The organism is Cryobacterium sp. M96, assembly GCF_002929845.1.
Lineage (GTDB): Bacteria > Actinomycetota > Actinomycetes > Actinomycetales > Microbacteriaceae > Cryobacterium > Cryobacterium sandaracinum.
Genome location: NZ_PJJS01000045.1, coordinates 56,432 through 110,015, shown reverse-complemented (window position 1 = coordinate 110,015; position 53,584 = coordinate 56,432). Strand labels below are relative to the sequence as shown.

Below are 53,584 nucleotides of genomic sequence, written 5' to 3'. Positions count from 1 at the left end.
CGCAAGTTCGGGGCGGTCAAGAAGGACGTCAGACATATTTACCTCTTCTGCCACCCCGGCAACCCGGATATTAGTCCGGTCGTTCCCAGAATGGCCTCCAGCGGAGACCCAGTCAGGGATCGGTTGTGTGGGCGGCTACGTTGCGTACCTAAGATGTTTAAGGACGACGCGCGCCGCGGTTGTGGCTACCGCAACGGTCCCGCCCATGAAACACCTAATTCTACAGGCTGGCGACGGGTTCAGCAGTGCGATCCGGCGTTTTCACATGTGGTCATCGAAGAGGGAGCAGAACCGGTGAATCGAATTACGGCGTGGTTGCCGACCAGGATTGACAGGCGTGTGCGTGTGATCGCGTGGATCTACCTCGCCGCCCAGATTCTGCTGGTCGGGACGGGAGGCCTGGTGCGCCTGACCAGCTCGGGCCTCGGTTGCCCCACCTGGCCCAAGTGCACCGCGGACTCAGTGGTCAACACGCCCGAGATGGGCATCCACGGCTACATCGAATTCGGCAATCGCCTGCTCGGAGTTGCCCTCGGCCTGGTCGCGATCGCGGCCTTCCTCGCCGTGGTGCGCCTCCGCAAGGAACGCCCCGACCTGTTCTGGGTCGTCCTGCTCGCGGGGTTGGGCATCCCCGCGCAGGCCGTTATCGGCGGCATCAGCGTTCTTGCCCAGCTGAACCCCTATGTGGTCGGCATCCACTTCGTGATCTCCGTGATCCTGGTCCTGCTGTGCACCGTCTTCGTGCACCGGGTCTACACCGGCCGGGTGCGGCGCACCCTCGCGGTTCCGGTCTGGTATCGGACGCTGGCGTATGCCACGAGCGCGGTCGTGTTCGTCACGATCCTCGTCGGCATTCTCACCACCGGCTCGGGCCCGCACGCCGGGGACGCGGATGCTCCCCGCACGGGCCTTGACCCCGAAATCCTGCAGCACGTGCACAGCTGGCCGGCCTACGTCACCGTTGCCCTCACCGTGGTTCTCCTCGTCGTGGCCTTCTCGCGCGCTCTGCCGACGCAGGGCTGGGCCCTTCTCCTTCTGCTCGTCGAGGCCATGCAGGTCGGCGTCGGCCTGATCCAGTCCAACACGGGGCTCCCTGCCGGGTTGGTCGGCATCCACATGGTGCTCTCCTGCGTGCTCGTGGCCATCCTGACCGCGCTCGTCCTGAACCTCAGCACACCGGTGGACGTGCGGGTGTCCCCCAGAGCGACCACCCCCGACTTGGTCGGTCGCCGGTAGCGACGTAAGTCCTCGTCGTTTAGTTGTGATCATCACGGCCCGAACGCCGTGCCCGGTGTCGAACGGGAGCTGCGGGCTAGAACGGGAGCAGCGGATCAACTCCGACGGCCAGGAACAACATTGTGAGATAGGCGATCGAACCGTGGAAGAGGCGCATCGGCGACACCTCCACGTGACGGATCGCCAGGCCGTAGAGCCGGTGCGTCTCGGAGATGAACCAGGCGCCGGTCACCAGGGCCACAAAAAGGTACAGCAGGCCCATGTCCGCGATCGGTACGAGCAGGAGCGAGCAGGCGACGGTCGCCCAGGCGTACAGGATGACCTGTAGGCCCACCTGGCTGCGGCCGCGCACGACGGCGAGCATCGGCACCCCGGCGGCCTGATAGTCGTCACGGTATTTCATGGAAAGCGGCCAGTAGTGCGGCGGCGTCCACAGGAAGATGATCAGGAACAGGACGAAGGGCGGCCATGACAGGTCGCCGGTCACGGCGGCCCAGCCGATGAGCACGGGCATGCAGCCCGCGATGCCGCCCCAGACGATGTTCTGGGCCGTGCGGCGTTTCAGAACCATCGTGTAGAAGACGACGTAGAGCAGGATGGCGCCCAGCGACAGGGCCGCGGCGAGCCAGTTCGTGAAGGCCAGCAGCCAGAGAATCGATGCCAGACCGACCAGCCAGGCGAACACCAGGGCCTGCCGGTCGGTGAGTTCCCCCGTGACGAGCGGGCGATTCTGGGTACGCTTCATCAGCCGGTCGATGTCCCGGTCGATGTAGCAGTTGAACGCCCCGGCAGAGCCGGCGCTAAGCGAACCGCCGATCAGAGTTGCCACGACCAGCCACAGGCTCGGGATGCCCTGTTCGGCCAGGATCATCGTGGGAGCGGTAACCACCAGGAGCAGTTCCACGACCCGCGGCTTGGTCAGCGAGAGGTAGGCCCTTGCCGTGCGCCGGAGCGTGCGTGGGGCGCTCAGGATGTGGGTTTCGGCGGCTCCGGGCAAAGCTCCTCCAACGCTGGTGACAGTGACTGTGATTCTAGGCGAACTGTCGGAACCGAAACCGTCGACGGGCCGCCCGGGGTGCGTCACGAGACGACACATCACGGGTCCGAACCGGCGTTGCCTATACTGGGGGTGCTCGCCAATCTCGGTGCATGCATGCTGATCCACCGGAACCGGGCATCTGCTGCGACACCGTGATGACGCTGATGTCCTCGGGCGCGCACAATAGCGGGTGCGGGTTCTCAGCAACCTTCTCCCCTGTCTTCAGAAGGGTCAATACCAAGTGGCAGCACTGCAGTGGGATTCAATTGACAGCAAGGCGGTCGACACCGCGCGCCTCCTCGCGGCCGATGCCGTGGAGAAGGTCGGGAACGGGCATCCCGGTACCGCCATGAGCCTCGCTCCCGCGGCCTACCTCCTGTTCCAGAAGGTGATGCGGCGTGACCCGTCCGACAACGAGTGGATCGGTCGGGACCGTTTCATTCTCTCGGTCGGCCACAGCTCGCTCACCCAGTACGTGCAGTTGTACCTCGGTGGCTACGGACTCGAGCTCGAAGATCTGAAGGCTCTGCGCACCTGGGGTTCCAAGACGCCCGGGCACCCGGAGTACGGCCACACCGACGGGGTCGAGATCACGACCGGTCCTCTGGGCCAGGGTCTGGCCTCCGCCGTCGGCTTCGCCTACGCCTCCCGCTTCGAGCGCGGACTGTTCGACCCGGAGGCGTCGGTCGGCACGAGCCCGTTCGATCACTTCGTGTACGTGATCGCCGGCGACGGCGACCTGCAGGAAGGCATCACGAGCGAGGCCTCCTCCCTCGCCGGCCACCAGCAGCTCGGCAACCTGATCGCGATCTACGACAGCAACCAGATCTCCATCGAGGACGACACCAACATCGCCTTCACCGAGGATGTCGCGGCCCGCTATTCGGCCTACGACTGGCACGTGCAGACAGTCGACTGGAAGCAGACCGGCGCCTACGTCGAGGACATCGCCGCACTCCACGACGCGATCGAGGCGGCCCAGGCAGTCACCGACAAGCCGTCGCTGATCATCCTGAAGACCATCATCGGCTGGCCCAGCCCGAAGAAGCAGAACACGGGCAAGATCCACGGCTCGGCGCTCGGCGCCGAGGAGCTGGCCGCCGTCAAAACGGTCCTCGGTTTCGACCCCGCGCAGGCCTTCGAGGTCGCCGACGAGGTCATCGCGCACACCCGACAGGCCGTGGACCGCGGGGCCGTCGCCCACTCCGCCTGGAACGTCGAGTTCGAGGCCTGGGCGACCGCCAACCCTGAGCGCAAGAACCTACTCGATCGGGTGCTCTCCGGCGACCTGCCCGACGGCGTTGAGGCGGCCCTGCCCGTCTTCCCCGCCGGCACGGAGGTATCGACCCGTGCCGCGTCCGGCAAGGTCCTCACCGCGCTCGGCACGGTCATCCCCGAGCTGTGGGGTGGCTCCGCCGACCTCGCAGAATCGAACAACACCACCATCGGCGGTGCTGCCTCCTTCATTCCGAGCGAGCACTCCACCAATGAATGGACCGGCAACCCCTACGGCCGCGTGCTGCACTTCGGCATTCGCGAACACGCCATGGCCGCCATCCTGAACGGCATCGTGCTGCATGGGAACACCCGCCCCTTCGGCGGCACCTTCCTGATCTTCAGCGACTACATGCGACCGGCCATCCGCCTGGCCGCGCTGATGCAGGCCCCCTCGATCTTCGTCTGGACCCACGACTCCGTCGCCCTCGGCGAGGACGGCCCCACCCACCAGCCGATCGAGCAGCTCGCGACCCTGCGCGCCATCCCCGGACTCGATGTGGTGCGCCCCGGCGACGCCAACGAGGTGTCCTGGGCGTGGAAGACGATCCTCGAGCGCCGCCAGGGACCGGCCGGCATCGTGCTGACCCGCCAGAACATTCCCGTGTTCGAGCGCGGCGAGGGCGACGCCACCGGCGACGTGCTCGCATCCGCCCGAAACGTGGCCCGGGGCGCCTACGTGCTCGCTGAGGCTGCGGGCGGCACACCTGATGTGATCCTGATCGGCACCGGCTCCGAGGTGCAGCTGGCCCTGGCGGCCCGCGAGCAGCTCCAGGCCGAAGGCATCAGCGCGCGCGTCGTGTCGGCCCCCAGCCTCGAATGGTTCCGGGAGCAGAGCGCCGAGTACCGCGAGGCTGTCCTGCCCGCATCGATCACCGCCCGAGTATCCGTCGAGGCGGGCATAGCGTTGACCTGGGACAAGTACGTCGGCGACCGTGGCCGCAGCGTCTCGATCGAGCACTTCGGTGCGTCGGCCGATTACAAGACCCTGTTCCGTGAATTCGGCATCACGACGGATGCCGTCGTCGCCGCCGCCAAGGAATCTCTCGCCGCGAACTGAACCCGCTGCGCCGCGACACCACACACCTGAATACCCTGCATTCCAAGGAGATACGAAATATGACTGAGAACACTCCCCTAGCCGAGCTGTCATTGGCCGGCGTCAGCATTTGGCTGGACGACCTGTCCCGGGAACGCATCGCTTCCGGCGGCCTGGCGAACCTGATCGACACGAAGAACATCGTCGGCGTGACCACCAACCCGACGATCTTCGCCGGCGCCCTCAGCAAGGGCGAGGCGTACGCGGAGCAGGTGGCCGCTCTTGCCGCCGCCGGCACCAGTGTGCACGACGCCGTGTTCGAGATCACCACCGACGATGTGACCGCGGCCAGCGATATCTTCCGCCCGGTTTACGATCGCACCCGCGGCGTCGACGGGCGCGTGTCGATCGAGGTCGAGCCCGGGCTGGCCCACGACGCGGCCGGCACGGTCACGCAGGCCCAGGAACTGTGGGCGAAGGTCAATCGACCCAACGCCATGATTAAGATCCCCGCAACGGTGGAAGGTCTCGAGGCGATCACCGCGACGATCGCCCTCGGCATCAGCGTCAACGTCACCCTGATCTTCAGCCTCGAACGTCACCGCCAGGTCATCAACGCGTACCTGTCCGGCCTGGAGAAGGCCAAGGCGGCCGGCCTCGACCTCAGCGTGATCCACTCCGTTGCGTCGTTCTTCGTCTCGCGGGTCGACACCGAGATCAACACCCGCCTTGAGGTCATCGGGACGACAGCCGCGCTTGCGCTCAAGAGCAAGGCCGGCGTCGCGAACGCCCAGCTCGCCTATCAGGTCTACGAGGAAGCCTTCTCCACCGAACGCGCCCTCGGCCTGATCAGCGCCGGAGCCAACAAGCAACGCCCCCTCTGGGCCTCCACCGGCGTCAAGGACCCCAGCCTCCCCGACACCCTGTATGTGACCAACCTGGTCGCGCCCGAGGTCGTCAACACCATGCCGGAGAAGACCCTCGAGGCCACACTCGACCACGGCGTCATCCCCGCGAACTCCATCACCGGCGCGTACGACGAAGCCAACCTGGTTCTCGACGCACTCGCGAACGAGGGTGTCTCGTACAACGACGTCACCCAGGTACTCGAGGCCGAAGGCGTGGCCAAGTTCATCGTCTCGTGGAATGAACTCCTCGAGACCGTGACCGCTGCCCTCGAGACCGCCACGACGACCAAGAACGGGGCCGCACTGTGAGCTTCCACATCTCCGTGAGCGGCGCGGCGGCCGAGGCCGTTCGCACCACCGTCCCGACCCTGGTGGCCGACCTCGTCGCATCCGGGATCACCGCCCTTGACCCGGCCCTCTGGGGCCCCGAAGCCGAAGCCGAAGCCGCGAAGCGACTCGGCTGGACCGAGTCCGTTACGGATTCCCGTCCGCTGGTCGCGGAGATCCTTGCCCTGCGCGACTCCCTGCGGGCCGGCGGAGTCACCCGTATCGCCCTCACCGGCATGGGTGGCTCGTCGTTGGCCCCCGAGGTCATCACCCGCACCGCCGGCGTGAACCTCACCGTGCTCGACTCCACCGACCCCGGTCAGGTCCTCGCGGCCCTCGGCGAGAACCTGGCCGCCACCGCGCTCGTGGTGTCGTCGAAGTCCGGCTCCACGGTCGAGACCGACAGTCAGCGCCGTGTCTTCGAGCGCGCCTTCCGCGAGGCCGGCATTGACCCGGTCGAGCGCATCATCATCGTGACCGACCCTGGCTCCCCCCTCGACGCGGATGCCCGTTCCGTGGGCTACCGCGTCTTCAACGCGGACCCCACGGTCGGTGGACGTTTCTCGGTGTTGACTGCGTTCGGACTCGTTCCGTCCGGCCTTGCCGGCGTGGACATCGCCGAGCTGCTCGACGAGGCCGAGGCCGTTTCGCTTTCCCTTGCCGTGGACACCGCCGAGAACCCGGGGCTCATCCTGGGTGCGGCCATCGCCGCGACCACCCCGCGCCGCGACAAGCTCGCAATCGTCGAGGATGGCACCCACATCGTCGGTTTCGCCGACTGGGCCGAACAGCTGATCGCCGAATCCACCGGCAAACAGGGCATCGGCATCCTTCCCGTCGTGCTCGACCTGGATGCCCCCGAGCTGACCCTGGACCTGCCTGACCTGCAGGTTGTTCGCCTGGTCTCCGACGCCGGCCGCGACGTGTTCTCCGATAACGGCGGACACGACGAGATCCGGATCAGCGGCACCCTCGGCGCGCAGTTCCTCGTCTGGGAGTATGCCACCGCCGTCGCCGGCCGCTTGCTGGGCATCAACCCGTTCGACCAGCCGGATGTCGAGGCCGCCAAAAACGCGACCCGCGGTCTCCTCGACGCCCGTCCCGAACCGGTCCCCGCCGCGTTCATCACGGACGGAATCGAGATCCGCGGCACCGCGCACGTGATCGGCGCCGCCAGCGACCTGCCCTCCGCTATCGATGCCCTGATCGAGGAGCTGGGCACGGACGGCTACATCTCCGTGCAGGCCTACGTCAACCGGCTGGAACTGCCCCAGCTCGCCGAAATCCGTGATCTGCTGGCCGCACTGGCCAAGCGCCCGGTCACGTTCGGCTGGGGACCGCGGTTCCTGCACTCCACCGGCCAGCTGCACAAGGGCGGACCGGCCACCGGAGTGTTCCTGCAGATCCTCACCACCCCGGACGTCGACCTCGACATCCCGGAGCGCCCCTTCACGTTCGGGGAACTAATCCTGGCCCAAGCCAGCGGTGACGCCAGCGTGCTGGCGGACCACGGTCGCCCCGTACTGACGCTGACGCTGACCGACCCGGCCATGAACATCGCCACCCTGTTCGACGCACTGCGCTAACCCGTTCGGCGCCGGCCCGCGGGCCGGCGCCGAACAACATGCTCGAACGCCACACCTCGAAGGAGCTGCATGTCCCCGGTGGAAATCACCCCGGAGTTCAATCCACTGCGTTCACCAAACGACTACCGTCTGAATCGCATCGCCGGGCCCAGCAGCTTGGTGATCTTCGGCGTCACCGGTGACCTGTCGCGGAAGAAACTCATGCCGGCCGTCTATGACCTCGCCAACCGCGGCCTGCTTCCGCCGGGTTTCGCGCTCGTCGGATTCGCACGCCGCGACTGGACCAACGAGGACTTCATGAAAGTCGTGCACGACTCGGTCAAGGAGTACGCGCGCACCGAGTTCAACGAGGACGTCTGGACTCAGCTGGCCGAGGGCATCCGTTTCGTGCCGGGGTCGTTCGACGACGCCGCGTCGTTCCAACTGCTCAAGGACACCATCGCGCAACTCGATCGGGAGCGCGGGACGATGGGCAACCATGCGTTCTACCTGTCGATCCCGCCGAAGGCATTCCCGCAGGTCACGGAGCAGCTGCGCCGCTCGGGCCTGGCCGATCAGACGGACGGGCAGTGGCGGCGGGTCGTGATCGAGAAGCCGTTCGGCAGTGACCTGCAGACCGCGCGCGAACTCAACGCCGTGGTCGAGTCGGTCTTCCCGCCCGACTCGGTCTTCCGCATCGACCATTACCTGGGCAAGGAGACGGTGCAAAACATTCTGGCCCTCCGCTTCGCGAACCAGTTGTACGAACCGATCTGGAACGCCAACTACGTCGACCACGTGCAGATCACCATGGCCGAGGACATCGGCGTGGGCGGTCGGGCCGGCTACTACGACGGCATCGGCGCAGCCCGGGACGTCATCCAGAACCACCTGCTGCAGCTTCTAGCGCTAACCGCCATGGAGGAACCAATCTCCTTCGACGCTGCCGACCTGCGCACGGAGAAAGAGAAGGTTCTCGCCTCCGTCCGGCTTCCCGACGACCTCGCCCGTGGCACGGCCCGCGGCCAGTATGCCGGCGGTTGGCAGGGCGGCGAGAAGGTCGTGGGGTTTCTGGACGAGGACGGGATGGACCCCGAATCCCCCACCGAAACGTATGCCGCGCTGCGGCTGACCATTGAGAACCGCCGGTGGTCAGGGGTGCCCTTCTACCTGCGTGCGGGCAAGCGTCTGGGCCGCCGGGTCACCGAGATCGCCGTGGTGTTCAAACGAGCCCCCCAGCACCTCTTCGGCAAGGGAAACTCCGCACCGTTGGGCGAGAACGCCCTGGTCATCCGGGTGCAGCCCGACGAAGGCGTCACCATCCGTTTCGGTTCCAAGGTGCCCGGTGCCGGCATGCAGGTGCGCGACGTGACGATGGACTTCGGCTACGGCCACGCCTTCACCGAGGCCAGCCCCGAGGCCTATGAGCGGCTCATCCTCGACGTGCTCCTGGGCGACCCGCCGCTCTTTCCCCGGCACGAGGAGGTCGAGCTGTCGTGGAAGATCCTCGACCCGATCGAGGAGTTCTGGGCGAAGCAGGGCCAGCCCGAGCAATACCGGCCGGGAACCTGGGGTCCGGTCTCGGCCGACGAACTGCTGTCCCGCGACGGCCGACATTGGAGACGCCCATGATCGTCGATCTGCCCAACACGACCACCTCCAAGATCTCCAAGGCCCTGGTGCGCATCCGCGAAGAAGGCGGCGCGGTGGCCCTCGGCCGCGTGCTTACGCTCATCATCGCGTCCACCATGGGCCGCGAGGAGGAGGCCATCGAGGCCGCGAACGACGCGTCCAGGGAACACCCTATGCGCGTGATCGTGCTGTCGACGATGGACCAGGATGACACGGCCTCCCCACTCGCCCCCCGCGTCGACGCGGAAATCCGTGTCGGCGGGGACGCGGGCGCCAGCGAGGTCATCGTGCTGCGCGCCTACGGTGAGGCCGCCAGCGACCCGGAAAGCCTGGTCACCGGTCTGCTCCTGCCCGACGCCCCCGTCGTGGCCTGGTGGCCCGGTGTGGCGCCCACTGTGCCAGCGGATTCGCCCCTCGGGCGCATCGCCCACCGGCGCATCACGGATGCTTCCGCGCAGCCCGACCCGCAGGCCGCGCTTCATCACCTCTGCGGTTCATACCGTCCCGGCGACACGGACTTCGCCTGGACCCGCCTCACCCTCTGGCGCGCCCAGCTGGCGGCGGTCCTCGACCAGCCGCCCTACCTGCCTGTGACCGCCGTGCAGGTGACCGGTGCCGCGGACTCGCCGTCCACGACACTTCTCGCCGCCTGGCTCGCTCTGCAGCTGCAGGTCTCGGTGGACTACGAGTTCACTACGGGGCCGCTGTCCCACGGCATCCGGAGTGTGCACCTGACGCGCTCCGCCGGGCTCATCTCGCTCGAACGAGAAGTGCCCGACATCGCCAGACTCACCCAGCCCGGCCAGCCCGTTCAGGACCTCACCCTCAAGCGGCGGAGCCTGCGGGACTGCCTCAGCGACGAGCTGCGCCGCCTCGACCCCGATGAGCTGTATGGTGAGGTCATCACGCGCGGCCTACCGCACCTTGACGATGTGGTCGCAGAACACAACGAAGGACGACCGTGACCAACGAACGACGCGTACTTGTGCACACCGATCGCGCGGCCCTGGCCGCCTCGGTGGCGGCCCGATTCATCACAACGACCGTGGACCTCCTGCACGAACAGGGAGAAGTCAACGTGGTCCTGGCCGGCGGCAGCGTCGCGATCGAGGTCTTGGAAGCTGTCAACGCCTCCGCGGCCCGCGACACCATCGACTGGGCCCTGGTCACGTTCTGGTGGGGTGACGAGCGCTGGGTGCCCAAGGAGCACCCCGACCGCAACGAGCGCCAGGCTCGCACCGCCCTACTCGACCACATCCAGATCCCGGAGGCGAACATCCACCCCTTCGCCGCCTCGGACGAAGGAGTCGACCTCGACACCGCAGTCGAGAGCTACGCCGCGTTGCTCGAGTCCGCCTCGATCGAGGGAACCGACCTGCCGCGCTTCGACATCACCTTCCTCGGCGTCGGGCCGGACGGCCACGTCGCCTCCCTATTCCCGCACCAGGCCGGCATCCGCGAACATAGCAAGAGCGTGCTCGCCGTGCGCAACTCTCCCAAGCCCCCGGCGGAGCGGCTCAGCCTCAGCCGACCGGCCCTGAACTCCTCACGGTGCGTGTGGATGGTGCTGGCCGGGCCGGACAAGGCATCGGCGCTCGGTCTCGCCCTAGCCGGCGCCAGCCGCGACGAAGTGCCCGTGGCGGGCATCAAGGGCCGCCGGTACACGAACTTCTTCGTCGACCGGGAGGCCGCTGCGGAGGTCCCCGAGAACCTCACCGCGTCGACGTTCTAGAACAGTCACCCGCTCGGGCAGACCCGCACACCGAGAAAGGCCCCGACCGGAGTCGGGGCCTTTCTCAGTGAACGACAGGCGTGCGCGTCCAAACGTCAGTTCGTCGCGGACAGCTTGCCCCGGCGCACGCGCAACTGCTCCAACGCTTCTTCGAGGAGCGATTCTGCCTCTTCCTCGGTGCGGCGTTCCTTCACGTAGGCAAGGTGCGTCTTGTACGGTTCAAGCTTGACCACCGACGGCGGGTTCTCTTTGTCCCGCCCGGCCGGGAGCCCCGACGACGGGCAGTCGATGGTCACCGGAATCTCCTCATCGGGGAGGTTTGCCGCGAAGTAACGCACGGTCTCGTTGCCGAGGGCGTCCCAGTAGGACACCTTGATGCGGTCCGCGTGAAAACCGCGGTCCTGCTCGCCCATGGGGCCGGCACCGACCCGGGATCCTCTGATTGCGCTGCCACCAGATGCCATTATGTTCCTCCGCTTGAAAAGGGCGTTGTAGCCGATTGACCGGTTGAGCTAGAGCTCGTCGAAACTGTGAAACGGGAGGCTAAAGCCCCGTGTCGAACTTGGTGAGGAGTCCCAGGATTACGATGCAGGTAATCCAGAGCAACCCCAGGATGACGGTGATGCGGTTGAGGTTGCGTTCCGCCACACCGGACGCACCGAGGTTGGAAGTGACACCTCCGCCAAACATGTCGGACAGACCGCCACCACGCCCCTTGTGAAGCAAAATGAGCATGGTCAACAGGAGACTCGTAATTCCGAGCAACACCTGCAGCACAACCTGGAGAATCTCCACGCAAAAACCTTTCACAGTGCGATGGGCCCAAAAAACCCATCAAGATCAGTGATAATCATAGCCTGACTCACGAACCAGCCCACCGACCCCCTGTTGGGGGCCGATGGGCTGCTTCGAGGCCTGCTGCCGAGTTGAGACAGCAGATGTGGTGCAGTTGTCTTGTTACAGACCGACGTGCTGCTGGAACCGGACGATGCTCGAGAATTCGTCGATATCCAGGCTGGCGCCGCCCACCAGGGCGCCGTCCACGTTCGGCTCGCGCATGAAGCCCGCGATATTCGAACCCTTCACGGAACCGCCGTACAGGATACGGGTCTTGTCGGCCACATCCTGGCCCAGCGTCTCCGTGAGCACGAGACGCAGTTGCGCCGCCACCTGCTCGGCCTGCTCCGGCGTTGCCGCCTTGCCGGAACCGATCGCCCAGACGGGCTCGTAGGCGACGACGAAGTCGGCCGCGTTGGTCACGCCGGCCAAGGCCGCGCGCAGCTGGGCGACCGGTACGGCGCTCGGGCCGTGCAGTTCCAGGTCCGCGGCAGACTCGCCGACGCAGATGATCGGAACCAGGTTGTGCTTGAGCGCTGCCGTGACCTTCGCCGAGACGATCTCGTCAGTCTCGGCGTGCAGTGTGCGGCGCTCGGAGTGACCGATCAACACATACTTACACTCGAGCTGCGCGAGGAACGCGCCGGAGATTTCACCGGTGTACGCGCCCGAATCCTGGGCCGACAGGTCCTGGCCGCCGAAGACGATCGGGAGCTTGTCAGCGGAGACGAGCGTCTGCACGGAGCGGAGGTCGGTAAACGGTGGGAACACCGCGACCTCGACCGCTGCGACATCGTGCTTCGCATCCTTGAGATTCCAGGCGAGCTTCTGGACGAACGCGATGGCCTGGAGGTGGTCCAGGTTCATCTTCCAGTTTCCGGCAATCAGCGGAGTGCGTCGTGGGTGTTCGTTTACTGCCATCCGAGGACCTCCAGTCCTGGCAGGCGCTTACCCTCGAGGAACTCGAGGCTCGCGCCGCCGCCGGTAGAAATGTGACCGAACTGGTCATCGGTGAAACCGAGGATGCGCACGGCCGCGGCCGAATCTCCACCACCGACGACACTCAGGCCGTCGACCTCGGTCAGCGCGCCGGCCACCGCACGGGTGCCCTCCGCGAACGGCGCCAACTCGAACACGCCCATCGGGCCGTTCCAGAAGACCGTCTTCGACGACCGGATGATGTCGGCGAACGCCGCACCGGTCTCCGGTCCGATGTCCAGACCGAGACCGGAGGCACCGAACGTGGTGCTCTCGATCGCGTCGGCCGGGGTGACCGCCACTTCGGCGTCTGCCCCAAACTTGGAGGCAACGACGATATCCGTCGGCAGCACGATCCGCACGCCCAGGCGCTCCGCTTCCTGAAGGTAACCGCGAACGGTTTCGATCTGGTCGGCCTCCAGCAGGCTTGCGCCCACCTTGTGGCCCTGAGCGGCGAGGAACGTGTATGCCATGCCGCCGCCGATGAGCAGCGAGTTGACGCGGGGCAGCAGGTGCCCGATGACGCCGAGCTTGTCGGACACCTTCGAGCCGCCCAGAACGACCGCGTACGGCGCTTCGGGCTTCTCGGTGAGGCGGTCCAGGACTTCGAGCTCAGCGGCGATCAGGAGGCCGGCCGCGCTGGGAAGGATCCCGGCGAGGTCGTACACACTGGCCTGCTTGCGGTGCACGACGCCAAAGCCATCCGAGACGAGCACATCGCCCAGAGCGGAAAGCTCCGTGGTGAAGGCGCCGCGCTCGGCGTCGTCCTTGGCAGTCTCCCCCGCGTTGAAGCGGAGGTTCTCGAGAACAACCACGTCACCGTCGGTGAGGGCGGCAACGGCAGCCTGAGCCGACGCCCCGACCGTGTCCGTGGCGAATGCCACGTCCGCGCCCAGGAGCTCGCCGAGACGGTCGGCAACGGGAGCTAGGCTGTACTTGGCTTCCGGTGCGCCCTTCGGTCGACCGAGGTGCGACACGATCACAACTCGCGCGCCCTGCTCGATGAGGGCCTTGATGGTGGGCAAGGATGCCCGGACACGCCCATCGTCGGTGATCTGACCGTCTTGCAACGGCACATTCAGGTCACAACGGACGATGACGCGCTTTCCGCCGAGCTGCCCCAGTGAATCAATAGTACGCAGCGTCACTGCGGACTCCGTTAGAGGCTCTTGGCGACGAGCGCAGTGAGGTCAACCATGCGGTTGGAGTAGCCCCATTCGTTGTCGTACCATGCGGACAGTTTGACCTGGTCGCCGATGACGCGAAGCAGGCCGGCATCGAAGATCGAGGAGTGCGGGTCGGTGACGATGTCACTGGAGACGATCTCGTCTTCCGTGTACATGAGGATGCCCTTGAGGGGACCCTCGGCGGCAGCCTTGTACGCGGCCTTGATGGCCTCGACGGTGACGGGACGCTCGGCAACGACGGTGAGGTCGGTGATGGAGCCGGTGGGAACCGGAACGCGCAGCGCGAAGCCGTCAAGCTTGCCCTTGAGCTCCGGCAGAACCAGGCCGAGGGCCTTGGCGGCACCGGTCGTGGTCGGAATGATGTTCAGAGCGGCCGCGCGGGCACGACGCAGGTCAGAGTGCGGGCCGTCCTGCAGGTTCTGGTCGGCCGTGTACGCGTGGATCGTGGTCATCAGGCCGTGCTTGATGCCGAAGTTGTCGTTGAACACCTTCGCGAGGGGCGCGAGGCAGTTCGTGGTGCACGACGCGTTGGAGATGATGTCGAACTTGGCCGGGTCGTAGTCTGCCTCATTGACGCCCATGACGATGGTTGCCGCCTCGCCGGAGGCAGGAGCGGAAACGATGACCTTCTTGGCACCGGCGGTGATGTGCTTGCGCGCATCCTCAGCCTTGGTGAAGCGTCCGGTGGATTCGATCACAATGTCGACGCCCAGGGCTGCCCAGGGCAGGTTGGCGGGGTCGCGCTCGGCAAGAACCTTAATCGGCTTGCCGTTGACGAGGATGGTGTCTCCATCGACCTCGACGGTGGCGGGAAGGCGACCGGTGATGGAGTCATATTTAAGAAGGTGAGCCAGCGTCTTCGCCTCGGTGAGGTCGTTCACGGCGACGATCTCGATGTCGCTGCCCTGGGCCAGGACGGCGCGAAGATAATTACGGCCAATGCGGCCAAATCCGTTAATACCAATCTTTACAGACACGAATGTCTCCTATTCTTGTGCGCCGAGGCGCGTTGTGGTGGGTGAATCGGACGGGCTGCGGGCCCCCGTGGGGGCCCCTCCTCTCAGGAAAGGAGCAGCAGTCCGGTGGTCTTTTCGCGTGCGATGGTGAAGCGTTCCTGTACGTTGGCCCAGTTGACGATGTTCCAGAACGCCTTCACATAGTCCGCACGAACGTTGCGGTAGTCGAGGTAGTACGCGTGCTCCCAGACGTCGAGCATCAGCACCGGAATCGTGCCGGCCGCAAAGTTGGCCTGCTGGTCGAAGAACTGCTGAATGATCAGGCGCTGGCCGATCGAGTCCCAGGCGAGAACCGCCCAGCCGGAGCCCTGAACGCCAAGGGCCACGGCCGCGAAGTGGGCCTGGAACTTGTCGAAGGAACCGAAGTTGTCCTCGATTGCGCTAGCCAGGTCACCAGTGGGCTTGTCTCCGCCATCGGGCGACAGGTTAGTCCAGAAGATCGAGTGGTTGACGTGGCCGCCCAGGTTGAACGCGAGGTCCTTCTCGAGCTTGTTCACAAAGGTGAGGTTGCCGCTGTCGCGAGCCTCGGCCAGCTGGGCCAGGGCTGTGTTGGCCCCGGTGACGTAGGCCTGGTGGTGCTTTCCGTGATGGAGTTCCATGATGGTGCCGCTGATACTCGGCGCAAGAGCCGAGTAGTCGTAGGCCAGAGCCGGAAGTGTGTATTCAGCCAAGGTGCATCTCCTCTGTAGTTGTCGGCGCGAAACGCTCCGCCACCCGTTCGTGAGCAACCATTCCAGTCTACTCAGGATGCGCTGTGGCTGTGACGAACGTGGATGAACGCTGAACGCCGGGCAGGTCAGACGTCATCGAGGTCGGCCGGGAGGTTCGCGTCCGTGCCCGGGATGCCCAGGTCGGCGGCCTTCTTGTCGGCCATGGCCAGCAGGCGACGGATGCGGCCGGCGACGGCATCCTTCGTCATGGGCGGGTCCGCGTGGTGACCGAGCTCGTCGAGGCTGGAGTCGCGGAAGGAGAGGCGCAGCTCGCCCGCATACCGGAGGTGCTCCGGGATCTCCTCGTCAAGGATTTCCATGGCGCGCTGCACGCGCGCGCACGCGGCCACCGCGGCCTGAGCGGAGCGGCGCAGGTTCGCGTCGTCGAAGTTGACCAGTCGGTTCGCAGTCGCGCGCACTTCCCGACGCTGGCGGAGGGCCTCCCAGTTGAGCACGGTCTCCTGCGCCCCCATCTGCACGAGCATGGCGCCGATGGCGTCGCCGTCGCGGATGACGACCCGGTGCACGCCCCGTACCTCACGCGCCTTGGCGACGACTCCGAGGCGGCCGGCGGCTCCCACGAGGGCCATGGCAGATTCGTTCCCGGGGCAGGTGACCTCCAGCGCCGCCGAACGACCCGGGTCGGTCAACGAGCCGTGGGCGAGGAAGGCTCCACGCCAGACAGCGGCGATCTCTTCCTTCGAGCCCGTGGTGAGCCGGTTCGGCAGACCGCGAATCGGGCGCCGTCTCGCGTCGAGCAGCCCGGTCTGGCGCGCGAGGGTTTCGCCGCCGTCAAGCACTCGCACCAGGTAGTGGCTGGCGCGCCTCAGGCCGGCGGCGGGGATCACGGTCACGTCGCTGCGCACGCCGTAGAGCTCGGCGAGATCTTTGCGCACCCTCCTGGCGAGGAGAGGGGTGTCGAGCTCTGACTCGATGGCGATCCGGCCGGAAATCATGTGCAGTCCGCCGGAGAAGCGGAGAATGGTGGCCAGTTCCGCTGCACGCACCGTGGTCTTTGAAATTTCGACGCGAGCAAGCTCGTCTTTGACGTCGGCGGTGAGTGCCAATCGCTTGTCCATTCTGTCGTCCTGGCCTGATGTGGGGCCGAGTTGTAGTCGTTCTGGCCGGAGTGGGCGTCTGCTGGATGCAGTCGCCCGTGACCGGGTTATTCCCGTCCGAGGTCGCGGTTCTTGACGCTGACCGCGACACCGGGGAAGTCCTTGACCAGGGCCGCGATTTCCGCGGCCATGGCGACCGAGCGGTGCTTGCCGCCCGTGCACCCGACCGCGATGGTCGCGTGGCGTTTGTTCTCCCGCTGGTACCCCGCGAGGACCGGTTCCAGGGCCGCCGCGTAGTGCGAGATGAACTCCCGCGCCCCGGTCTGGGCGAGAACAAAATCCCGCACCTCGGAGTCTTGGCCGTTGTGGCTGCGAAGTTCGGGAACCCAGAACGGGTTGGGAAGGAAACGCACATCGGCGACCATGTCGACGTCGGTGGGAAGGCCGTACTTGAAGCCGAAACTCATCAGCGTGACGTGCACCCCGGCGGCGTCCTCGGCGGCGAAGCGGTCCGAGATCGACGTGGCCAGCTGGTGGATGTTGAGATCGGAGGTGTCGATGACGAGGTCGCAGGACTCGCGCACGGCGCTGAGCTTGACGCGCTCGGCCGCGATGCCGTCAAGGATCGTGCCGTCGCCCTGCAGCGGATGCGGTCGTCGCACGGATTCGAACCGTCGCACGAGCACGTCGTCGCGGGCTTCGAGGAAAATGACCCGTACCTGGGACGTCTTGCGCAGCGAGTGCAGGATCTCCTGGAAATCGGTGAAGAAGTCTCGGCCGCGGATATCGACCACGGCAGCGATCTTCGGCAGGCTGGTGCCGGCCCGGCCGACGAGTTCGGCCAGCGGGCGCAGCATCTGCGGCGGAAGGTTGTCGACGACATACCAGCCCAGGTCTTCCAGCGCGTTGGCCACGGTGGAGCGGCCTGCGCCGGACATCCCCGTCACGATAAGCATTTCCTGCCTGTCGTTCTCCGTTGTCATTCTGGACTGCGCCTTCGATCGGGTGGAACCTAAGTGTCCAGCCTACCGATCAGCCGGACCGTTCAGGCGCGCAAGTGGCGATGAATCGCCTCGGCCAGCACCGGACCGATGCCGCGAACGTCGGCAATCGCCTCCGCCGGCGCCTCCTTGAGCCGGGTGACGGAGCCGAAATGCTGCAGGAGCACCTTGACTCTGGCCGGGCCGAGACCGGGGACCTCGTTCAGCACCGACGTGATGTCCCGCTTCCTTCTCGAGCGCTGGTGCATGATCGCGAACCGGTGCGCCTCGTCGCGGATGCGCTGGATCAGGAACAGGGCGTCACTGTTGCGCGGCAGGATCACCGGGTAGTCGGAGTCCGGCAACCAGATTTCCTCGAGCCGCTTCGCGATTCCGCACAGCTGGATACCGGTGACGCCGGATTCGCGCAGCGCCCGCGCCGCCGCGGCCACCTGAGGCTGGCCGCCGTCGACGATGAGCAGGTTCGGCTGGTACCGGAACTTCTTGCGCGTCACCGTGGCATCGGCCTCGCTCTCCGGCGCCGCTTCCTCGTCGGGGATCAGGTACGCCAGGCGGCGGGTAAGCGTGCGGTAGATGGAGTCCGTGTCATCCGTGGACTCGGGAATACTGAACCGGCGGTACTCGTCGGTTCGCGGCAACCCGTCTTCGAACACCACCATGGAGGCGACGATGTTGGTGCCGCTCAGGTGCGAGACGTCGTAGCATTCCATCCTGAGCGGCGCGGAGGGCATCTCCAACGCCTCCTGGATGTCTTCGAGGGCCTTGGACCGGGCGACGAAGTCGGAGCTCCGCCGGGTCTTGTAGAGCATCAAGGCATGCTTGGCGTTCTGGGTCGCCGTGGCGAGCAGGGCGGCCTTCTCGCCCCGCTGGGCAGCGACAAGCCGGACCTTGCGTTTGCCGACGCCGGCCAGCCAGGTTTCCAGCGCCGCGGCGTCGTCGGGCAACTCCGGCACAACGATCTCCCGCGGAGGCACGGCTCCGGAGCCGTAGGCCGTCAGCATGATCGAGTCGATCAGGTCGCTCGTCGTGAGGTCCAGTTCTTTGTCGACCATCCAGCCGCGCACACCGCGGATGCGGCCGCCCCGCACGATGAACAACTGCACCGCCGCGGCGAGTTCATCCTGGTCGATGGCGAACAGGTCGATGTCGACGCTATCGCGGAGCACGACGGCGCTCTTCTCCAGAACGGCGTTCAGCGCCCGCACCTGGTCGCGCCGTTTGGCGGCGACCTCGTAGTTCTGGCCCACCGCGGCATCCTTCATCTCCGCGGTCAGCTGGTTGATCAGCTTGCGATCCTGGCTGCCCATGAAGCTGACGAACTCATTTACGATCACCCGGTGCTCCTCGATGGAGACCAGGCCGGAGCAGGGGCCGAAGCACCGCCCGATCTGCCCGCCGAAGCAGGGCTTGCCGGACTGAATGGCCCGTTTGTAGTTGGCGTTGTTGCAGGTACGGATGGGGAAGGCTTTGAGCATCAGCTCGATTGTCTCGTGCACGGCCCAGACCTTCGGGTACGGTCCGAAATACCGGGCGCCGCGGATGCCGGTGGTGCGGGTGACGAGAGCCCGCGGCGCCTCGTCGGCGAGGGTCACCGCGAGGTACGGGTAGGACTTGTCGTCCTTGAACCGCACGTTGAAGGGCGGGTCGAACTCGTTGATCCAGGTCCACTCCAGCTGGAGGGCCTCGACCTCGGTGCCGACGACCGTCCACTCAACCGAGCTGGCCGTGGTGACCATGCGCCGGGTGCGCTCATGCAGGCTGCTCAGCGGGGCGAAGTAGTTCGCGAGCCGCGCCCGCAGGTTCTTGGCCTTGCCGACATAGAGTACCCGCCCGGTTTCGTCACGAAATCGGTACACCCCGGGACTCGTGGGGATCTCGCCCGTCTTGGGGCGGTAGCTCAGCGCATCGGACATGATGGTTCCTGAGGCGGTCAGTGTGCCGCCAGGATCTCCTTCAGGAACACGCCCGTGTGGCTCTTCTTCACGGTGGCGACGTGCTCCGGGGTTCCGGTGGCAAGCACGCGGCCCCCGCCGGAGCCGCCCTCGGGACCAAGGTCGATCACCCAGTCCGCGGACTTTATCACGTCGAGGTTGTGCTCGATCACGATTACGGTGTTGCCCTTGTCGACCAGGCTGTTCAGCACAAGCAGCAGTTTGCGCACGTCTTCGAAGTGCAGGCCGGTCGTGGGCTCGTCGAGCACGTACACGCTGCGGCCATTGGACCGGCGCTGCAGCTCGGTGGCCAGCTTGACGCGCTGGGCCTCGCCGCCGGACAGCGTCGTGGCGCTCTGGCCGAGGCGCACGTAGCCGAGGCCGACCTCGACGAGGGTGTTCAGGAACCGGTGGATGGACGAGATCGCCTCGAAGAAATCGGCGGCCTCGCTGATCGGCATGTCCAGCACCTCGGCGATGCTTTTGCCCTTGTAGTGCACGGTGAGGGTGTCGCGGTTGTAGCGCGCTCCCCCGCAGACCTCGCAGGCAACGTAGACGTCGGGCAAGAAGTTCATCTCGATTTTGATCGTGCCGTCGCCGGAGCAGGCTTCGCAGCGGCCGCCCTTGACGTTGAAGCTGAACCGGCCGGGCAGGTAGCCGCGCGCCTTAGCCTCGATCGTCTCGGAGAAGAGGGTGCGGATCTTGTCGAAGACGCCGGTGTAGGTGGCAGGGTTGGAGCGCGGCGTGCGCCCGATCGGGGCCTGGTCGACGTGGATGACCTTGTCGAGCTGCTCGAGCCCGGTGACGCGAGTGTGCCGGCCGGGGAGTTTGCGGGCGCCGTTGAGCCGGTTGGCCAGTACCCGGTACAGGATGTCGTTGACGAGAGACGACTTGCCCGATCCGCTGACGCCGGTCACGGCCGTGAACGTGCCGAGCGGGAAGCTGACCGACACCTTCTTGAGATTGTTGGCCTCCGCGCCGATAACCGAGATTTCGCGCGCCGGGTCGATCTCGCGCCTGGTGGCCGGGGTCGGGATGGATCTGCGGCCGGCAAGGTAGTCCCCGGTCAGCGACTCCGTGTTGGTGAGCAGGTCGGCGTAGGAACCGGAATGCACGACATGGCCGCCGTTGACGCCGGCGCCCGGACCGATGTCGACGACCCAGTCGGCCGTCTTGATGGTGTCTTCGTCGTGCTCAACCACGATCAGGGTGTTCCCGAGGTCGCGCAGGGTAACCAGGGTCTCGATCAGCCGTCGGTTGTCGCGCTGGTGCAGGCCGATGCTCGGTTCGTCGAGCACGTACAGCACCCCGGTCAGGCCGGACCCGATCTGGGTGGCCAGACGGATGCGCTGCGCCTCGCCGCCGGACAGGGTCGCCGCGGCCCGGGCCAGATTGAGGTAGTTCAGGCCAACGCGGATCAGGAAGTCCAGGCGCGCCTTGATCTCTCGCAGCACCTGCGCGGCGATGACGGCCTCCCGGTCGGTCAGCTCGAGCTTGTTCATGAAATCGCGGGCGTCGGTGAGACTGAGGTTGCAGACATCAGCGATGCTGGCCCCGTGCACGAGCACGGCGAGGACCTCGGGCTTGAGCCGGGTTCCGGAGCAGACGGGGCAGTCGACTTCGCGCAGGTATTCTCCCCAGCGGGCGCGCTGGGTGTCGGACTCCGCCTGCAGGTACTGACGTTCAATGTAGGGCACGACGCCCTCGAAGCCGGAGGTGTAGCTCATCTCCCGGCCGTAGCGGTTCTTCCACTTCACCTTGACCTCGAAGTTGTCGCCGCGCAGAACGGCGTCCTGCACCTCGGCGGGCAGTTCGCCCCACGGGGTGTCGAGGGAGAAGTCCAGGTCTCGGGCGAGCCCGTCGAGGAGCTTCTCGTAGTACTGGAACAGTCCCTTGCCCTGCGTGGTCCAGGGCAGCACGACGCCGTCCGCGATGCTGAGCTCGGGGTCGCCGAGAAGCAGGTCTGCGTCGACCGACATGCGCGTGCCGAGCCCGGAGCACTCAGGGCAGGAGCCGAAGGGCGCGTTGAAGGAGAATGTGCGCGGCTCGATCTCGGTGAGCTGCACGGGGTGGTTGTTGGGACAGGAGAGCTTCTCCGAGTAGCTTTGCCAGGCCTCGTCGCCCTCCCGGTCGACGTAGTTGATCTGCACGATGCCATCGGTCAGCTTGAGCGCCGTCTCAAGGGAGTCTGTGAGCCGGCTCAACAGGTCGGGGCCGGCGACCAGACGGTCGATGACCACGAAGATGTCGTGTTTGAGCTGCTTCTTCAGAACGGGCGGCTCGTTGAGCTGGATCGGGGTGCCGTCGACGATGGCGCGGGAATAACCGCCCGCTGCCAGTTCCTTGAACAGGTCGACGAACTCGCCCTTTTTTTGGGATACGACCGGGCTGAGCACCTGGTAACGGACGCCCTCATCGAGTCCCATCAGCTGGTCGGCGATCTGCTGCACGGTCTGTGCCTGGATGACCTCGCCGCAGACGGCGCAGTGCGGCACACCGATGCGCGCCCAGAGCAGCCGCATGTAGTCGTAGACCTCGGTGATGGTGCCCACGGTCGACCGAGGGTTGCGGTTGGTCGATCTCTGGTCGATGGAGACGGCAGGGCTCAGGCCCTCGATGAAGTCGACGTCGGGTCGGTCGACCTGGCCCAGGAACTGCCTGGCGTACGCGGACAGCGATTCGACGTAGCGCCGCTGGCCCTCCGCGAAGATGGTGTCGAACGCGAGCGAAGACTTGCCCGAGCCGGACAGCCCCGTGAAGACGACGAGCGAATCGCGCGGAATCTCGAGGTCCACGTTGTGCAGGTTGTGCACACGGGCGCCACGAACGTTGAGTTTTGATCCGGTCTCTACCTTGGAAATTGACACCATTCGATTCTATGCAGCGTCACGCGTCCAACCCTGCGAATCAGCACGCCCTGAGCGAACAAATGTTCGAAGTCTAGCCAGCCAGTCCAATCATCCGATCAGATGTGGCCGGCCTTCTCCATCTGGCGCAGCTCGCGCTTCAGCTCGGATACCTCGTCGCGGAGCCGGGCCGCGAGCTCGAACTTGAGCTCCCCCGCCGCCTCGAGCATCTGGCCGTTCAGGTCGGCGATAATCGACTCAAGGTCGTTCGCGCCGTTCGCGGCCAGTCCCTGCCGGCGCGGTGTCGCCGCGACGCCCTTGCGGCGCGTGTCGCGGCCGGCCAAAAGCTCGGCGGTGTCCGCCTCTTCCCGAGCGAGAACCTCAGTGATGTCAGCGATCCGTTTGCGCAGCGGGGTGGGATCGATGCCGTGAAGGGTGTTGTAGGCCACCTGCTTCTCGCGGCGGCGGTCGGTCTCGTCGATCGCGCGCTCCATCGAGGCTGTGAGCCGGTCGGCGTACATATGCACCTCGCCGGAGACGTTGCGGGCCGCGCGGCCGATGGTCTGGATCAGCGAGGTCGCCGAACGGAGGAAGCCCTCCTTGTCGGCGTCGAGGATGGCGACAAGCGACACCTCGGGCAGGTCGAGCCCCTCGCGGAGCAGGTTGATGCCCACGAGGACGTCGTAGACGCCGGCCCGCAGCTCAGTGAGGAGTTCGACGCGACGGAGCGTGTCGACATCCGAGTGCAGGTACCGCACCCGCACGCCGGCCTCGGTGAGGAAGTCAGTGAGTTCCTCGGACATCTTCTTTGTGAGCGTGGTGACCAAGACGCGTTCGTTGCGGTCGACGCGCTTGTGGATTTCCTCGAGAAGGTCGTCGATCTGGCCCTTACTGGGCTTGACGATGATCTGCGGGTCGATCAGCCCGGTGGGACGGATGATCTGTTCAACGATGCCGTCGGCGATGCCCAACTCGTACTTGCCGGGGGTGGCGGAGAGGTAGACGGTCTGGCCGACGCGCCCCTTGAACTCCCCGAATTTGAGCGGTCGGTTGTCGAGGGCGCTCGGGAGCCGGAACCCGTGATCGACGAGTGTGCGCTTGCGCGAGGAGTCGCCCTCGTACATGGCGCCGATCTGCGGCACCGTGACGTGGGACTCGTCGATGACCATCAGGAAGTCGTCAGGAAAATAGTCGAGCAGGCAATGCGGCGCCTCCCCCGGTTGCCGCTGGTCGATGTGCCGGGAATAGTTCTCGATGCCGGAGCAGAAACCGATCTGCTCCATCATCTCCAGGTCAAACTGCGTGCGCATGCGCAGGCGCTGGGCCTCGAGCAGTTTGCCCTCGCGCTCCAGCTGTTCAAGCCGTTCGGCGAGCTCCTCCTGAATGCTGCCGATGGCGCGCTCCATCACGTCCGTGCTGGCCACGTAGTGCGAGCCGGGGAAGACGGCAACGGAGTCGAGCTTCCTCACGATGTCGCCGGTGAGCGGATGCAGGCTGTAGAGCGCCTCGATCTCGTCGCCGAACATCTCGATGCGGATGGCGAGTTCTTCGTACATCGGGATGATCTCGATGGTGTCGCCGCGCACCCGAAAGTGGCCGCGAGAGAAGTCGATGTCGTTGCGCTGGTACTGCATGGCAACGAACTTGCGGATCAGCCAGTCCCGGTTGACCTGTTGACCGACCTGGAGAGCGACCATGGCCTCGAGGTAGCCTTCGGGCGTGCCGAGGCCGTAAATGCAGGAAACCGTGGAGACCACGATGACGTCGCGCCGGCTGAGCAGGGAGTTCGTGGTGGAGTGCCGTAGGCGCTCGACCTCCGCGTTGATCGAGGAGTCCTTCTCGATAAAGGTGTCGGTCTGGGGCACATAGGCCTCGGGCTGGTAGTAGTCGTAATACGACACGAAATACTCGACGGCATTGTTGGGCATCAGCTCACGGAATTCGTTCACGAGCTGCGCGGCGAGGGTCTTGTTATGGGCGAGCACCAGGGTCGGCCGCTGCACCTGTTCGATCAGCCAGGCCGTGGTCGCCGATTTGCCCGTTCCGGTGGCGCCGAGCAGCACGATGTCGGTCTCTCCGGCGTTGATGCGGCCGGCCAGCTCGGCGATCGCTGTGGGCTGGTCGCCGCTCGGCGTGTACTCGCTCACCACCTCGAACGGATTAACAGAGCGCGTGGGTTCCATGCTCGTCAGTCTACGGAGCGCCTCTGACAATGCGCTGCTGACCCTGACCCCGCACCTGGTCCCACAGCACGTCGACCTGCTCCAGGGTCTGCTCAAGAGTGCCGCCCGTGTCGATGACGACGTCGGCGATCCTGTGACGGTCGGCGTCACTGGCCTGGGCGCGGATCCGGCGCTCCGCTTCGCCGACATCCATCGCCCGCAGCTCCACCATGCGGCGCACCCGGGTCGGCTCGTCGGCCTGGGTGACGACGACGAGGTCGAAAGGATGGTCGACGCCTGCCTCCACCAGCAGGGGCACGTCGTACACGACGATCGCGTTGCGGTCGGCATCTTCCGCCTCGCGGATCAGTGCGTTCGAGCGCGCGCGCACCTCGGGGTGCACGATCGCGTTGAGGCGGTCCAACGCCTCCGGGTCGCGGAACACGACCGCGCCGAGCGCCACCCGGTTCAGGCTGCCGTCGGGCAGCAGCACCGCGTCACCGAAAGCATCCGCGATCTTGACGAGCCCCGGGGTGGCGGGCCCGACCACGACCCGCGCGAGTTGGTCGGCGTCGATGTGCACGGCCCCGTGCTGCACTAGCCGCCGCGCGACGGTGCTTTTTCCGGATGCGATCCCGCCGGTCAGTCCAATCAAGTACACACTTGCCATGCTAACGGCCCTCGATGGACGAACCGGCATCCGCCGGCGAAGCGAAAAAAGGCCGCACCCCGGAGGGTGCGGCCTTCAGTCAGCTCGGTGCTAGTTGGAGCTGGAGAGCTTCTCGCGCAGTGCTGCGAGGGCCTCGTCGTCCGCGAGCGTGCCGGCGCCGGCCGTCTCGTTCGAGAAGGTGTTGCCTGCGGCGGACGGGACATCGCTGACGGCGGTGATCTCGTCGTTCGCGGAGGCAACCTGCTTCTTGTGGGCTTCCCAGCGAGCCTGGGCTGCAGCGTAGTCCTGCTCCCACTTCTCGCGCTGGGTCTCGAAGCCTTCGCGCCACTCGTTGGTCTCCGGGTCGAAGCCCTCGGGGTACTTGTAGTTGCCCTGGTCGTCGTACTCGGTGAGCATTCCGTAGAGCGCCGGGTCGAACTCGGTGCCCTCGGGGTCGACACCGTCGTTGGCCTGCTTGAGGCTCAGCGAGATGCGGCGACGCTCGAGGTCGATGTCGATGACCTTGACGAAGACCTCGTCGCCGACCGACACGACCTGCTCGGCGAGCTCGACGTGCTTGCCGGAGAGCTCGGAGATGTGAACGAGTCCCTCGATGCCCTCGGCAACGCGAACGAACGCGCCGAACGGAACGAGCTTGGTGACCTTACCCGGTGCAACCTGGCCGATGGCGTGGGTGCGAGCAAAGACCTGCCACGGGTCTTCCTGCGTGGCCTTGAGGGAGAGCGACACGCGCTCGCGCTCGAGGTCGACCTCAAGGATCTCGACGGTGACTTCCTGGCCAACCTCGACGACCTCGCTGGCGTGCTCGATGTGCTTCCAGCTGAGCTCGGAGACGTGAACCAGACCGTCAACGCCACCCAGGTCGACGAACGCACCGAAGTTGACGATCGACGAGACAACACCCTTGCGGACCTGTCCCTTCTGAAGGTTGTTGAGGAACGTGGTGCGGCTCTCGGACTGAGTCTGCTCGAGCAGCGCACGACGGGACAGCACGACGTTGTTGCGGTTCTTGTCGAGTTCGAGGATCTTGGCCTCGATCTCCTGGCCCAGGTACGGGGTCAGGTCGCGAACACGGCGCAACTCGATGAGCGAGGCCGGGAGGAACCCGCGGAGTCCGATGTCCACGATGAGGCCACCCTTGACAACCTCGATGACCGAACCGGTGACAACGCCATCCGACTCCTTGATCTTCTCAACGTCGCCCCATGCACGCTCGTACTGAGCACGCTTCTTGGACAGGATGAGGCGGCCTTCTTTGTCTTCCTTCTGAAGAACGAGGGCCTCAACCAGGTCGCCGACCTTGACGACCTCAGAGGGGTCGACGTCGTGCTTGATGGAAAGTTCGCGGGAGGGGATGACGCCCTCGGTCTTGTAGCCCACGTCGAGGAGGACCTCGTCGCGGTCGATCTTCACCACGGTGCCCTCGATGAGGTCTCCGTCGTTGAAGAATTTCAGAGTCTTTTCGACCGCGGCAAGAAAGTCTTCAGCAGATCCAATGTCGTTGATGGCGACCTGCTTGGGTGCCCGTTCGGTCGTTGCGTTTGTCATGTAGTAGTTGCTCCAGGATGGACATAGTTCGGGCCACACACGGGAAGAACTCGTGCTCGTGCACCATGCATGGCGGTGGACAGTTCGTCACAAGCGTGACAATCAAGCTTAGCTGTTTGCGGGAGAGGCCGGCAACTTGCCCGTCCCCCACGGAAGCTACGCCGATCGACCCCGAACGTTAACCGAGCATCGCCGCCTGGAGGGTGTCCAGGCCGACCCCGCCGAGATCGAGGGCCTTGCGGTGGAACTCCTTGATCGAGAAGGCGTCACCCTCGCGCTCCCTGTAACTGTCCCGCAGCTGCTCCCAGATGCGCTGGCCGACCTTGTAGGACGGGGCCTGCCCCGGCCAGCCGAGGTACCGGTTCACCTCGAACTTGACAAAGCTCGCGTTCATGTTCACGTTCCGGCCCAAGAACTCCAAGGCGTAGTCGGCGGTCCAGGGGCCCGAACCGTCGGGCAGCCGCTTCTCGAGGTGCACGCCGATGTCGAGGACGACGCGGGCGGCGCGCATCCGCTGCCCGTCCAGCATGCCGAGACGGTCGGCCGGGTCATCGAGGTAGCCCAGCTGCTCCATCAGACGTTCCGCGTAGAGCGCCCAGCCCTCGGCGTGACCCGAGGTGCCGGCCAGCTGGCGGCGCCAGGTGTTCAGCTTGGCCCGGTTGTAGACGGCCTGGCCGATCTGCAGATGGTGGCCGGGCACGCCCTCGTGGTAAACGGTGGTCAATTCGCGCCAGGTGTCGAATTCGGTGATCCCGACCGGCACCGACCACCACATCCGGCCCGGGCGGGAGAAGTCGTCCGTAGGCCCGGTGTAGTAGATGCCGCCTTCCTGGGTGGGGGCGATCAGGCACTCGAGGCGTTTGATCTCGTCGGGGATGTCGAACTGGGTCTCGGAGAGCTCGGCGACGGCTCGGTCGCTGGTCTCCTGCATCCATTTCTGCAGGGCGTCGGTGCCGTGCAGCTTGCGGCTGGGTTCGGTGTCGAGGAACGCAATGGCCTCGGGCACGCTCGCGCCCGGCTTGATCAGGTCGGCGATGCTCTCTTGCTCGGCGACCATCCGCGCCAGCTCCTCCACGCCCCACTCATAGGTTTCGTCGAGGTCTATGGTCGCGCCGAGGAAACGGCGGGACTGCAGCAGGTAGAGGTCGCGACCGATGGCGTCGCGGGTGGGGGCCCTGCCCTCGAGCTCGGTGCCGAGGAAGTCCGCCAGCGTTCCATAGGCCGCGGCAGCGGCACGCGCCCGGGTGTCGAGATCCTTGGCCAGCGAGGCCGGGAGCGCTCCCGTGTCGTGGCCGGCGTTGGCGGCGAACTCGGCGAAGAAGCCGTCGTTCGCCGCGTGGCGCCGGGCCTGCAGGATGACTTCCTGCACTTGACGCCGGGCGGGCATACTGCCGCGCTCGATGCCGAGACGCAGGGTCTGGATGTAGCCGTCGATGGCCCCGGGCAGGGCGCGCAGACGGGCGGAAACGGTGTCCCAGTCGGCGACGGTGGCGGTGGGCATCAGGTCGAAGACCTCCCGGATGCCCTGGGCCGGCGACGCGATCACGTTCAGGTCGCGCAGCGGCAATCCGGCTTCGGCGCTCTCGACGTCGAGGGCGAGCGAGCTGCGCAGGTCGGTGCGGGTGACGACGTCGACGTCGTCGACGGCCGTGGCCGCGTCGAGGCGGGTGATGAAGGATCGGGCCGCGTCGACCCTGCGGTCCAGCCCGTCCGGGGAGTAGTCGCCGAAGCGGCCGTCAACCTCGGTGCGGCCGATGTACGTGCCCACGGTCGGGTCGATATCGACGAGGGTGTCCACCCAGTCCTCGGCGATCCGGTCGATCGGCGTGGGGGTGCGCTGCTTGTCGGTTGTCATGACCCGAGCCTAGAACACGCGCTCGACCGCGGGCGGAGCGCCGGACCTCGCATTCGGGCGGCTGGTAGTCGCTGCCTAGTGGGCGGCGGCATCCCAGTTGTCGCCGCGGCCGACCTGCACGTCGAGCGGCACCAACAGGTCCGCTGCGGTCTCCATCCGGTGCGTCACGACCTGGCGGAGCGCATCCCACTCCCCCGGGGCAACCTCAAAGATCAGTTCGTCGTGTACCTGAAGCAGCATGCGCGACTCCAAATTGCCGTCGATCAGGTCCACGGCGATCCCGTTCATCGCGATCTTCATGATGTCGGCGGCCGACCCCTGGATCGGCGCGTTGAGGGCCGCGCGCTCCGCGTTCTCGCGTACGACCCGGTTGGCGCTGTGCAGCTCGGGGAACGGGCGGCGGCGGCCGAATATGGTGGCCGTGTAACCATCTATTTTGGCCTGCTCGACGACATTGCGCAGGTAGTCGCGCACCGCGCCGAACCGGGCGAAGTAGTCTGTGATGAGCTGCTTGGCCTCCTTCGTCTCGATGCGCAGCTGCCGGGACAGCCCGAAGGCGCTCAATCCGTAGGCCAGGCCGTAGGACATGGCCTTGACCTTGGAGCGCATCTCGTTCGTGACGTCTTCCGGCGCCACGCCGAACACGCTTGCGCCGACGAACCGGTGCAGGTCTTCGCCGGCGTTGAAGGCCTCGATCAGTCCCGCGTCGCCGGAAAGGTGCGCCATGATGCGCATCTCGATCTGCGAGTAGTCGGCGGTGAGCAGGCAGTCGGCCCCGTTGGCCGCGTGGAATGCGGCCCGGATGCGGCGGCCCTCCTCGGTGCGCACCGGGATGTTCTGCAGGTTGGGGTCGGTGGAGGAGATCCGACCGGTGGCCGTGCCGATCTGCACGTACGTGGTGTGGATACGTCCCGTCTTGTCGATGGCCTTGTCCAGGGTCTCCACGATCTGGCGCAGCTTGGTGGCGTCGCGGTGCTGCAACAGCATGTCAAGGAACGGATGCGGGTTGCTGGCCTGCAGGTCGGCCAGAGCCCCGGCATCCGTCGAGAACCCGGTCTTGTTCGCCCGGGTCTTGGGCATGCCGAGCTGGTCGAACAGCACCTCCTGCAACTGCTTGGGTGAACCGAGGTTCACCTCGCGGCCGATCTCGGCGTAGGCGCCGGCGGCCAACCCGGCGGCGCGCTCGCCCAGCTGGCCGGACAGTGCCGACAACTGGTCATGGGAGACGGCCACGCCGGCCAGTTCCATGTCGGAGAGTGCCAGCAGGGTGGGCATCTCGATGGTGGTGAGCACCTCGCGGGACCCGTCGTCGAGCAGCGCGTCGATGGCCGCGGCCACCCGGAACGTGTACCAGGACTCCACCGGCACGCCCCCGGCCTCGTTCTCGGCCGGGATCAGCTGGTTGGGGTCGGTCACCGGCAGGGTTTCGCCCAGGTATCGCAAGACGAGGGTGGCGAGGGTTTTGTCCGGCACCCCGGGGCGCAGTAGCCAGCCCGCGATCAGGCTGTCGAACACCAGCCCCGAAAAGTCCAGGTTGCTGCGGCGGAGCGCCTTGATCTGGCTCTTGGCGTCGTGCATGATCTTGGGCGAGTCGCTGGCCAACCAGGCCTCGAATGCGAGGTAGTCCGTGCGTCCGGGCTGCCAGGGCAGGTTTACCGACTCGGTCGGTCCGGACACTCCGAAGCCAATGGCCTTGCCCTCGTGTACCTCGACGGAGAGAGCGAGGCCCTGCGGGGAGGCGACCGTGGCCCGGGCGATCCACGCGGCCAGCTCCTCGTCGAGCAGGTCCTGGGCGGCGGGGGCCTGAGGCGCGGCGACCAGCACTTCCTCCGGCACGACCACGGCGACGCCTCCGGTCGCGCCGGCGCCCTCAAGCTTGATCACGCGGTCAAGCAGGGTGCGAAACTCGAGCCGACCGAACACAGCGCGCACGGCCGGTTCGTCGATGGGGCGCCGCACGAGGTCGGGGAGCTCCACCGGGAGGTCGAGGTCGGTGACGAGGTGGTTGAGTCGCCGGTTGCGGATCGCGTTCTCTTTCTGCTCGCGCAGGTTGTTGCCGACGACGCCCTTGATCTCCTCGGCGTGTTCCAGGATGCCGTCGAGGCTGCCGTAGAGGCCGAGCCACTTCACGGCGGTCTTCTCCCCCACCTTGGAGATCCCGATCAGGTTGTCGCTGGTCTCGCCGACCAGGGCCGCGACATCCGGGTATTGTGCCGGCTCGATGCCGTACTTCTCGCGCACCCGGGCCGGGTCGTAGCGGGTGAGCGCCGAGACGCCCTGGCTGGCCGGGTAGAGCAGGGTGACGTTTTCGTTGACGAGTTGGATCGTGTCCCGGTCCCCCGAGACCACCAGGACATGGAAGCCTTCCTGGTTGCCGCGCACGGACAGTGTTGCGAGGATGTCGTCGGCCTCGAAGTCTTCCTTGGTCAGCGTCGTGATGTTCATCGCAGCCAGGGCCTCCTGCAGCAGCGGCACCTGCCCGATGAACTCGCTTGGCGTGCTGGCCCGCGTGCCCTTGTAATCGGCGTATTCGCGCGTTCGAAAGGAGAACCGCGAGATGTCGAACGCCACGGCGATGTGCGTGGGCTTCTCGTTGCGCAGCAGACTGAGCAGCATGGACAGGAACCCGTGGATGGCGTTGGTGTGCTGCCCGTCGTGGGTCTGGAAACTGTCCACGGGGAGGGCGTGGAACGCCCGGTAGGCCAGGGAATGGCCGTCGATGATCATCAGGGTAGGCTTTTCGGAATCTGACACAGAGATAGCCTACAAGCGTCATCCGGCGCGGGCAGGTGCAGCGACCGAAGGTGACTATGATCCAGCAGACCACGGACGCCCTCGAGTGGGTCCAGCAGCGGGGAGCCGGCTCCCTGGCCGAAAAGATGGGCATCGAGTTCGTCGAGTTCACCATCGAGCGCGCGGTGGCACGGATGCCCGTCGAGGGCAACACGCAACCGGCGATGCTCCTGCACGGTGGCGCCTATGTCGTGCTGGGCGAGTCGCTGGGCTCGATGGCCGCCAATCTGCACGCCGGTCCCGGCCGCCTGGCGGTGGGGATCGAGATCAATGCCACGCATACCCGGTCGGCGACGTCGGGCTTCGTCACGGGTGTCTGCACGCCGGTGCACCTGGGCCGTACGCTCACGACGCACGAGATCGCGGTCACGGATGATCAGGGCCGGCGCTGCTCGACGATCCGGATCACCAATCTGATCAAGGAACTGACGAACCGGCCCGAGGCGCAAGACCCGAGGCTTGAAAAACGGCCAGGCATCAACCTCGAAGGGTGATCTGCCCGGCTGCCGAAGGTTACTTCTTGGCGCTGAGCTGCTCGATAATCGCCTGGGCGACGTCGTGCATGGTGAGCCGGCGGTCCATGGACGCCTTCTGGATCCACCGGAAGGCCTCGGGCTCGGTGAGCCCCATCTTCTCGTTCAGCAGGCCCTTGGCCCGGTCGACGAGCTTGCGGGTCTCGAAGCGCTCGACGAGGTCGGCCACCTCGGCCTCGAGGGTGATGATCTGGCTGTAGCGCGACAGCGCGATCTCGATGGCGGGCAGCAGGTCGTTCGGGGTGAACGGCTTGACCACGTAGGCCAGCGCGCCCGCTTCCGTGGCGCGCTCGACGAGTTCTTTCTGGCTGAACGCGGTCAGCAGCACGACGGGGGCGATGTGCGCCTTGGTGATGCGCTCGGCCGCGGAAATTCCGTCGAGGTGCGGCATCTTCACGTCCATGATGACCAGGTCGGGCCGCAGCTCGGTGGCCAGGGCGACAGCGGTTTCTCCGTCGCCGGCTTCACCGACCACCTCGAATCCGGCGTCGCGGAGGATTTCGACGATGTCGAGGCGGATGAGGGACTCATCCTCGGCAACGACAACGCGGCGAGGAGGTACTGGGGTGGAGTCTTGGTCGGTCACGGGGGAAAGCCTACGGTATTCTGGAGCAGGTGTTGTGAGCCGGTGTGGCGGAATGGCAGACGCGGAGCACTCAAAATGCTTTGTTCGCAAGGACGTGTGGGTTCGAGTCCCACCACCGGTACCAACACCCCAGGCAGAAATTTCCGCCGAGTCGGGCCGTTTCGGCTCTGCCGGGGCCTCAGCGCCAGTCGGCGCATCGGCCAGCCCGTCAGCCCGTCAGCCCGTCAGCCCGTCAGCCCTCAGCGGGTCGCGCGGCATCGCCGCGCTGCATGTCCTCTTCCAGGAGCGCGGTGATCGACCGCAGCGTCTCCGGGGACACATCCCCGAGCGTGCGTGCCGCGAAGTTGACCACGCGCTGGGCACGCAGGCTTTTCACGAACGCGAGCTGGGAATCGACGCGGTCGGGGAGGTCGCAGTCAGAGCCCAGCAGGTACTCCGGCGGGATACGGAAGAACTCGCCGATGCCCGTGAGCAGGTCGACGTCTGTCACGAGAGGCCCGTCCCCGGTGATCATGTAGGCCCACCGGGCTCGGGAGAGCGACAGGCCCCGCGCCTGCAGTCCCGCGGCGATCTGCTTGTAGGTGTGCGGCGTGTTGCCCTCGGCGACGACCACGTCAAGCAGGAGGTTGAGCTTGCGTGCCAGTTCCCGCTGCGGACTGATCGGTTCGCCGGGGATGCTGGGCCCGTCGTCGGCTGCTCGCGGGTCAATCACGATGTGTGGTCCTGTCGGGGTGTCGCGGGGCGGGCAAGGGTGGTGACGATCGAAGCTGCGGCGGGGATGGCCCGCACGTGGTTCTCGGCGGCGTTGATCAGTGTCCGTTCGGACACCGTCAGGCTCTGGTCTGGGTTGAGGAGCAGGCTATCCCGCACCTCGACGTAACGCCGGTACAGGTGAGCGCCGGGAGCCCGCACGAGGAGCAGCCCGACGCGCGAGAGGTCGCGCTCGATGCTGAGCTCCGGAGATCCGGCCAGCAGGCGCTCCCACAACGGAGTGATCTGCCACAGCAGCACCCGGTTGCGGCTGGTCTTCGCCAGGGCCTGGATACCCACTTCCATGGCAGTCAGACCCAGACCCAGGCCGAGGCAGACGGGAGCGGTGGCGAGGGCGATGTGGTAAGCGGTGTAGGGCCACCCGTCAAAGGAGAAGTCCGGACTGAGAAGGGCTGCGGTCACGCTCGCGAAGCTGACGATCGTGTAGACCAGAACCCCGAGGCAACCGAGCACAACGAGAGCGAGAGACGCCCGAGTGATCAACCGATGCTGAAGGCGTAGATCGGACGCGCATGCCGCACCTACCGACACGGAGAAGAGGGCCATCGCAATCCACGTGGTGGACGAGTAGGCGGCGAAATCCCAACGATTCGGAAAAGCCTCGTGGATCTGGTCTCGAAAACGCCAGTCTCCGCCGAAGAATAGGACAGCTTGGGCGGTGACAATTGCGCCGGTGACGAGTGCGGTCACCTGATTCCTACGCCGCGTGAGACCGCCCACGGACACGGCCTCCTGCACGATGCCGTCCAGGAGACCAATGGTAACGATCGCCGTTGCATGAAAGCTGAAGTAGGCGACGTTGTCCCCACCCAGTAGTCCGTCGACGGCGTTGTACACGACGTAAGGCTGCAGGGTCATTGTCGTCCCGAAAGCAACGAGGACCCAGAAGAGACGGCGACGACGACCGCGAAGGAGTGACGGCACGCACAATATTGTGGCGATCCAGATCAACGCCGACACCGATAGCAGGATGATCTGCACTACAGCACCCGGCCGAAACCGGTTCGGGGGCCGTTGGCCGTTTCGGCGCTGTCTCCGAACATGATCAGGGCCAGCCGGTCGCCGATCGCCTCGGCCAGGGCTTCCTGCTCGTCGGTGAAGTTGCTGCGGGACAGCGCGTATGCGATCGAGTCGAGCGGGATGAGGGGTGCGAGCAGCGCGACCCGCTCGGCCGGCATCAGCTGCTTCTCATGCCGCAGGATCATGTGGCCGAACTCATGGTTGATGAACTGCTGGCGGTGCACGGCGGAGTCCGTCGGCGCATGGTGGATGCGCTCGAAATTCTCCCCGGCGACCTCGATCCACAGCCCGCAGACTCCGGATTCTACGAGCCGCGGACTCGCCGCACGAATCAGGATCGCCTTGCCGCGCAGACCTTCCATGTACCGGTGCAGCGTCGCGGCGGTCAGCGGACGCGGGAGGGTGAGGGTGGCCACCAGTTCGCGCGCCCGCTCGGTGCGTGCTTCGTAGTTCACGTCCTGCTCCCCCCTGTGCGCCGCTGTCCCGTGGCGCCGGACCGTGACATTAGACATGTCCAACAGGTGCTAGCCTGAAATGAGGTTGGACATGCCCACGTTACCGGGTCGGGGGACCCGCGCACGCCACGGACCGTCCAGTCACGCTCCGGTTCGGAGTGTTCACGCGCACAGCCTCATGGGCGACACTGAAGGGGAACAGGGTGTCGCCCGGGGGCGGTGGGTCACAGAATCACGGCGCTCGGCTGCGCCGCGCAGATTTGACAGCACGAGAAAGCCCCGCCACCCGAAGCCGGGCGGCGGGGCTTTCTCCGTCGCGGCGCTACTTCTTCGCGTACGCCGGGTGAACTTCATTGTGGGCATCGCCGACGCGGTGCACACGGATGTCGTTCGTGGAACCCGCGATGCCGGGAGGGGAACCGCTGATGACGACGACCTTGTCACCGAGCTGTGCCAGACCCTGGCCCAGCAGGATGTCATCCACCTGTCCGAACATGGCATCCGTGTGGGTGACCCGGTCGACCAGGTAGGTCTGGATGCCCCAGGTGAGGGCCAGTCGACGACGGATACCGGGCTCCGGGGTGAAAGCCAGCATGGGGATCTTCGACCGCAGCCGGGACATCCGTCGGGCCGAGTCACCGGACTCCGTGAAGATGCACAGGAACTTCGCTTCGACGAACTCGGCGACCTCGATGGCGGCGAGGGTAATCGCACCGCCCTGGGTACGCGGCTTGTTCGTCAGCGGAACGATACGCTCCAGGCCGTGGTCCTCGGTCGACGCGACAATCCGCGCCATCGTCTGGACCGTGACGACGGGGTACTCGCCGACGCTGGTCTCGCCACTGAGCATGACCGCATCCGCGCCGTCGAGCACGGCGTTGGCGACGTCAGACGTCTCCGCGCGGGTCGGCACCGGGCTGTGGATCATGGACTCGAGCATCTGCGTCGCCACGATGACCGGCTTGGCCATGCGACGAGCGAGCTCGACCGCCTGCTTCTGCACGATCGGAACGGCCTCGAGCGGCAGCTCCACGCCCAGGTCGCCACGGGCCACCATGATGGCGTCGAACGCGTCGACGATGCCCTCGAGGTTCTCCACGGCCTGCGGCTTCTCGATCTTCGCGATCACGGGAACGCGGCGTCCTTCTTCGGCCATGATCTCGTGCACGCGGGTGATGTCGGCGGCGTCCCGAACGAACGACAGCGCGATCAGGTCCGTGCCGAGGCGGAGACCCCAGCGCAGGTCGGCCTCGTCCTTTTCGGACAGGGCCGGCACGTTGACGGCGACACCGGGCAGGTTGATGCCCTTGTTGTTCGACACGGGGCCGGCAACGATCACCTTGGTCGTCACGACGGTGTCGTTCGTGGCCACCACCTCGACCTTGACCTTGCCGTCGTCGATCAGCAGGAAGTCGCCGGGCCTGACGTCCTGGGGCAGGCCCTTGTACGTGGTGCCGGAGAGTTCCTTGGTACCCAGGATTTCTTCTGTGGTGATCTTAAAAATGTCTCCGAGGGCAAGTTCGTAAGGGCCGCCTTCGAATTTTCCGAGACGGATCTTCGGTCCCTGCAGGTCGACCATGACGGCGACGGCACGACCGGAGTCGTTCGCTGCTTTGCGTACATTCGCATAAACACCCTCGTGGACCTGGTAGTCCCCGTGGCTCAGGTTCATCCGGCAGACGTCGACACCGGCATCGATAAGGGCACGAATTTGATCGTAGCTGGCTGCTGCCGGCCCGAGCGTGGCGACAATTTTGGCGCGTCTCATTCTGAAAGAACTCCGGTTTCCGCGCTGTTTCGGCGCATATTCTCTGTTGATGGTTGGGAGACCACGGGGTGGTGGATCTCTTGGAATCGAATCACTGGATCAGTGACCAATCAGATTGCGAAGGCATGATCGGACGGTTTGACCGGTGCAGGCAGTTGCGTCTCGCCTTCGAGGAATTTGTCGACGGCTGCCGCAGCAGCCCGACCTTCGGCGATCGCCCAGACGATGAGCGACTGGCCACGGCCGGCATCACCAGCAACGAACACGCCTTCATGGCTGGTCTGGTAATTAACGTCACGCTCGACATTACTCCGCCCATCGACCGGCACGTGCAGCTGGTCGGTCAGCTCGCGTGATTCAGGACCGGTGAAGCCCATGGCCAGGAGAACCAGATCCGCAGGGATCTCGCGCTCCGTTCCGGCCTTGGGCACCCGGCGTCCGCCCCGGAATTCGGTCTCGGCCACGCGGATGGCGCGCACCTCGCCCGCTTCGTTGGCCAGGAACTCCACCGTCGACACCAGGTACTCGCGGTTGCCGCCCTCTTCGTGGGCGCTCGACACCTCGAACAGCGTCGGTGACAGCGGCCACGGCTGGTGTTCCGCCCGTTCCATGCCCGGTTGGCGGCCGATGGCGAGATTCGTGACGGATGCCGCGGCCTGGCGGTGCGCGGTACCGATGCAGTCGGCGCCGGTGTCGCCGCCGCCGAGTACGACCACGTGCTTGCCCTCGGCGGTGATCTGCTGGTCAACAGTGTCGCCGGCGCCGACCTTGTTCTGCTGCACGAGGTATTCCATGGCGAAGTGCACTCCGGGCAGGTCGCGCCCGGGGATCGGCAGGTCGCGGGGTACCAGGGCCCCCGTGGCGACCACCACAGCGTCATAGCGGGCCCGGAGGTCATCCCAGGTGATGTCGACCCCGATGGTGACGCCTGCTCGGAAGCGGGTGCCCTCGGCCGTCATCTGGCCGAGTCGGGTCTCGAGGTGCTTCTTCTCCATCTTGAAGTCCGGGATGCCGTAACGTAAAAGCCCGCCGATCCGGTCGTCGCGCTCGAAGACCGCCACCGTGTGACCGGCCCGCGTGAGCTGCTGCGCGGCCGCGAGGCCGGCCGGGCCAGAGCCGACGACCGCGATTGTCTTGCCGGTGAGGCGTCCGGGCGGCTGGGGCTGCACCCATCCGTTGGCGAAGGCCTGGTCGATGATGGAGACCTCAACCTGCTTGATCGTGACCGGCGGCTGACTGATTCCGAGAACGCAGGCCGACTCACAGGGTGCCGGGCAGAGACGCCCGGTGAACTCCGGGAAGTTGTTGGTGACATGGAGACGTTCGATGGCCTGTCGACCCTCGTCCCGCCAGGTGAGGTCGTTCCATTCCGGAATGATGTTGCCGAGCGGGCAGCCCTGCTGACAGAACGGCACACCGCAGTCCATACAGCGGCCGGCCTGGCGTTTCAGTTGCGTCGCGTCGCCCTGCTCGTAGACCTCTTTCCAGTCCATCAGACGAACGGATACGGGACGGCGGGCCGGCAGCTCCCGGTCCGTGGTCTTGAGGAATCCTTTCGGATCAGCCATTGGTTGCCTCCAGAATGCGGTTCCAAACGACGACGCCATCGGGGTCGAGGCCCTCGTCGACGGCGATCTGCCTGGTTGCCAGGACGGCCGCGTAGTCGCGCGGTAGCACCTTGACGAATGTGGACATGGTGGTCTCGAAATCGGCCAGCAGCCGGGCCGCCAGGGCGGACTCGGTCTGGTCATGATGCTGTCCGAGCAAGTCGCGCACGATCTCGCGGTCCGCGCCGCCGAGCGGCAGAAGTGTGAGTTCGCCGGAGTCGAGGGCCTGCCGGTTGACATCCTCGGTACGAAGACCGTAGACGTAGGCGGTTCCGCCAGACATACCGGCACCCAGGTTGCGCCCCGTTTCGCCCAGGATGACCGCCAGTCCCCCGGTCATGTATTCGAGGGCGTGATCTCCGACGCCCTCGACGACGGCGGTGGCCCCGGAGTTGCGCACCAGGAAGCGTTCGCCCACGATGCCGCGGATGAACATGCTGCCCTGGGTCGCGCCGTAGCCGATGACGTTACCGGCGATCACGTTCTGCTCGGCCGGGAACAGGCTGCCCCGGTCGGGTCGCACGGTGATCTGGCCACCGGAGAGACCCTTGCCGACGTAGTCGTTGGAGTCACCCTCGAGCCGCAGGATGATGCCGCTCGGCAGGAACGCGCCGAAGGACTGTCCGGCGCTGCCGGTGAGGGTGACGTCGATGGAACCGGACGGCAGCCCGTTCTCGCCGTGGCGCACGGTGACCTCGTGGCCGAGCATGGTGCCCACGGCCCGCTCGGTGTTTCGGATGGGCAGGGAGATCGAGACCTGCCCACCATGTTCAAGCACACTGGCGCTCTGCCGGATCAGTTCGTTGTCGAAGTGGAGCTCAAGTTCGTGCTCCTGAGGGCGACCGGACTGCCGGGGCTCCCCCGCGGAGAAGTCCGGACCGACGAGGATGGGCGACAGGTCGAGTCCGGAGGCCTTCCAGTGCGTAAGCGCCCCGTTGACGTCGAGCACCTCCCGGTGGCCGATGGCCTCGTCGAGGCTGCGGAATCCGAGCTCGGCGAGGTACTCGCGCACCTCCTGAGCGATGAACTCGAAGAAGTTGATCACGTGCTCGGCCTTGCCAGTGAAACGTTTGCGCAGCTCGGGATTCTGGGTGGCCACCCCGACGGGGCAGGTGTCCAGGTGGCAGACGCGCATCATGACGCAGCCCTCCACGATCAGCGGGGCGGTAGCGAAGCCGAACTCCTCGGCGCCGAGCAACGCTCCGATGATGACGTCACGGCCGGTCTTCAACTGGCCGTCGACCTGCAGCACGACCCGGTCGCGCATCCCGTTGAGCATCAGGGTCTGCTGCGTTTCGGCCAGGCCGAGTTCCCAGGGGGTCCCCGCGTGCTTGAGGGAGTTGAGCGGGCTCGCGCCGGTTCCGCCGTCGTGACCGGAGATGAGAATGACGTCGGACAGGGCCTTGGCCACTCCGGCGGCGACCGCGCCGATACCGGACTGGCTGACGAGCTTGGTGTGGATGCGTGCGGTCGGATTCGCCCGCTTCAGGTCGAAGATCAACTGTTTGAGGTCTTCGATCGAGTAGATATCGTGGTGCGGGGGCGGCGAGATCAGGCCGACGCCGGCGGTCGCGTGCCGGGTGCGGGCGATCCACGGGTAGACCTTCGTGGGCGGCAGCTGGCCGCCCTCGCCGGGCTTGGCTCCCTGCGCCAGCTTGATCTGGATGTCGTCGGCGTGGGACAAGTACATGCTGGTCACACCGAACCGGCCGGATGCCACCTGCTTGACGGCGCTGCGTCGCTCCGGGTCGAGCAGGCGGTCAAGGTCTTCTCCACCCTCACCGGTGTTGGACTTGCCCCCGAGGCGGTTCATTGCGATGGCGAGGGTCTCGTGCGCCTCGGCGGAGATCGATCCGTAGCTCATCGCCCCCGTCGCGAAGCGCTTCACGATCGAGGAGATCGGTTCCACCTCGTCCAGCGGCACGGGGTGGCGCTTGCCGGTGGTGAAGGTGAACATGCCGCGCAGCGTCATCAGGCTCGTCGCCTGGTCGTCGACTAGTTTCGTGTACTCGCGGAAGATGTCGTAGCTGCGCGTGCGGGTGGAATGCTGGAGCCGGAAAATGGTGTCCGGGTTGAACAGGTGCGGAGACCCGTCGCGGCGCCACTGGTACTCACCTCCGGTCGCGAGGCGTTCGTGCGCGGTGACCGCGGCATCCTCGGGGTAGGCGGCCCGGTGCCGGGCCTCATTCTCGGCCGCGACCACCTCGATGCCGATGCCGCCGAGCTTGCTCGTGGTGCCGGTGAAGTACTGGTCGATGAATTCCTGGCTCAGTCCCACGGCCTCGAAGGTCTGCGCGCCGGCGTAGGAGGAGACGGTCGAGATCCCCATCTTGGACATGATCTTGAGCACGCCCTTGCCGAGGGCCTTGATCACGTTGCGCACGGCCTGTTCGGGCGTGCCGGTCGTGATGTAGCCACTGCGCACCAAATCCTCGCACGTTTCCATCGCAAGGTACGGGTTCACGGCGGATGCGCCGTAGCCGATCAGGAGGGCGACGTGGTGCACCTCGCGCACATCGCCGGCCTCGACCACGATGCCGACCTTCATGCGGTTCTCGGTGCGGATCAGGTGGTGGTGAACCGCGGCAATCATCAGCAGCGACGGGATCGGGGCCAGATCCTTGTTGGAATCCCGGTCGGACAGGACGAGGAACATCGCGCCGTCGTCGATGGCGGCGTCGGCCTCGGCGCACATCTCCTTGATGCGGGCCTCCAAGGCGTCCGGCCCGTCTTCGAACCGGTAGAGCCCGCGAATGGTCCTGGTGGTGCGGCTGCCCGGCGCGGTGTCGATGTGCTGGATCTTCGCCAACTCGTCGTTGTCGATCACGGGGAAATCGAGCACGACCTGCCGGGCGTGCTCGGGGCCGACCGAGAGGAGGTTGCGTTCCGGACCGAGCCCGAGCTTGAGGGAAGTGACAACTTCCTCGCGGATCGAGTCGAGCGGCGGGTTGGTCACCTGAGCGAACTGCTGCGTGAAGTAATCGAAGAGCAGCCGGGGTCGGTCGCTGAGCACGGCGATGGGGGTGTCGGAGCCCATCGCGCCGAGCGGTTCCCCGCCGAGGCGAGCCATCGGCGCGAGCAGGATGCGCACCTCCTCCTCGGTGTAGCCGAAGGTGCGCTGGCGGCGCACGACGGATGCCGGCGGGTGCACGATGTGCTCCCGCTCGGGCAGATCCTTGAGGTTGATGCGCCCGGCGTCCAGCCAGGTTCCCCACGGCTCGCTGGCCGCGAGGTCGGCCTTGATCTCGTCGTCTTCGATCAGGCGTCCGGCGACCGTGTCGACCAGAAACATCTTGCCGGGACGCAGGCGGCCCTTGCGCACCACCCGGTTGGGGTCGATGTCGAGCACCCCGATCTCGCTGGCGAGCACGACGAGGCCGTCGTCGGTGATGAGGTAGCGGCCGGGGCGCAGCCCGTTGCGGTCGAGGGTGGCGCCGACGAGGGATCCGTCGGTGAACACGATCGCGGCCGGGCCGTCCCACGGCTCCATCAGCATGGAATGGTACTCGTAGAACGCACGGCGTTCGGCGTCGAGGTCGGTCTGGTTCTCCCAGGCCTCCGGCACCATCATCATGACGGCGTGCGGGAGCGAACGCCCCGACAGGCTGAGCAGCTCAACGACCTCATCGAACGAGGCCGAATCGCTGCCGCCGGGGGTGACGATCGGGAGCAGCGGCGCCAGGTCGCCGAGCAGGTCGGATTCGAGCTGCGACTGGCGCGCCTGCATCCAGTTGCGGTTGCCCTGAACCGTGTTGATCTCGCCGTTGTGCGCGATCATGCGGAACGGCTGCGCGAGCGGCCAGGACGGGAACGTGTTGGTGGAGTAGCGGGAGTGCACGAGGGCGAGCTTGGAGACGAAGCGCGGATCGGACAGGTCCGGGTAGAACGGCTCCAGCTGAAGCGTCGTGACCATACCCTTGTAGACCACGGTGCGACAGGACAGTGAGGCGAAGTAGATCTCCAGCTCGCGTTCGGCACGCTTCCGCAGCCTGACTGCCTGGCGGTCCAGCGCGATGTCGCCGAGCGTGTCGCCGGCCTCGGTCGTGCGGGCGCTCTGCACGAACAGTTGCTGGATGGCCGGCATGGCCGCGCGCGCCAGGGTGCCGACCTCGTCGGGGCGCACGGGAACTTCGCGCCAGCCGAGGATCACCAGTCCCTCTTCGAGGGCGATCCGGTTGATCTGACGCTTGATGCCGCTGCGCTTGGTGGGATCGATCGGCAGGAACACATTGCCGACGGCGTAGCGGCCCGCCGCGGGCAAGGCGAAATCGGTGACCGACCGCAGGAACTCGTCGGGAACCTGAGTGATGATGCCCGCGCCGTCTCCGGTGCCGGCATCCGATCCGACCGCACCGCGGTGCTCGAGGTTGCGCAGCGCGTCGAGGGCGAGGGTGATGATGTCGTGCCCGGCGGTGCCCCGAAGCGTGGCAACCATGGCGAGGCCGCAGGCATCGCGCTCATCGGCCGGGTTGTACAAGCCCTGCGGCTTCGGCACTGCGCTGAAGCGCGAGAAGAGGGGTGTTTGCGGCATTGGACCGTCCTCACAAAAGTAACTGGCGAGTGGGGACGACGCTGGCCCGCTCAGGTAGACATGTGCGCGGCGGCCCGTCATACCGGGTCACAAGCCGTGGAACAGGTTGGAGTCAACCTTGAGCCTAGAGGCGCGAGTTGCTGGTGCTTGTGGCTGCAACGTCGCCTGATCCGGCGGGACCGACGGCCTCATCACCGTGATCCTTGGGGTCCGAATCAAACTCATCAGATTCTACCTCAGCGTCGGGCCCCTTCCACTCGCGGCCGGGAATGTACACGCTCGCGGGCAGGCCCGTGTGGCGCTTGCTCTGCACGACGATCAGGATGATTCCCAGCAGGATGGCGGCGAAAGCGGCCCACACATTGGTGCGGAGGCCGAAGAACATCTCGCTCGGGTCGACCCGGATCGATTCGAAGAAGCTGCGGCCGAGGCCATACCAAATCAGGTAGACGCCGAAGGCCTTGCCCCAGCGGAGCGCGACCTTGCGTTCGATCGCGAGGATCAGGACGACGCCGACCACGTTCCAGACCATCTCGTAGAGGAAGGTTGGGTGAAACAACGTTTCGGGGGGAAGCCCGATCGGGAGGGCCGGGTTCGCCGCGGACACCTCGAGGCCCCAGGGCAGGTCGGTCGGCAGACCGAAGAGCTCCTCGTTGAACCAGTTGCCGAGACGGCCCATGGCCTGCGCCACGAGCATCCCCGGTGCCAGGGCGTCCGCGAAGGCCCAGAACCGGATGCCCGAGATGCGGCAGCCGATGTAAGCGCCGACGGCCCCGCCCAGGAGCGCTCCGAAGATGGCGTTGCCGCCGTTCCAAATGGCGAACACCTCGAGAGGGTTGGCACCCTCGAAGAAGTAGTCGGAGGGGTGCGTGAACACATGGTAGAAGCGCGCGCCGACGATGCCGAGCGGAACGGCCCACAGGATGATGTCCAGCACCACGCCCGGCTCTCCGCCGCGCGCAGACAGTCGGCGGCTCGTCATGACGGTGGCGGCGATGATCCCTGCCAGAATGCAGAGGGCGTAGGCGTGGATGGTGAACGGGCCGAGGGTGAACGAGCTCCATTCGGGGCTCGGGCTCGGGATGCTCAGAAGAAAAGACACCTGGGGACTACCTTTCATCGTGGCGCCGGGGAGGCCCCGTGACCGCCTCGGTCAACTTACCTTAGCTTTTGGGTGCTTCGATGGCGGGGATCAGACGGCGGGGCGCAGATCCCGGGCACTGGCCGCGAGGTCACGGGTGAGGACGGCCAGGGCCGGCACTCCCCCGTCGGACAGTGCCTTGACCAGGGCGGAACCGACGATGGCGCCATCGGCGTAGGCGAGGATCTCCCGCACCTGCTCCGGGGTGGAGATGCCGAGTCCGACGCACGCGCTGGTGGACCCGACGGCGCGGAGGCGGTCGACGAGCACCCGCGCGGCGGAGTCCACGTCGCCACGGGCGCCGGTGATTCCCATGGTGGAGGCCGCGTAGACGAAGCCGCGGCTGGCGTCCACTGCCTGACGCAGCCGGGCGTCGGACGACGACGGGGCGGCGAGGAAGACACGGTCGAGTCCGGTTCGCGTGCTGGCTCCCACCCAGGCGGCCGCGTCGTCGGGGATGAGGTCGGGCGTGATCAGCCCGGCGCCTCCCGCCGCGAGCAGGTCGTCGGCGAACCGGTCCACGCCGTACTGCATGATCGGGTTCCAGTAGGTCATGACCAGAACGGGCACGTTCACCTGGGCGGTGATCGCCGCGACGGCCTCGATCCCGTGCCGCAGCCGAAAGCCGTTGGCCAGAGCCTGCTGGGTGGCCGCCTGGATCACTGGGCCGTCCATGACGGGATCGGTGTACGGCAGGCCCAGCTCGATGACGTCGACACCGTTCTGCGCGAGTGCCACGGCCGCGTCGATGCTCTCGGTCAGGGTGGGAAACCCGACGGGCAGGTAGCCGATCAGAGCACCGCCGCCCTCGGAGCGGCGACGGGCGATTGTCGCCTCGACCGTGCTCGTCGTTCCGGTCGTGGAACCCGTACCTGTTTCCGTGCTCATGACTGTTCCGCGCCCTTGTCGAGCAGGTCGAAGTACCGACCCGCGGTTTCCATGTCCTTGTCGCCGCGTCCGCTGAGGTTTACCAGGATGGTGGCGTCAGGTCCGAGCTGCTTGCCGAGGTCCAAGGTGCCGGCGAGGGCGTGCGCCGACTCGATGGCGGGGATGATGCCCTCCGTGCGGCTGAGCAGCCGGAGGGCGCTCATCGCCTCGTCATCGGTGACCGGCAGGTAGGTGGCCCGGCCGATACTGGCGAGCCACGCATGTTCCGGGCCCACCCCCGGGTAGTCCAGACCCGCAGAGATGGAGTGCGACTCCACGGTCTGACCGTCTTCGTCCTGCAGCAGGAAGCTGCGGGCGCCGTGCAGGATGCCGGGGCGCCCCTTGGTGATCGTCGCCGCATGGCGCAGGGTCTCCGCGCCGTCACCGCCGGCCTCGTAGCCGACCAGGGCCACCTCCGGGTCGTCGAGGAACGCGTGGAAGATACCCATGGCGTTCGAACCACCGCCGACGCAGGCGGTGACCGCGTCGGGGAGGCGGCCGGTGAGGTCCAGCACCTGTTGGCGGGCCTCCTCGCCGATGATCTTCTGGAAGTCGCGCACCATGGCCGGAAACGGATGCGGCCCGGCGACGGTACCGAAGATGTAGTTGGTGGTCTCAACGTTGGTGACCCAGTCACGCATGGCGTCGTTGATGGCGTCTTTCAGGGTGCGGGACCCGGTCTTGACCGGCACGACCTCGGCGCCGAGCAGTCGCATCCGGGCCACATTCAGGGCCTGGCGCTCCGTGTCGACCTCGCCCATGTAGACGACGCAGTCGAGCCCGAACAGGGCGGCGGCCGTCGCGGCCGCCACGCCGTGCTGCCCGGCGCCCGTCTCGGCGATGACGCGGGACTTGCCGATGCGCTTGGTGAGAAGAGCCTGGCCGAGCACATTGTTGATTTTGTGCGAGCCGGTGTGGTTGAGGTCTTCCCGCTTGAGGATGATGCGGGCACCGCCGGCGTGCGCGGCGAACCGGGGCACCTCGGTGATGATGGACGGGCGCCCGGTGTAGCTCCGGTGCAATTCCATCAATTCGGCCGCGAAGGCCGGGTCCTGCCGTGCCAGAGCGTACTCGTCGGTCAGCTCGTCGAGGGCAGCCACGAGGGACTCCGGCACGAACCTCCCGCCGAAGTCGCCGAAGTACGGGCCTGCTTCTGTTCTGAGGGACGTTGACATTTAAACCGCCAGGAATTCGGAGAGGGTTCGGATGGGATCGTTTGTGACGAGGGCCTCGCCGACGAGCACGATGTCGGCGCCGGCGGCGCGGTAGTGCGCCACGTCGGCGGCGGTCTTGACGGCCGATTCGGCGACGCGGACGACGCCCGAGGGGATCCGGTCCGCGAGCCTGCCGAACAGGTCCTGATCGAGTTGGAACGTGGACAGGTCGCGGGCGTTCACCCCGACGAGGCTTGCGCCAATGGCCAGGGCACGGTCGACCTCCTCGGCGCTATGGGTCTCGACCAGCGCGGTCATGCCGAGCTGGCGCACGAGGTCGTGCAGGGAGACCAGGGTGGTCTGGTCGAGTGCGGCGACGATGAGCAGAACCATGTCGGCACCTGCCGCCCTGGCCTCGAAGACCTGGTACGGCAAGCCGATGAAGTCTTTACGCAGCACCGGGATGCGCACGGCGGATCGCACTTGCTCGAGGTCTGACAGGGAGCCGAGGAACTTGCGACCTTCGGTGAGCACGCTGATCGCGCTGGCGCCGCCGAACTCGTAGGAGACGGCGAGGGCGGCAGGGTCCGAAATCTCGGCCAGGGTGCCCCGGGACGGGCTGGCGCGCTTGACCTCCGCGATGATCTTGACCTGATCGGTGGGTGCGAGCACCGCCAGGGCATCGATCGCGGGAGTTTGGTCGAGAGCGGTTGCCTCGACGATGGCGAACGGACGGGCGGCCCGACGAAGTTCAGCGTCGGCGACGGCCCCGGCTAGAAGATCAGACAGCACTCGACTAGTGGCCCAGGTGAGCCGTATCGGCCACGCCGTAACCGATTTTGGCGAGGATCCGGCCGACCAGCAGGCCAACCACCAGCAGTCCGACGGATGCCCAGACGAGCCAAGGGATCACCAGAAAGAAGGCAACGGTGCCGATCGCGACGGCGAGAAGCATGATGGTGACGGCGGTCCAGGCCGCGATCGAATGGCCTTCACCTGGGTCTACCGATTCAAAGCTCATGATTCTCCTCTTGTGCGCTGACGGACAAGTCAAGTCTAGCGGCCCCACGGTTCCCCGGCCTCCCCAGCGCACCAGGTGAAACCGGGAATCAGGTCTCGATTCACTGCGGGGTGGTGGGGTCTTCGCCGCGGCTCAGCCCGTCCCAGTCGTCGATGGCGTCACGTTCGGGTGCGGAAACGTCCGCGGCGTCGGGACCGTCGGCATCCGTCGACTCGGCCGACTCGGCCGCTTCGAATCGCACGGCCTGGTAGCGGGACGTCGGTCCGGGCCAACGCCGGGACGTGACGAGCACCCCGACCCCGGCGCCGCCCATGACCACGCCGGCGAGCAGCGCGATGAACGGCCACGGGGTCACGGCCGCCGAGGCGACGGTGTCGACGACCGAGTCTGCGCCGGAGATTCCGGTGGCATCGGTGACCGCGCCGGCACTGGCCGCCGCCGGATCGGTCACGGCCAAAATAGCCGAAAGGCACACGGAGAAGCCGAGCAGAACCTGAAGCAGGCCGAGGACCACCCGGATGACGGGACCGGCGATACTCAGGGCGCCGGCGAGGGCCAGTCCGGCGAGGGCAAGGGCTGTCACCCCGGGGGCGGCCGTGGAGCCGGACACCTCGAGGCTGTGCACAGCCGAGCCGGACTGCTCCACGATGACGTTCACCCAGACCTGGGTCCAGGCCAGCAGGGCCAGACCGCTGGCCGCCAGCACCACGAGGATGTGCCCGAGCTTGAGGCGCCGTGCGGATGCCACCTAGCGCACCCGCTTCATGGCGTTCGCGACCGCGACTGCGCGAAGGGGCGCCGCGGCCTTGTTCTGCGACTCCTGGTATTCCGACGCCGGGTCGGAGTCCGCGACGAGGCCGCCGCCGGCCTGCACGCGGGCGACGCCATTCATGATCGTTGCGGTCCGAATGGCTATGGCCAGGTCCGCGTCCCCGGCGAACCCGAAGTAGCCGACCACCCCCCCGTACACGCCGCGCTGCGCGGGCTCGAGCGCGTCGATGATCTCGAGGGCGCGCGGTTTCGGGGCCCCGGAGAGAGTGCCGGCCGGGAACGTGGCGCGGAAGACGTCGATCGCGGACCGGCCCGGCAGCAGGTTCCCCTCCACCGAGGAGACGAGGTGCATGATGTGGCTGAACCGCTCGATGCGCATGAACTCGGTCACCTCGACCGAGCCGGGTGCACACACCTTGAGCAGGTCGTTGCGGGCCAGGTCCACGAGCATCAGATGCTCGGCGCGTTCCTTGGCGTCGCCCGCGAGCTCGGCTTCGAAGTCGGCGTCGGCCTCCGGGGTCGTGCCGCGCGGCTTCGAGCCCGCGATCGGATGCGTGAACACGCGGTCGTTCTGCACCTTCACCAAGGCCTCCGGGGAGGAGCCCACGATCCAGTAAGTCTCCTTCTCCGGCGATTCCAGGCTCAGCAGGTACATGTAGGGCGACGGGTTGAGGCTGCGCAGCACCCGGTAGACGTCGATGGGGTCCGCCGTGCACTCCTGGTCGAACCGCTGGGAGACGACCACCTGGAACACGTCACCGTCGACGATGTGCTCCTTGGCGACGTCGACAGCGGCGAGGAAGTCCTCACGTCGGGTGCGGTTCGTCGGGGAGGCGGGCGTGGCGAGGTCGACCTCTGCGAGCCAGGTCTCGGAGGGCTCGGCCAGGCGAGCCTGCAGGGCGTCGAGCCGGTCCTGGGCGGCCGCCCAGAGGGCATCCGGTTCGTCGTGGCCGTCGTTGAGAACGTTGGCAATGAGCTGCACGGTGCCGAATTTGTGGTCGATCACGACGAGGTCGGCCACGAAGCTGAAGGCCTGGCCCGGCACGTCGTAGTCCGCCGGCGGGCGATTCGGCAGGCGCTCGATCTGGCGGATCGCCTCCCAGCCGATGAATCCGACGAGGCCGCCGGTCAGGGGTGGGTGGCCGGGCATCCGCGGGGTTTCCCAGCGTTCGTGGAGGGCCGCGAGAGCCGCCAGCGGGCCGAGGCCGGTGGCGTCGCCGAGGGCGCGCTCAGCCGAGAGGCCATAGTCGAGCCAGCGGGCCTCGTCGCCCTGCTGGGTGAGCACGCCGAACGAGGACACGCCCACGAACGAGAACCGCGACCAAATGCCGCCCTGCTCGGCGGACTCGAGCAGAAAGCTACCGGGCTGGCCGGCAGCGAGCTTGCGGTAGATGCCCACCGGGGTTTCGCCGTCGGCGAAGAGTTCGCGCACCACGGGGAACACCCGGTGGTCGTCGATCTGGAGCGCGAACTGCCCGGCGGTGGTCGTCGGGGCTGGGCCGGAGCTGTTCGGTGCCATGGTCAGTCCTTCGGTTTTTGGGTGGTTGCCCGGTCTGCTGCCACGTCGGGTGCCGCGGGGCGGGCGCCGGTCACGACCTCGATGCCGCGCCCGTCGAAACAGGTGCGGGAGCCGGTGTGGCAGGCTGCTGCGACCTGGTCCGCCTGCACCAGGAGGGTGTCCGCGTCACAGTCGAGCGCGGCGGACTTCACATACTGGCCGTGGCCGGAGATGTCGCCCTTGCGCCAGAATTCCTGGCGACTGCGCGACCAAAACGTCACGCGCCCCTCGGTGAGCGTGCGGCGCAGCGCTTCCCGGTTCATCCAGCCGAGCATGAGCACCTCACCGGTGTCCCACTGCTGGATCACCGCCGGCAGCAGGCCGTCGGAGTTGAAGACGGCCCTGGCCAGGGCGTCGTCGAGGGTGGAGAGTACATCGGTCATTTACGGAGCCGTTTCGGGTCGGGTAAGGCACAGCATCATCAGCGCACGGGCATTCCGGCGTGCCGGAGCTCCGCCTTGATGTCGCCGACGGTCAGCTGGCCGCTGTGGAACACGGATGCCGCGAGCACGGCATCCGCCCCCGCCGCGATGGCCGGGGGAAAATCCTCGACCCGGCCGGCGCCGCCGGAGGCGATCACCGGAACGGTGCTCAGGGCGCGCATCAGCGTGATGAGTTCGACGTCGAAGCCCGCCTTCGTGCCGTCGGCGTCGATGGAGTTGACGAGCAGCTCGCCGACCCCCAGCCCGACGGCCGTCTGCGCCCAGGCGAGAGCGTCCAGGTCGGTTTCGGTGCGGCCACCGTGGGTGGTGACGACGAAGCCGGACTCGGTGCGCCCGCTACGCTTCACATCAAGCGAGAGCACGAGTACCTGGGAGCCGAACCGGTCGGCGATCTCGCCGATCAGGGCGGGCCGCTTGATGGCGGCGCTGTTGACTCCGACCTTGTCGGCACCACTGGCCTGCAGCCGGGACACGTCCTCGACCGTGCGGATGCCGCCGCCTACCGTAAGCGGGATGAAGACCTGCTCTGCGGTGGCGCGCACGACGTCATAGGTGGTGGCACGGTTGTCCACCGTGGCGGTCACATCGAGGAAGGTGAGTTCGTCGGCTCCCTGCTCGTAGTACCGGCGGGCGAGTTCGACCGGATCGCCCGCGTCTCGCAGATTCTGGAAGTTCACGCCCTTGACCACGCGGCCGTCGGCCACGTCGAGGCAGGGTATGACCCGCACCGAAAGACTCACGATTGTGCCTCCATTGTGTGTCGCCGCATCTGGGTACCGCCGGTCAGCCCGTTACAAGCGGGCGTTGTGAATGGAGCTGATCAGGATGGCGCGCGCCCCGAGCTCGTAGAGGGCGTCCATGACATGGTTCGTGTTCAGGCGCGAGATCATCACACGCACGGCAACCCATTCCGGGTCGTGCAGGGACGATACGGTGGGCGACTCGATGCCGGGCGCCAGCAGGCAGGCGTCGTCGAGGAGCGTCTGCGGGATGTCGTAGTCCATCAGCACGTACTGGCGGGCCACGAGCACGCCCTGCAAGCGGCGCAGGAGGGTCGCGATGCCGGGCTTGTCGTTCTCGGAGCTGATCAGCACGGCCGTGGACTGCAGGATGACCGGGCCGAAGATCTCGAGGCCGGCTTTGCGCAGCGTGGAGCCGGTGGAGACGACGTCGGCGACGGCATCCGCCACGCCGAGCTGAACGGCTGACTCGACCGCGCCGTCGAGGGTGACCAGTGTCACGCTGACGTCGTGCTCGGCGAGGAAGGCCTCGACCAGTCCGGGGTAGCTGGTGGCGACGCGATGGCCGGACAGGTCGGCCAGGTCGGTGAAGCGGCCTGCGGGGCCGGCGAAGCGGAAGGTGGAGTCGCCGAAGTCGAGGCTGGCGATCTCCTGGGCGGTGGAGCCCGAGTCGAGCAGCAGGTCGCGCCCGGTGATTCCCACGTCGAGGGCTCCGGAGCCCACATAGGTGGCGATGTCGCGGGGACGCAAGTAGAAGAACTCCACGTCGTTGCGGGGGTCGGCGACGACGAGGTCGCGCGGGTCGCGGCGGCCGGTGTAGCCGGCCTCGAACAGCATCTGCGCGGCGGTTTCGGACAACGAGCCCTTGTTGGGCACGGCAATTCTCAGCATTTGGGCACTCTCTGCGTCTTCAGGTTCTGGCGAACAGGTCTCACGGGGTCAACCGGGTGGAGTCTCTCTGATGACGCGTCACAGATGGCGGTACAGGTCGGCGGGGGTCAGCCCCTTCGCCAGCATCATCACCTGTACGTGGTACAGCAGCTGGCTCATCTCGGCGGCGGTTTCGTCGTCGCTCTGGAACTCGGCGGCCATCCAGACCTCGGCGGCTTCTTCGACGATCTTCTTGCCGATGGCATGTACGCCGGCGTCGAGTTCGCGCACGGTCCCCGAACCGTCGGGGCGGGTCCGTGCCTTGTCGCTCAGTTCAGCGAACAGGTCGTCAAAAGTCTTCACCTGACTAGGGTACTAGTGCGCGTGCTGGTGTTCGGTCGCGGCGGCGCGCAACAGGGCGATCTGCTTCGCCGGGTCCGCGGCGTTGAACACGCTGGAGCCGACGACGAACGTGTTCGCCCCGGCCTCGGCGGCGATGACGATGGTGTCCTCGGTGATGCCGCCGTCGACCTGCAGCCAGACGTCCAGGCCGGACTTCTTCACGGCCTCCGACAGGGTGCGGAGCTTGCGCATGGTGGAGGGCATGAAGCTCTGCCCCCCGAAGCCGGGTTCGACGGTCATCACGAGCACCTGGTCGAATTCGGGCAGAAGCTCGAGGTAGGGCTCGATGGCCGTGCCGGGCTTGAGGGCGATGCCGGCCCGGGCGCCGATCGAGCGCAGCTTGCGGGCCAGGCCGACCGGGTTGGTCGTGGCCTCCGCGTGGAAGGTGACCGAGAACGCGCCGGCTTCGGCGTAGCCGAGCGCCCAACGCTCCGGGTTCTCGATCATCAGGTGCAGGTCGAAGGGCAGCGGGGAGACCTGGGCGAGGCGGTCGACGACGGGCGGTCCGAACGTCAGATTCGGTACAAAATGGTTGTCCATGATGTCGACGTGCACCAGGTCGGCGGTGCGGATGCGCCCCAGGTCCCGTTCGAGATTGGCGAAGTCGGCGGCGAGAATGCTGGGGTTAATCCGGGTGACCATGCCTTCACCCTACTGCGGCGAGCCCCGGCGGCTCGAAAGTCCCCTGCCGGTCGAGTCCAAGGCCCTGGAGCGATCCCGTCCCGAACGAATTCGACGGAGATTTTGCCGAAATGGGCCGAGAACCTTTCAAAAAAGTAGTTTTCAACCAGAATCTCCGTCGAATTCGTTGGGGCTGCGACGGAAAAGGATGCGAGTGCCTGGACCTCACAAGCCCTGCAGCAGATTCGGCGCGGGTTGTGGCTAACGCAGGAGGTCCGTCCGGCTACACCGGCATCCGAACTGGTCCCGTACTGGTCCGCGGCGGCTGGGCAGCCCGGACGACGGATGTCCTGAGTTGTCCACGCGACGCGCGGGCGCGGCCGGGGCGACGTCCGCCCGCCCGCATGCCGGCTGGCCGAGGCAGAGCCGCAGCCGCAGGAACGACGCATCCACCGGTTGCCGTCGGGCGGGACGGGCACTCGCCCCGCCCGCGCAAGAACCGCTGCGCATTCGCGAGTGTCGTGGTCAACTCAGGAGATCCCGCCGGCCGGGTTGGATATCTACCCCGGTGCCTCACTGATTCGCGGCACCGGTGAACGCGCGGGACGGATGTCCTGCCTTAGCCACACGCGAGGGCTCGGCCGGGCCATGCTCACGGAAGAACCAGGGGAGCCAGAATCTCCGTCAGATTGGGTCGAGGCCGGGGCCCGAATGCGCCGGGTCCGGGTGCGCCGGGCCCGAATGTGCCGGGCCCGGGTGCGCGGGGTCCGGGTGCGCGGGCTACTCCATGCGCTCGAGCAGGGTGATGAACATAGCGTCAGTGCCGTGCCGATGCGGCCACAGTTGCACGCTGCCCCCGTCGCCGGGCAGGTCGAGCTCGGAGCTGCTCAGCCCCTGCAGCACGGATGCCGTGTCGAGAGTGCGCACACGGCCCTCCCATCTCTTGAGCGCGGTAGCCACGATCCCGCGGGTCTCCGCGATGTGCGGTGAGCAGGTGACGTAGGCCAGCACCCCGCCCGGCTTGAGCGCGCCAAGGGCCGCGTGGATCAGCCCGGACTGCAGATCGGAGAGCTCGGCGACGTCCTTGGGCTGCTTGCGCCAGCGGGCCTCCGGGCGCCGACGTAGCGCGCCGAGCCCGGTGCAGGGAGCATCCAGCAGGATCCGGTCGAACTCCTTCGGATGATCGTCTCCGAACCGGGTGCCGTCCTCCTCCCAGACAGGCACCTCTCCGGGCACGGCGGCCAGCGCCTTACGCACGAGGGCGGCCCGGGCCGGGACGAGCTCGTTGGCGACGAGGCTGGCCCCGCCGGCCAGCGCCTC

44 protein-coding genes and 1 tRNA gene (1 of these 45 only partly in view) are annotated in these 53,584 nt (G+C 66.6%); 9 read left to right on the top strand and 36 right to left on the bottom strand.

The annotated features are described in order from the left end of the window. The first annotated feature begins 345 nt into the window (after positions 1-345). The gene (locus CXY79_RS07785) at positions 346-1,236 is read left to right on the top strand and encodes a heme A synthase (RefSeq protein ID WP_233191358.1); all 891 of its coding nucleotides are present in this window, start codon (positions 346-348) and stop codon (positions 1,234-1,236) included. 76 nt (positions 1,237-1,312) lie between these two features. On the opposite strand, the gene CXY79_RS07780 is transcribed toward CXY79_RS07785, so the two are convergent. After that, a complete protein-coding gene (locus tag CXY79_RS07780) occupies positions 1,313-2,233 on the bottom strand; it encodes a heme o synthase (RefSeq protein ID WP_233191357.1) in 921 nt (306 codons plus the stop codon). 283 nt (positions 2,234-2,516) lie between these two features. On the opposite strand from CXY79_RS07780, the gene tkt reads away from it, so the two are divergent. From tkt to pgl, 6 genes are all read left to right on the top strand, one after another. Further along, positions 2,517-4,610, top strand: a complete 2,094-nt coding sequence (gene tkt / locus CXY79_RS07775) for a transketolase (RefSeq protein ID WP_104100562.1) — start codon at positions 2,517-2,519, stop codon at positions 4,608-4,610. A gap of 59 nt (positions 4,611-4,669) precedes the next feature. Further along, the gene (gene tal / locus CXY79_RS07770) at positions 4,670-5,806 is read left to right on the top strand and encodes a transaldolase (protein WP_104100561.1); all 1,137 of its coding nucleotides are present in this window, start codon (positions 4,670-4,672) and stop codon (positions 5,804-5,806) included. Next, positions 5,803-7,410, top strand: coding sequence for a glucose-6-phosphate isomerase (locus tag CXY79_RS07765; RefSeq protein ID WP_104100560.1), 1,608 nt, complete (start codon positions 5,803-5,805; stop codon positions 7,408-7,410). Before tal ends, CXY79_RS07765 begins: the two co-directional genes overlap by 4 nt. A gap of 69 nt (positions 7,411-7,479) precedes the next feature. Continuing rightward, complete coding sequence (zwf, locus tag CXY79_RS07760) at positions 7,480-9,021, top strand: glucose-6-phosphate dehydrogenase (protein WP_104100559.1); 1,542 nt, start codon at positions 7,480-7,482, stop codon at positions 9,019-9,021. Next, on the top strand, positions 9,018-9,986 hold the full coding sequence (locus CXY79_RS07755) for a glucose-6-phosphate dehydrogenase assembly protein OpcA (protein ID WP_104100558.1): 969 nt from the start codon (positions 9,018-9,020) through the stop codon (positions 9,984-9,986). Before zwf ends, CXY79_RS07755 begins: the two co-directional genes overlap by 4 nt. Further along, positions 9,983-10,753 (top strand): 6-phosphogluconolactonase, encoded by a 771-nt coding sequence (gene pgl, locus CXY79_RS07750; RefSeq protein WP_104100557.1) that lies wholly within the window; start codon positions 9,983-9,985, stop codon positions 10,751-10,753. Before CXY79_RS07755 ends, pgl begins: the two co-directional genes overlap by 4 nt. A 95-nt stretch (positions 10,754-10,848) precedes the next feature. Here the strand turns inward: pgl and CXY79_RS07745 are convergent, their stop codons facing one another. The 15 genes from CXY79_RS07745 to polA all read right to left on the bottom strand — a co-directional run bounded on the left by CXY79_RS07745 (position 10,849) and on the right by polA (position 31,306). Further along, a complete protein-coding gene (locus CXY79_RS07745) occupies positions 10,849-11,217 on the bottom strand; it encodes an RNA polymerase-binding protein RbpA (protein WP_104100556.1) in 369 nt (122 codons plus the stop codon). Between the two features lie 79 nt (positions 11,218-11,296). Further along, a complete protein-coding gene (gene secG, locus CXY79_RS07740) occupies positions 11,297-11,548 on the bottom strand; it encodes a preprotein translocase subunit SecG (RefSeq protein WP_104100555.1) in 252 nt (83 codons plus the stop codon). Positions 11,549-11,710: 162 nt separating this feature from the next. After that, a complete protein-coding gene (gene tpiA, locus CXY79_RS07735) occupies positions 11,711-12,511 on the bottom strand; it encodes a triose-phosphate isomerase (protein WP_104100554.1) in 801 nt (266 codons plus the stop codon). Continuing rightward, the gene (gene pgk / locus CXY79_RS07730) at positions 12,502-13,716 is read right to left on the bottom strand and encodes a phosphoglycerate kinase (RefSeq protein ID WP_104100553.1); all 1,215 of its coding nucleotides are present in this window, start codon (positions 13,714-13,716) and stop codon (positions 12,502-12,504) included. Before pgk ends, tpiA begins: the two co-directional genes overlap by 10 nt. A gap of 11 nt (positions 13,717-13,727) precedes the next feature. Further along, a complete protein-coding gene (gap, locus tag CXY79_RS07725; protein ID WP_104100552.1) occupies positions 13,728-14,732 on the bottom strand; it encodes a type I glyceraldehyde-3-phosphate dehydrogenase in 1,005 nt (334 codons plus the stop codon). Between the two features lie 83 nt (positions 14,733-14,815). After that, positions 14,816-15,442 carry a superoxide dismutase gene (locus CXY79_RS07720; RefSeq protein WP_104100551.1) on the bottom strand — a complete coding sequence of 209 codons (627 nt, stop codon included), beginning with the start codon at positions 15,440-15,442 and terminating at the stop codon, positions 14,816-14,818. 125 nt (positions 15,443-15,567) lie between these two features. Further along, a complete protein-coding gene (whiA, locus tag CXY79_RS07715; RefSeq protein WP_104100550.1) occupies positions 15,568-16,548 on the bottom strand; it encodes a DNA-binding protein WhiA in 981 nt (326 codons plus the stop codon). A 98-nt stretch (positions 16,549-16,646) separates the two neighbouring features. Beyond that, on the bottom strand, positions 16,647-17,522 hold the full coding sequence (gene rapZ / locus CXY79_RS07710; protein ID WP_104100549.1) for an RNase adapter RapZ: 876 nt from the start codon (positions 17,520-17,522) through the stop codon (positions 16,647-16,649). A 62-nt stretch (positions 17,523-17,584) separates the two neighbouring features. Next, positions 17,585-19,453: an excinuclease ABC subunit UvrC gene (uvrC, locus tag CXY79_RS07705; protein WP_104100548.1), complete on the bottom strand. Its 1,869-nt coding sequence runs from the start codon at positions 19,451-19,453 to the stop codon at positions 17,585-17,587. Positions 19,454-19,470: 17 nt separating this feature from the next. After that, positions 19,471-22,338, bottom strand: a complete 2,868-nt coding sequence (gene uvrA, locus CXY79_RS07700; protein ID WP_233191356.1) for an excinuclease ABC subunit UvrA — start codon at positions 22,336-22,338, stop codon at positions 19,471-19,473. 98 nt (positions 22,339-22,436) lie between these two features. Continuing rightward, entirely contained in the window at positions 22,437-24,500 is a 2,064-nt protein-coding gene (gene uvrB / locus CXY79_RS07695; protein ID WP_104100546.1) for an excinuclease ABC subunit UvrB, read from the bottom strand. Positions 24,501-24,510: 10 nt separating this feature from the next. Then, positions 24,511-25,140 (bottom strand): dephospho-CoA kinase, encoded by a 630-nt coding sequence (gene coaE / locus CXY79_RS07690; protein ID WP_104100572.1) that lies wholly within the window; start codon positions 25,138-25,140, stop codon positions 24,511-24,513. A gap of 99 nt (positions 25,141-25,239) precedes the next feature. Then, entirely contained in the window at positions 25,240-26,697 is a 1,458-nt protein-coding gene (gene rpsA, locus CXY79_RS07685) for a 30S ribosomal protein S1 (RefSeq protein WP_104100545.1), read from the bottom strand. Between the two features lie 178 nt (positions 26,698-26,875). After that, complete coding sequence (locus CXY79_RS07680; RefSeq protein WP_104100544.1) at positions 26,876-28,552, bottom strand: DUF885 domain-containing protein; 1,677 nt, start codon at positions 28,550-28,552, stop codon at positions 26,876-26,878. A 75-nt stretch (positions 28,553-28,627) separates the two neighbouring features. Then, positions 28,628-31,306, bottom strand: coding sequence for a DNA polymerase I (gene polA / locus CXY79_RS07675; RefSeq protein WP_104100543.1), 2,679 nt, complete (start codon positions 31,304-31,306; stop codon positions 28,628-28,630). 56 nt (positions 31,307-31,362) lie between these two features. Here polA and CXY79_RS07670 point away from each other — a divergent pair, with 56 nt between their 5' ends. Continuing rightward, positions 31,363-31,839, top strand: coding sequence for a hotdog fold thioesterase (locus tag CXY79_RS07670; protein WP_104100542.1), 477 nt, complete (start codon positions 31,363-31,365; stop codon positions 31,837-31,839). A gap of 19 nt (positions 31,840-31,858) precedes the next feature. Here the strand turns inward: CXY79_RS07670 and CXY79_RS07665 are convergent, their stop codons facing one another. Next, positions 31,859-32,464 carry an ANTAR domain-containing response regulator gene (locus CXY79_RS07665; RefSeq protein WP_104100541.1) on the bottom strand — a complete coding sequence of 202 codons (606 nt, stop codon included), beginning with the start codon at positions 32,462-32,464 and terminating at the stop codon, positions 31,859-31,861. A 38-nt stretch (positions 32,465-32,502) separates the two neighbouring features. On the opposite strand from CXY79_RS07665, the gene CXY79_RS07660 reads away from it, so the two are divergent. After that, a tRNA-Leu gene (locus CXY79_RS07660) sits at positions 32,503-32,588 on the top strand. A 108-nt stretch (positions 32,589-32,696) separates the two neighbouring features. Here CXY79_RS07660 and CXY79_RS07655 read toward each other — a convergent pair. The 19 genes from CXY79_RS07655 to CXY79_RS07565 form a co-directional block, all read right to left on the bottom strand. Continuing rightward, on the bottom strand, positions 32,697-33,176 hold the full coding sequence (locus CXY79_RS07655) for a hypothetical protein (protein ID WP_233191355.1): 480 nt from the start codon (positions 33,174-33,176) through the stop codon (positions 32,697-32,699). Next, a complete protein-coding gene (locus CXY79_RS07650; protein ID WP_134342449.1) occupies positions 33,173-34,093 on the bottom strand; it encodes a DUF6545 domain-containing protein in 921 nt (306 codons plus the stop codon). The genes CXY79_RS07655 and CXY79_RS07650 overlap by 4 nt, the downstream gene beginning before the upstream one ends. 122 nt (positions 34,094-34,215) lie before the next feature. Next, complete coding sequence (locus tag CXY79_RS07645; protein ID WP_104100539.1) at positions 34,216-34,710, bottom strand: hypothetical protein; 495 nt, start codon at positions 34,708-34,710, stop codon at positions 34,216-34,218. A 322-nt stretch (positions 34,711-35,032) separates the two neighbouring features. Next, positions 35,033-36,478 (bottom strand): pyruvate kinase, encoded by a 1,446-nt coding sequence (gene pyk / locus CXY79_RS07640; protein WP_104100538.1) that lies wholly within the window; start codon positions 36,476-36,478, stop codon positions 35,033-35,035. 110 nt (positions 36,479-36,588) lie between these two features. Beyond that, positions 36,589-38,046 (bottom strand): glutamate synthase subunit beta, encoded by a 1,458-nt coding sequence (locus tag CXY79_RS07635; RefSeq protein WP_104100537.1) that lies wholly within the window; start codon positions 38,044-38,046, stop codon positions 36,589-36,591. Beyond that, positions 38,039-42,616: a glutamate synthase large subunit gene (gltB, locus tag CXY79_RS07630; protein ID WP_104100536.1), complete on the bottom strand. Its 4,578-nt coding sequence runs from the start codon at positions 42,614-42,616 to the stop codon at positions 38,039-38,041. The genes CXY79_RS07635 and gltB overlap by 8 nt, the downstream gene beginning before the upstream one ends. Positions 42,617-42,740: 124 nt before the next feature. Beyond that, positions 42,741-43,736 carry a prolipoprotein diacylglyceryl transferase gene (gene lgt / locus CXY79_RS07625; protein ID WP_104100535.1) on the bottom strand — a complete coding sequence of 332 codons (996 nt, stop codon included), beginning with the start codon at positions 43,734-43,736 and terminating at the stop codon, positions 42,741-42,743. A gap of 72 nt (positions 43,737-43,808) precedes the next feature. Beyond that, complete coding sequence (trpA, locus tag CXY79_RS07620; protein WP_104100534.1) at positions 43,809-44,645, bottom strand: tryptophan synthase subunit alpha; 837 nt, start codon at positions 44,643-44,645, stop codon at positions 43,809-43,811. After that, positions 44,642-45,859, bottom strand: a complete 1,218-nt coding sequence (trpB, locus tag CXY79_RS07615; RefSeq protein ID WP_104100533.1) for a tryptophan synthase subunit beta — start codon at positions 45,857-45,859, stop codon at positions 44,642-44,644. The genes trpA and trpB overlap by 4 nt, the downstream gene beginning before the upstream one ends. Continuing rightward, positions 45,860-46,630 carry an indole-3-glycerol phosphate synthase TrpC gene (trpC, locus tag CXY79_RS07610; RefSeq protein WP_104100532.1) on the bottom strand — a complete coding sequence of 257 codons (771 nt, stop codon included), beginning with the start codon at positions 46,628-46,630 and terminating at the stop codon, positions 45,860-45,862. A 4-nt stretch (positions 46,631-46,634) separates the two neighbouring features. Beyond that, positions 46,635-46,859, bottom strand: a complete 225-nt coding sequence (locus tag CXY79_RS07605; protein ID WP_104100531.1) for a DUF6704 family protein — start codon at positions 46,857-46,859, stop codon at positions 46,635-46,637. A gap of 100 nt (positions 46,860-46,959) precedes the next feature. Beyond that, positions 46,960-47,607: a Trp biosynthesis-associated membrane protein gene (locus CXY79_RS07600; protein ID WP_104100530.1), complete on the bottom strand. Its 648-nt coding sequence runs from the start codon at positions 47,605-47,607 to the stop codon at positions 46,960-46,962. Beyond that, positions 47,608-49,149 carry an anthranilate synthase component I gene (locus tag CXY79_RS07595; protein WP_104100529.1) on the bottom strand — a complete coding sequence of 514 codons (1,542 nt, stop codon included), beginning with the start codon at positions 49,147-49,149 and terminating at the stop codon, positions 47,608-47,610. A gap of 2 nt (positions 49,150-49,151) precedes the next feature. After that, positions 49,152-49,571 carry a phosphoribosyl-AMP cyclohydrolase gene (hisI, locus tag CXY79_RS07590; protein ID WP_104100528.1) on the bottom strand — a complete coding sequence of 140 codons (420 nt, stop codon included), beginning with the start codon at positions 49,569-49,571 and terminating at the stop codon, positions 49,152-49,154. A 38-nt stretch (positions 49,572-49,609) separates the two neighbouring features. Then, positions 49,610-50,371 (bottom strand): imidazole glycerol phosphate synthase subunit HisF, encoded by a 762-nt coding sequence (gene hisF / locus CXY79_RS07585; protein ID WP_104100527.1) that lies wholly within the window; start codon positions 50,369-50,371, stop codon positions 49,610-49,612. 51 nt (positions 50,372-50,422) lie between these two features. Then, complete coding sequence (hisG, locus tag CXY79_RS07580; RefSeq protein ID WP_104100526.1) at positions 50,423-51,262, bottom strand: ATP phosphoribosyltransferase; 840 nt, start codon at positions 51,260-51,262, stop codon at positions 50,423-50,425. A 78-nt stretch (positions 51,263-51,340) separates the two neighbouring features. After that, complete coding sequence (locus tag CXY79_RS07575) at positions 51,341-51,604, bottom strand: phosphoribosyl-ATP diphosphatase (RefSeq protein WP_104100525.1); 264 nt, start codon at positions 51,602-51,604, stop codon at positions 51,341-51,343. Positions 51,605-51,616: 12 nt separating this feature from the next. Beyond that, positions 51,617-52,285: a ribulose-phosphate 3-epimerase gene (gene rpe, locus CXY79_RS07570; RefSeq protein WP_104100524.1), complete on the bottom strand. Its 669-nt coding sequence runs from the start codon at positions 52,283-52,285 to the stop codon at positions 51,617-51,619. A 759-nt stretch (positions 52,286-53,044) separates the two neighbouring features. Then, positions 53,045-53,584: the end of an RsmB/NOP family class I SAM-dependent RNA methyltransferase gene (locus CXY79_RS07565; RefSeq protein WP_104100523.1), read on the bottom strand. 909 nt of this gene lie beyond the right edge of the window; only the last 540 of its 1,449 coding nucleotides appear in the window; its start codon lies off the right edge, out of view — the gene reads right to left on this strand; its stop codon occupies positions 53,045-53,047.

What these genes read in the sequence shown, in the direction of transcription:
- trpA (WP_104100534.1), bottom strand. Translation starts at nt 44,645, where the DNA reads ATGAGCACGGAAACAGGTACGGGTTCCACGACCGGAACGACGAGCACG.
- CXY79_RS07650 (WP_134342449.1), bottom strand. Translation starts at nt 34,093, where the DNA reads ATGACCCTGCAGCCTTACGTCGTGTACAACGCCGTCGACGGACTACTG.
- lgt (WP_104100535.1), bottom strand. Translation starts at nt 43,736, where the DNA reads ATGAAAGGTAGTCCCCAGGTGTCTTTTCTTCTGAGCATCCCGAGCCCG.
- rpe (WP_104100524.1), bottom strand. Translation starts at nt 52,285, where the DNA reads ATGGTCACCCGGATTAACCCCAGCATTCTCGCCGCCGACTTCGCCAAT.
- rpsA (WP_104100545.1), bottom strand. Translation starts at nt 26,697, where the DNA reads ATGACAAACGCAACGACCGAACGGGCACCCAAGCAGGTCGCCATCAAC.
- uvrB (WP_104100546.1), bottom strand. Translation starts at nt 24,500, where the DNA reads ATGGAACCCACGCGCTCTGTTAATCCGTTCGAGGTGGTGAGCGAGTAC.
- CXY79_RS07670 (WP_104100542.1), top strand. Translation starts at nt 31,363, where the DNA reads ATGATCCAGCAGACCACGGACGCCCTCGAGTGGGTCCAGCAGCGGGGA.
- uvrC (WP_104100548.1), bottom strand. Translation starts at nt 19,453, where the DNA reads ATGTCCGATGCGCTGAGCTACCGCCCCAAGACGGGCGAGATCCCCACG.
- tpiA (WP_104100554.1), bottom strand. Translation starts at nt 12,511, where the DNA reads ATGGCAGTAAACGAACACCCACGACGCACTCCGCTGATTGCCGGAAAC.
- CXY79_RS07745 (WP_104100556.1), bottom strand. Translation starts at nt 11,217, where the DNA reads ATGGCATCTGGTGGCAGCGCAATCAGAGGATCCCGGGTCGGTGCCGGC.
- hisI (WP_104100528.1), bottom strand. Translation starts at nt 49,571, where the DNA reads ATGACCGATGTACTCTCCACCCTCGACGACGCCCTGGCCAGGGCCGTC.
- pyk (WP_104100538.1), bottom strand. Translation starts at nt 36,478, where the DNA reads ATGAGACGCGCCAAAATTGTCGCCACGCTCGGGCCGGCAGCAGCCAGC.
- CXY79_RS07635 (WP_104100537.1), bottom strand. Translation starts at nt 38,046, where the DNA reads ATGGCTGATCCGAAAGGATTCCTCAAGACCACGGACCGGGAGCTGCCG.
- CXY79_RS07680 (WP_104100544.1), bottom strand. Translation starts at nt 28,552, where the DNA reads ATGACAACCGACAAGCAGCGCACCCCCACGCCGATCGACCGGATCGCC.
- gltB (WP_104100536.1), bottom strand. Translation starts at nt 42,616, where the DNA reads ATGCCGCAAACACCCCTCTTCTCGCGCTTCAGCGCAGTGCCGAAGCCG.
- trpB (WP_104100533.1), bottom strand. Translation starts at nt 45,859, where the DNA reads ATGTCAACGTCCCTCAGAACAGAAGCAGGCCCGTACTTCGGCGACTTC.
- CXY79_RS07605 (WP_104100531.1), bottom strand. Translation starts at nt 46,859, where the DNA reads ATGAGCTTTGAATCGGTAGACCCAGGTGAAGGCCATTCGATCGCGGCC.
- CXY79_RS07595 (WP_104100529.1), bottom strand. Translation starts at nt 49,149, where the DNA reads ATGGCACCGAACAGCTCCGGCCCAGCCCCGACGACCACCGCCGGGCAG.
- CXY79_RS07755 (WP_104100558.1), top strand. Translation starts at nt 9,018, where the DNA reads ATGATCGTCGATCTGCCCAACACGACCACCTCCAAGATCTCCAAGGCC.
- hisG (WP_104100526.1), bottom strand. Translation starts at nt 51,262, where the DNA reads ATGCTGAGAATTGCCGTGCCCAACAAGGGCTCGTTGTCCGAAACCGCC.
- tal (WP_104100561.1), top strand. Translation starts at nt 4,670, where the DNA reads ATGACTGAGAACACTCCCCTAGCCGAGCTGTCATTGGCCGGCGTCAGC.
- rapZ (WP_104100549.1), bottom strand. Translation starts at nt 17,522, where the DNA reads ATGACAACGGAGAACGACAGGCAGGAAATGCTTATCGTGACGGGGATG.
- zwf (WP_104100559.1), top strand. Translation starts at nt 7,480, where the DNA reads ATGTCCCCGGTGGAAATCACCCCGGAGTTCAATCCACTGCGTTCACCA.